General features: G+C 48.4%; 37 protein-coding genes and 1 riboswitch. Of the genes, 6 read left to right on the top strand and 31 right to left on the bottom strand.

The genetic code is table 11. The annotated features are described in order from the left end of the window. Nucleotides 1–118: 118 nt before the first annotated feature. The 12 genes from EV210_RS09820 to EV210_RS09765 form a co-directional block, all read right to left on the bottom strand. Nucleotides 119–487, bottom strand: coding sequence for an ArsR/SmtB family transcription factor (locus EV210_RS09820; RefSeq protein ID WP_132079313.1), 369 nt, complete (start codon nt 485–487; stop codon nt 119–121). A 1,140-nt stretch (nt 488–1,627) separates the two neighbouring features. Next, on the bottom strand, nt 1,628–2,299 hold the full coding sequence (locus EV210_RS09815) for a TMEM165/GDT1 family protein (RefSeq protein WP_132079310.1): 672 nt from the start codon (nt 2,297–2,299) through the stop codon (nt 1,628–1,630). A 1,180-nt stretch (nt 2,300–3,479) separates the two neighbouring features. After that, complete coding sequence (gene rlmD / locus EV210_RS09810; RefSeq protein ID WP_132079306.1) at nt 3,480–4,865, bottom strand: 23S rRNA (uracil(1939)-C(5))-methyltransferase RlmD; 1,386 nt, start codon at nt 4,863–4,865, stop codon at nt 3,480–3,482. A gap of 67 nt (nt 4,866–4,932) precedes the next feature. After that, nucleotides 4,933–7,317, bottom strand: coding sequence for a Lon protease family protein (locus tag EV210_RS09805; RefSeq protein ID WP_132079303.1), 2,385 nt, complete (start codon nt 7,315–7,317; stop codon nt 4,933–4,935). A 35-nt stretch (nt 7,318–7,352) separates the two neighbouring features. Next, entirely contained in the window at nt 7,353–7,604 is a 252-nt protein-coding gene (locus EV210_RS09800) for a hypothetical protein (protein WP_132079300.1), read from the bottom strand. 14 nt (nt 7,605–7,618) lie between these two features. Then, a complete protein-coding gene (locus tag EV210_RS09795) occupies nt 7,619–8,302 on the bottom strand; it encodes a CPBP family intramembrane glutamic endopeptidase (RefSeq protein WP_132079297.1) in 684 nt (227 codons plus the stop codon). Nucleotides 8,303–8,434: 132 nt separating this feature from the next. Further along, nucleotides 8,435–9,868: an Asp-tRNA(Asn)/Glu-tRNA(Gln) amidotransferase subunit GatB gene (gatB, locus tag EV210_RS09790; RefSeq protein WP_132079295.1), complete on the bottom strand. Its 1,434-nt coding sequence runs from the start codon at nt 9,866–9,868 to the stop codon at nt 8,435–8,437. Nucleotides 9,869–9,871: 3 nt separating this feature from the next. Continuing rightward, nucleotides 9,872–11,329 carry an Asp-tRNA(Asn)/Glu-tRNA(Gln) amidotransferase subunit GatA gene (gene gatA, locus EV210_RS09785; RefSeq protein WP_243650500.1) on the bottom strand — a complete coding sequence of 486 codons (1,458 nt, stop codon included), beginning with the start codon at nt 11,327–11,329 and terminating at the stop codon, nt 9,872–9,874. A gap of 11 nt (nt 11,330–11,340) precedes the next feature. Next, nucleotides 11,341–11,631 (bottom strand): Asp-tRNA(Asn)/Glu-tRNA(Gln) amidotransferase subunit GatC, encoded by a 291-nt coding sequence (gene gatC / locus EV210_RS09780; RefSeq protein ID WP_132079289.1) that lies wholly within the window; start codon nt 11,629–11,631, stop codon nt 11,341–11,343. A 96-nt stretch (nt 11,632–11,727) separates the two neighbouring features. After that, a complete protein-coding gene (ligA, locus tag EV210_RS09775) occupies nt 11,728–13,752 on the bottom strand; it encodes an NAD-dependent DNA ligase LigA (RefSeq protein WP_243650499.1) in 2,025 nt (674 codons plus the stop codon). 20 nt (nt 13,753–13,772) lie between these two features. Continuing rightward, nucleotides 13,773–16,016 (bottom strand): DNA helicase PcrA, encoded by a 2,244-nt coding sequence (gene pcrA / locus EV210_RS09770; RefSeq protein ID WP_132079286.1) that lies wholly within the window; start codon nt 16,014–16,016, stop codon nt 13,773–13,775. 78 nt (nt 16,017–16,094) lie between these two features. Then, a complete protein-coding gene (locus EV210_RS09765) occupies nt 16,095–17,312 on the bottom strand; it encodes a CdaR family transcriptional regulator (protein ID WP_165898854.1) in 1,218 nt (405 codons plus the stop codon). A gap of 199 nt (nt 17,313–17,511) precedes the next feature. Between EV210_RS09765 and EV210_RS09760 the strand changes: the two genes are divergently transcribed. Further along, nucleotides 17,512–18,669, top strand: a complete 1,158-nt coding sequence (locus EV210_RS09760; protein WP_132079281.1) for a glycerate kinase — start codon at nt 17,512–17,514, stop codon at nt 18,667–18,669. A gap of 76 nt (nt 18,670–18,745) precedes the next feature. Here the strand turns inward: EV210_RS09760 and EV210_RS09755 are convergent, their stop codons facing one another. After that, nucleotides 18,746–19,165 carry a VOC family protein gene (locus tag EV210_RS09755; protein ID WP_132079278.1) on the bottom strand — a complete coding sequence of 140 codons (420 nt, stop codon included), beginning with the start codon at nt 19,163–19,165 and terminating at the stop codon, nt 18,746–18,748. Further along, the gene (locus EV210_RS09750) at nt 19,125–19,580 is read right to left on the bottom strand and encodes a GNAT family N-acetyltransferase (protein WP_243650498.1); all 456 of its coding nucleotides are present in this window, start codon (nt 19,578–19,580) and stop codon (nt 19,125–19,127) included. The genes EV210_RS09755 and EV210_RS09750 overlap by 41 nt, the downstream gene beginning before the upstream one ends. A 434-nt stretch (nt 19,581–20,014) precedes the next feature. On the opposite strand from EV210_RS09750, the gene EV210_RS09745 reads away from it, so the two are divergent. Continuing rightward, nucleotides 20,015–20,482, top strand: coding sequence for a redoxin domain-containing protein (locus tag EV210_RS09745; RefSeq protein WP_132079275.1), 468 nt, complete (start codon nt 20,015–20,017; stop codon nt 20,480–20,482). Between the two features lie 58 nt (nt 20,483–20,540). Here the strand turns inward: EV210_RS09745 and EV210_RS09740 are convergent, their stop codons facing one another. From EV210_RS09740 to gcvT, 8 genes are all read right to left on the bottom strand, one after another. Beyond that, on the bottom strand, nt 20,541–20,843 hold the full coding sequence (locus EV210_RS09740) for a hypothetical protein (protein ID WP_132079272.1): 303 nt from the start codon (nt 20,841–20,843) through the stop codon (nt 20,541–20,543). Between the two features lie 94 nt (nt 20,844–20,937). After that, nucleotides 20,938–21,645: a L,D-transpeptidase family protein gene (locus EV210_RS09735; RefSeq protein WP_376746801.1), complete on the bottom strand. Its 708-nt coding sequence runs from the start codon at nt 21,643–21,645 to the stop codon at nt 20,938–20,940. 135 nt (nt 21,646–21,780) lie between these two features. Continuing rightward, nucleotides 21,781–23,412, bottom strand: coding sequence for a putative manganese-dependent inorganic diphosphatase (locus EV210_RS09730; RefSeq protein WP_132079269.1), 1,632 nt, complete (start codon nt 23,410–23,412; stop codon nt 21,781–21,783). Between the two features lie 103 nt (nt 23,413–23,515). Beyond that, nucleotides 23,516–24,352 carry a lipoate--protein ligase family protein gene (locus EV210_RS09725; RefSeq protein ID WP_132079266.1) on the bottom strand — a complete coding sequence of 279 codons (837 nt, stop codon included), beginning with the start codon at nt 24,350–24,352 and terminating at the stop codon, nt 23,516–23,518. Next, nucleotides 24,349–25,812 (bottom strand): aminomethyl-transferring glycine dehydrogenase subunit GcvPB, encoded by a 1,464-nt coding sequence (gene gcvPB, locus EV210_RS09720; protein WP_132079263.1) that lies wholly within the window; start codon nt 25,810–25,812, stop codon nt 24,349–24,351. Before gcvPB ends, EV210_RS09725 begins: the two co-directional genes overlap by 4 nt. Then, nucleotides 25,809–27,158, bottom strand: a complete 1,350-nt coding sequence (gene gcvPA, locus EV210_RS09715; protein WP_132079260.1) for an aminomethyl-transferring glycine dehydrogenase subunit GcvPA — start codon at nt 27,156–27,158, stop codon at nt 25,809–25,811. Before gcvPA ends, gcvPB begins: the two co-directional genes overlap by 4 nt. Further along, nucleotides 27,159–27,545 (bottom strand): glycine cleavage system protein GcvH, encoded by a 387-nt coding sequence (gcvH, locus tag EV210_RS09710; protein WP_132079257.1) that lies wholly within the window; start codon nt 27,543–27,545, stop codon nt 27,159–27,161. A 31-nt stretch (nt 27,546–27,576) separates the two neighbouring features. Beyond that, complete coding sequence (gcvT, locus tag EV210_RS09705) at nt 27,577–28,674, bottom strand: glycine cleavage system aminomethyltransferase GcvT (protein ID WP_132079254.1); 1,098 nt, start codon at nt 28,672–28,674, stop codon at nt 27,577–27,579. A gap of 154 nt (nt 28,675–28,828) precedes the next feature. Beyond that, nucleotides 28,829–28,918, bottom strand: a riboswitch (glycine riboswitch). A 240-nt stretch (nt 28,919–29,158) separates the two neighbouring features. Here gcvT and EV210_RS09700 point away from each other — a divergent pair. After that, nucleotides 29,159–30,322 (top strand): hypothetical protein, encoded by a 1,164-nt coding sequence (locus EV210_RS09700; protein ID WP_132079252.1) that lies wholly within the window; start codon nt 29,159–29,161, stop codon nt 30,320–30,322. A gap of 69 nt (nt 30,323–30,391) precedes the next feature. Here EV210_RS09700 and EV210_RS09695 read toward each other — a convergent pair whose 3' ends face one another. The 5 genes from EV210_RS09695 to EV210_RS09675 form a co-directional block, all read right to left on the bottom strand. After that, on the bottom strand, nt 30,392–31,645 hold the full coding sequence (locus EV210_RS09695) for a hypothetical protein (protein WP_132079249.1): 1,254 nt from the start codon (nt 31,643–31,645) through the stop codon (nt 30,392–30,394). Between the two features lie 17 nt (nt 31,646–31,662). Continuing rightward, a complete protein-coding gene (locus tag EV210_RS09690; protein ID WP_132079246.1) occupies nt 31,663–32,817 on the bottom strand; it encodes an acyl-CoA dehydrogenase family protein in 1,155 nt (384 codons plus the stop codon). A 30-nt stretch (nt 32,818–32,847) separates the two neighbouring features. After that, nucleotides 32,848–33,507, bottom strand: a complete 660-nt coding sequence (locus EV210_RS09685) for a 3-oxoacid CoA-transferase subunit B (RefSeq protein WP_132079243.1) — start codon at nt 33,505–33,507, stop codon at nt 32,848–32,850. A gap of 17 nt (nt 33,508–33,524) precedes the next feature. Then, nucleotides 33,525–34,286: a CoA transferase subunit A gene (locus EV210_RS09680; RefSeq protein ID WP_243650497.1), complete on the bottom strand. Its 762-nt coding sequence runs from the start codon at nt 34,284–34,286 to the stop codon at nt 33,525–33,527. 193 nt (nt 34,287–34,479) lie between these two features. Continuing rightward, a complete protein-coding gene (locus tag EV210_RS09675) occupies nt 34,480–35,814 on the bottom strand; it encodes a sigma-54 interaction domain-containing protein (RefSeq protein WP_132079240.1) in 1,335 nt (444 codons plus the stop codon). Nucleotides 35,815–36,118: 304 nt separating this feature from the next. On the opposite strand from EV210_RS09675, the gene EV210_RS09670 reads away from it, so the two are divergent. Further along, nucleotides 36,119–37,390, top strand: coding sequence for a putative DNA modification/repair radical SAM protein (locus EV210_RS09670; protein WP_132079237.1), 1,272 nt, complete (start codon nt 36,119–36,121; stop codon nt 37,388–37,390). A 1-nt stretch (nt 37,391) separates the two neighbouring features. Beyond that, nucleotides 37,392–38,174 carry a TIGR03915 family putative DNA repair protein gene (locus tag EV210_RS09665; RefSeq protein WP_132079234.1) on the top strand — a complete coding sequence of 261 codons (783 nt, stop codon included), beginning with the start codon at nt 37,392–37,394 and terminating at the stop codon, nt 38,172–38,174. Between the two features lie 16 nt (nt 38,175–38,190). Here EV210_RS09665 and EV210_RS09660 read toward each other — a convergent pair whose 3' ends face one another. From EV210_RS09660 to EV210_RS09645, 4 genes are all read right to left on the bottom strand, one after another. Beyond that, nucleotides 38,191–38,376 carry a YjfB family protein gene (locus EV210_RS09660; protein ID WP_132079231.1) on the bottom strand — a complete coding sequence of 62 codons (186 nt, stop codon included), beginning with the start codon at nt 38,374–38,376 and terminating at the stop codon, nt 38,191–38,193. 90 nt (nt 38,377–38,466) lie between these two features. Then, nucleotides 38,467–39,780 carry a SpoVR family protein gene (locus EV210_RS09655; RefSeq protein ID WP_132079228.1) on the bottom strand — a complete coding sequence of 438 codons (1,314 nt, stop codon included), beginning with the start codon at nt 39,778–39,780 and terminating at the stop codon, nt 38,467–38,469. Beyond that, nucleotides 39,777–40,958, bottom strand: coding sequence for a sporulation protein YhbH (gene yhbH / locus EV210_RS09650; RefSeq protein WP_132079225.1), 1,182 nt, complete (start codon nt 40,956–40,958; stop codon nt 39,777–39,779). Before yhbH ends, EV210_RS09655 begins: the two co-directional genes overlap by 4 nt. 6 nt (nt 40,959–40,964) lie before the next feature. Further along, complete coding sequence (locus tag EV210_RS09645) at nt 40,965–42,893, bottom strand: PrkA family serine protein kinase (protein ID WP_132079222.1); 1,929 nt, start codon at nt 42,891–42,893, stop codon at nt 40,965–40,967. 223 nt (nt 42,894–43,116) lie between these two features. Here EV210_RS09645 and EV210_RS23450 point away from each other — a divergent pair, with 223 nt between their 5' ends. Next, nucleotides 43,117–43,194, top strand: a complete 78-nt coding sequence (locus tag EV210_RS23450) for a putative holin-like toxin (RefSeq protein ID WP_376749310.1) — start codon at nt 43,117–43,119, stop codon at nt 43,192–43,194. Nucleotides 43,195–43,301 lie beyond the last annotated feature (107 nt).

Genomic DNA, 43,301 nt, shown 5'->3' with positions numbered 1-43,301 from the left:
TGACCGCCTTTTCAAATTTCTGTGCACAATCCATACAGGTAATGCCGTCTACTTGGAATACTATCTGATTCGCCGCTTCTTTTGCGCGCGTCGTCATACACACACCATCTCCTTATCGTTATTTTTGCCGTACATGGTTTAGACCATGCTGCAGCAAGATGGTAATATTGTGGTCCGTCAATGAGTACCAGGCCAATGTCCCTTCTTTGCGGTATTTCACCAATCGGGCGCCGCGCAGCAGCCGCAGTTGATGGGATACCGCCGACTGGCCCATCTGCACCACCGCCGCAATGTCACAGACGCATAATTCCCGCTTGGCCAAAGCCTGCAGGATTTTAAACCGGTTCATATCCCCCAACAGCCGGAACATGTCCGTAACCTGCTGCGCCTCCGTCTCCTGCACCATCTCGGCCCGGGCCAGGCAAATCATCTGGGGATGCTCGCATAATTCTTCACAAACATCGTTATCACAGTCACACTTGTTCATCACACACCACCTACCAATATGAATAGCCTTCATGTAAAATCGAGTTTCTGTGTCTGTCGTGCCACGAAAACCTCTCGTCAGCTGATTACAAACACACCTTTTTCTTCATTTTCATTTCGTTTTCCCTTACATCCATTACATCAAAGCTACGTACGCTATCACTATGTTATATGTGAATACATATTCATATACAATATACTCCTTGCTATAGTGGTTGTCAAGCAAATAGGATAGCTCTATGTTCATTTAGAATAATTATTACCTATTGACAATAGCCGTTGTTTTCTAAGGTTGGTAGACTTAAGGGCACGCGTCCATTGCTAACCGTTACTGCAAAGCTGCCTTTGTAGATATTTGAGTAGGATGGTCATTCTTATTTTTGGCTGAAATTTAAGTGGCTCAATCATTAAATATTCATTTGCACATTTTGCATTTCTAAATACGTATACCCCTACGCTGCTAAAATAAGAACCCCTATCAATGGCTTAACGCTGAAAATAACAAACCTAACATAGCCTTAAACTACGAAAGCCACCTATGCTAGAAGTTCTGTCATGTTATTATTTCTACAATACTTATTTTTATATTTAAAAACGAGACTTACAGCATGGCAAAAACGGCCATACTAAAAGTCTCGCTAATTAAACTAATTCGCCAACGATAGAGCAAAGTATTAAACCAGTTTGTTGGCTCCATCTATCAAGCTACTCCATTTTAGATATTGATGGCAGCATAGCACATATGAAAAGGCTTATAAACATATTTGTGGCTAAGGGTTCGTGTCTATTAGATAAAAGATTATTATCCTAATGAAACCCCTACAACATTCTGGAGGTTAGGGGTGCTATTTAAGAGGACTGTCCAACTGGCATAAATCTGGCCCCCGATTTTATGACCTTTCTTTCTGACTTCTTCTCTTCCTGTTTTCTAACTATGTCAGAGGTACCATATTCCATATTTCCCCATAGTCCTTGAACCCAGTCCCCATATGGCTTCAAGGACTGTGTTTTCTTTTCAGTAAAACTGAGCACTTTCACGTGAATCAAAAGTACGTCATAGGCTATTCCTCGTTTTTTTGATGCTTACTTTTATTATTAAAATATCTAAAAAACTAAGGATTATTCTTTTATCGGCTAATCTCTATTCTTCCGTTCGTTCTTTAACTTCTTTTTTAGACTCCATTCGAGAAACCAAGTAGATTAGGAGCGCAGTTACCGCTAAGGCACTAATAATACAGGGAATAGTTAGAAATTGGTTTGGCAATGACTCATATAACCCAAACAAACCAAAGAAAATGAAAATCATGGCAGCAGCCCATTTTACCATTCGTTCGGGAATCCGCTTTCCTAAAACAATACCAATTATAATACCAATTCCGTCTGCTATCATCATGCCAGTGGTTGTTCCCAGCCATACAGGAACCACCGAATTAAACTGTGCGGCCAATGCAACAGTGGCTAGTTGTGTTTTATCGCCCATCTCTGCTATGAAAAAGGCAATTGCTACTGTCCAGAACGGCCCGTACTTAGATACCTTATCCTCCCCATTTAGTTCATCACCTCTTATTGTCCATAAGCCAAATATAATAAATGAAACGGCTGCAGCAATTTGGATGTACTGCATTGGAATAATTTGTGTAAGATAGGTTCCAACGATTACCGCAAAAAGATGATTTACAACGGTTGCAACAAATACCCCCCACATTACAGTCTGCCAACGATATCGTGTGGCGAATGCCATAGCCAGAAGTTGTGTCTTATCTCCCATTTCGGCAAGAACTACGAAGGCTGCCGATGCTAAAAATGCTGTCATGTTACTATTCCTCCAGTACTTTTTTATATATAAAAAACGAGACTTTCAGCATGGCAAAACAGCCATGCTGAAAGTCTCGCTAATTGACATTCCATCAACGATAAGGCCAGGTACAATACCAGTTTGTTGACCTCATCTATCTAGCTACTCCCTCTCAGTTAGAAGGTATTTATTGTTTTATTAAGTTAGATAAAATAAAAGAGACTTTTAGCATGGACATAAATCCACACTAAAAGTCTCGCTAATTGACTAATCCGCCAACGACAGAGCCAGGTATTTAAACCAGTTTGTTGACTCCATCTATCTAGCTACTCCCTTTTAGATACTGACGATAGTATAGCGCATATGAAAAAGCTTGTCAACATATTTGTTACAAAAGATCTTGTGCTCTATTAGGTAAAAGCCATTGGCCTGATGAAAAACCTTGCAACATTTTATAGGATATGGGGGCGCTATTTAAGAGGACTATCTAACTGGCATAAATCTGGCTCAGATTTTATGGCCTATCTATCTGATTTCTTCCCTTGATGTTTTCCTTAAGAGGTTTTTCAAGAGTGCCCAATTCGACTGCTAATCGATAAATGTGCTTAAAGGGATATCTTCTCTCACTGAAATCGGGGCAAGTACATTCCTTAAGATCGACATTATAGCCATTAATCACAGCCGTTTGCTCGTTCACAAGTAATTTCTCAACTGTCATACCTGCTTCAAAGGTCCTCTATACCTTTCTTTTTGTGTCCAATCTTTATGTTATTCCTAGATTCCAATTACCCCAGTAATCTGTTGATGGATAGGCTACTAATATACGGCTTTCCCAGACCCGGCAAATATCCCAATTAATGTTTTATCATCAAACTCCAGTGGCTGGTGTTTCGGTGCGGCAGCAGAAAAATTGACGCTTAATTTGGTCCGGCTGCTGATGTAAGTCTGCTGGCCATTGTGACCATTTTGTTATATTATCCATACTCGATCCCCGCCTTTTTCCTTTTTAGATTTCGAGACTTTTTACGTAAATCCTCCCTGTGACAGGCGCCTCCCTCAAAGATAATTATTGTCATTCGACTTACATCATGTTATTGTAAAAAAACGTCAGACCCAAAAGCCTGATGTTTTCTTTCTTTGTCTGCGAGAACATATTCCACAATTCCCCATAGCCCATGAACCCAGTCCCTGCCTGGCTTCAAAGGCTGTGTTTTCTTTTCAGCCAAACGCAACACTCCACGTGGTGGGTATGGGGAAACATATCTACCGGCTGGATCTCCATCGTCTGGTAACCCTGCTCGGAGAGGATTGCCAGATCACGGGCAAGGGATGCCGGATTGCAGGATACGTAGACAATGCGTTCCGGCTTCATTTTTACAAATGTCTCTAATACCTTAGGCTCACAGCCGGCCCGGGGTGGATCAACGACTATTACCTCCGGCCGGACACCGTTACGGTAGAGTTCAGGCATGACCTCTACCGCATCACCGGCAATAAATTCCACATTCTCGATCTTATTGGTTTGGGCATTCTGCCAGGCATCGGCAATCGCCGGTTTAACAATTTCGATGCCATATACTTTAGCCGCCTGGCCGGCCAGGAATAAGGTGATCGTGCCGGTACCGCAATAGGCATCTATTACCGTTTCTTGGCCTGTCAGCCCGGCATACTCCACTGCTTTGCCGTACAAAAGCACGGTCTGCTCCGTGTTGACCTGGAAAAAGGAACGGGCCGAAATATGGAAGGTCAAATCGCCCAATTTATCGGTAATCGTATCTTTTCCCCAAATCGTGCGGGTGGTTTCTCCCATAATTATATTGCCTCTTTTAGGATTCACGTTCTGGACAATGCTGGTCAAGCCGGGAATAGCCTGCCGCAGGGCGGCAATAACCTTCTCCTGGCTCGGCAGTTTGTCGACAGCAGTTACTAATGCCACCATCACTTCCCCGGTCGCCGTGCCTACCCGGCCCATTACATGACGAATAACACCTTCGCCGGTACGCTCGTCATAGGTTGGGATGTTGAATTCGGTGACAATGCGTCGCACCTGATCGGCAATTGTATTGTTAACCGCATGCTGAATACAGCAGTTTTCCGTATTAATAATGGCATGGGTCCCCTGCGAGTAGCAGCCGACAGCGACTTTTCCCCCTGCCTTTCCTACCGGAAATTGCATTTTATTGCGGTAGTACCAGGGATTGGCTGCCCCCAATGTGGGATGAACAGCCACGTCTGCCAGCTTTCCAATACGGGTGACCGCATCGACGACTTGCTGCCGTTTCGCGTTTAACTGACCTGCATAGCTCAAATGCTGCAGCTGACAGCCGCCGCAGCTCTGGTACACAGAGCACAACGGCTCCACACGTTCAGCCGAAGCCTGCTTTACGCCAGTCAGCTTGGCTTTTGCATAGTTTTTCTTGACTTCACTGACTTGTACTTCCACAACTTCTCCCGGCAGAGCCTGGGAAACAAAAATCGTAAAATCCTGGAAACGGCCGACTCCTTCGCCGCTGTGACCGAGACCGATAATTTCCACTGTATACCTGCTGCCTGCTGTAACGGGCGCTATTTGTTTTTTTACCATATCTACCTTCACCTTATCTATATAAAATTTGTACCCCTTGGGCAGTGTGCCACAAGGGGTTTTGTTGCTACTTGTCTTCTTTATCGAGACTTTTACTGAGCTTAAGCAAGGTTTCCGTATAACTGTGAAGTTTTTGCCGCACACCTTGATGAACGGTTTCTGCCGCAATACCGGTAAGAATTTCAATACCCTGATCAATTGTCTTTACCGGATAAATATGAAATTGTCCTTGCTGAACGGCTTCTACGACTTCATCATTCAGTGTCAGGTCCTTAACATTCTGGTAGGGGATCATCACGCCCTGCTTACCGTTTAATCCCTTTAACTTGCAGACAGCATAAAAACCTTCAATTTTTTGTGTTGCTCCACCAATCGGTTGAACCTCGCCTTTTTGATTCACCGATCCTGTGACGGCGATATATTGTTTAATTGGAATTTCCGACAGGCTGGAAAGAATGGCATATAGTTCGGTACTGGAGGCACTGTCACCGTCAACACCTTCGTATAATTGTTCAAAGGTCAGGCTCGCCGTAACGGTAAGCGGCTGATCCTGCGCATATTTTTGTCCCAGATATCCGCCGAGAATAAGCACTCCTTTACTGTGGCTGGTGCCGCTCATTTCGGTTTCCCGCTCGATATTGATAACACCGTGCTTGCCGAGATACGTATTGGCAGTAATCCGGGAAGGCTTGCCAAATGTATACTCACCTACCGCCAGCACTGCCAGGCCGTTTACCTGGCCAACCCTTTCGTCTTGAGTATCGATCAGGAACATGCCTTCAGCAAACATTTCCTGCAGCTTTTCTTCGTACTTATTTGAACGGTAGCGCTTTTCATCCACTGCTTTTCTAATATGCTGCGCGCTGACAACCGGACATTGATCCATCGTCGCCCATGTATCAGCTTCACACACTACTTCCACAATGTCACTAAAGCGAGTCGTCAGCTTATCCTGTGATCCGGCCAGCCGGGTAGCATGCTCCACCATCTTGGCTACAGCAGACCGGTCAAACGGTTTTAACTGTTCTTTTTTGACAGTTGATGTAATAAATCCTGCCAGCTTCTGCCTATTGACATCATTGTTTTTCATGTCGATGTCAAAATCAGCATAAATCTTGAACAGCTTACGGAAATCTTCATCATAATTAAACAACAGGTGATATAACGAAGGATTACCAATTAGAATAATTTTTACATTCAATGGTATCGCCTGCGGTTTAACGGAGGCCATGGCCAGCATCCCATACTGATCACTTAAATTTTCAATCAGCAGGGTATTGGTCTTCAGAACGCGCTTGAGTCCTTCCCAGGCACCGATGTTCGTCAAAACATCGCGGACATTTAATAGTAAATAGCCACCATTGGCGCGATGCAGTGCCCCGGACTTAATCATGGAAAAATCAGTGCTGACCACACCCATCCGGTTTTCATATTCAACTCTGCCTACCAGATTATAATAGGTGGGGTTGATTTCCAGAACTACCGGAGCGCCGTCCATGTCGCGATTGTCAACTAGCAGATTGACTTTATATTTATCTTTGATCGAATCCTGCATATTCTTCTTAAACATCAGGAAGGGATTGTTTTCCTCATCATTGGCCGCCGGTTTAAAGTCGTTGATATTTTTCACTACTTCCGCTTTCACGGTATCCAAATAAGCCACGACTTTTTCAAAGTCCTGATACTTTTCCTGCAAGTCATCAATAAAATGACCTGCTGCAAAAAGCCCCACCTTGGTATCCAACCCTTTCAGTTCTTCCCGGGCCAGACGCTCGACCTGCTGCACCATCCGGACCGCATCCATTGCTTTTTCATGAACAGCCAGCAGCTTCTGTTCAATTGCTTCCCGCTTGTCTTTGTCCAGCTTTTGAAATTCCTCCGGTGTTACAGGTGTCCCATTCTCCACAGGCAAACCGATAAAGCCGGTTGTCGACCACTGCGGCGAAATTTCGTTCTGCTCGCAGTACTGGTTAAACCCCTCCATAATAACGGCGCGCTTAGCCTGAAACGTTTTGACAATATCTCCCTTGGCCTGCTCGTACTGGTCACCACTAAAAATTTTCGGGATGTCGCTTTTCAGGTTTTCCACTAAATCCTGCATATCCTGGCGAAAGATACTGCCTTGCCCGGCAGGCAGAGAAACGGCTATGGGCTGACCGGGATTTTCAAAGTTATTGACATAACACCAATCATCAGGAACGGCTTCATCCTGCGCAACCTTTTGAACAGCCGATTTTGCATAGGTAATTTTACCAGTACCAACCAAGCCGGACATAAAAATATTATAGCCTGGTATTTTTGTAAAAAGACCAAATTCAACAGCCTTTACCGCCCGTTCCTGGCCAATCATAACTTCCAGTGGCGGTGCGCTTTCGGTAGTATCAAATTTAAATATACTTTCATCGCATTGAAAGCGAAGCTGCCCGGCCGATAGTTCTAGGCTTTCGGTCATCTCATCAATCCCCTTCTATGGTTTATTGCTGCTGTTTACTGCACTTCGTTCCACGACAGGTCGGTGCTGCCGCAGACCGTGCATGTGTCAAAATAGGCATCAGGCTGGATGGCGGCAGCATTGGCAATCGCTTTGGTAGCACCAAGGCGGGTCATGCCGATCAATGCGCCGGTACTGTCAAAAGAACCGATGACTCCCGAGCTGGGACCATTGGCATAAGGAGCTACAGAGGGGACTCTACTTGATTCAAACCGGCTGTTGTTGCCACAACTGTTGCAATAAGGCATAGGTTCATCTCCTTCTAAACTAATGGTATACCGAGAAATAATAAAATTACTTTTGTCGAATTAATGAAAGAATGGGCAATTATGGAGCTCAAGAGTGATCCGGTCCAATAATACAGCAAAGCGAGTCCCACTCCAACTACAATTATTTCCACCAGCCAATACGCATTAAAATGCAGCAAGGCGAAGATTGCCGCACTGAATACAGCTCCGCCCCATAGCCCGAAACGGTCTTTCAGGGGCAGAAACGTAAACATGCGATACAATAGCTCTTCCGTCACCGGTGCCGCCAAACCTGCCAAAAAAAGTGGTATCATCAGCTGCTGCCAGGTTAAAGCTTGCTGAACCTGGGCAACAAGCGGATGCTGAACAGGGGTGGCAAACAAGGTAGTTGCATAGAGCCGCTCACTATACATGCTTACGCCAAGTAAAAAGATGCCTGCCAGCAACCCGGCAAGCACATTACGGCCCAGCTTGTGAGTAGACAGGCCAATATCCTGCATTGTGCCATGCTTGTTGCGCACTGCAAACCAGACAAGGCCGATCACCACCAGCCGGTCCGTCATTTCCACCGCAAACGAGGATGATTCGCCAAACAGCAGCGGATAGACGGCTCGTACCAGCAATAAGCCTACGACAATGCGCAATATATAGACTAATACTACATCTTTGATTGTCCACGGCACTCGTTTGGACAGCATACATCTTCCCTCGCTTTTCTGTTTAACAATATCATTATGCACTCGCAAACTGGGTTTCATGCAAAGAAAAAAGCGTCCAATGGACGCTTTCAAGCTGTTAATAATTACTATTCGATTGGCAACTTGCTACAATTACATGCGCTCGCGCAGCAATTTGTTGACTAATTCCGGATTAGCGCGGCCTTTGGTTTGTTTCATAACCTGACCGACAAGAAAACCAATGGCCCGTTCTTTCCCGGCCTGATAGTCGGCAACCGACTGCGGGCTGGCGGCAATGACCGCTTCAACAACGGCAATGATGGCCCCTTCATCGCTAATCTGTACCAAGCCTTTTTCCTGAACGATAGTTTCGGCAGTTTTACCGGAGGCCCACATTTCTTCAAATACGGTTTTTGCTATTTTACTGGAAATGGTGCCTTTATCTAGCAGCGCCAATAGGCCTGCTAAACGTTCCGGTGTGACCAGGCACTCGTCAATGGTAGTCTCTCCCGCATTGAGGTGCTTGGACAAATCACCCATCAGCCAGTTCGCTGCTGCCTTGGCATCTGCGCCCAGCTTGACTACCTGATCAAAGTAATCGGCCATAGCTCGGCTGGCAGTGAGCACTTCTGCATCATAAGAGGACAAGCCGTGGCTGTTCACCAGCCGTATCTTACGGGCATCGGGCAGCTCAGGCAGGTTAGTACGGATCTCTTCCACCCGGGCCGGATCAACCACAATAGGGACAAGATCCGGTTCAGGGAAGAAGCGGTAATCATGGGCCTGTTCCTTGCTGCGCATAGAGATGGTTATTCCCTTGCCGTCATCCCATGAACGGGTTTCCTGAATGACCCGGCCGCCTTCATCAAGCACTTCGGCCTGACGTTCCACTTCATATTCAATACCGCGTTGAACAGAGCGGAAGGAATTCATGTTTTTCAATTCTGCTTTGGTGCCTAATTGCGTGGCCCCCATCGGGCGCAGCGAGATATTCGCATCGCATCGCAGGCTGCCTTCTTCCATTTTGCAGTCGGACACATCTATATATTGTAAGATTGCTTTCAATTTTTCCAGATAGGCTTTGGCCTCTTCAGCCGAACGGATATCCGGCTCGGATACGATCTCGAGCAGCGGCACGCCGGTACGGTTATAATCGACAAGAGCATAGTCAGACCTGGCGATAGTTCCGGCATGAACCAGTTTGCCTGCATCCTCTTCCATATGAACCCGGGTAATCCCGATACGCTTTGTTTCGCCGTTTACTTCTATGTCCAAATAGCCGTTTACAGCAATAGGCAAGTCGGACTGGGATGTTTGAAAGTTTTTCGGCAAGTCAGGATAATAGTAGTTCTTGCGGTCAAATTTACTGAAAGGGAGGATTTGGCAGTTGAGTGCCAGTCCGGTACGAACAGCGAAATCCACCACTTTTTCATTCAATACAGGCAAAACACCCGGTAATCCAAGGCATACGGGACAAACATTGGTATTTTGCTCAGAACCAAATTTCGTGCTGCAGCCGCAGAAAATTTTCGATTCGGTTTTCAGTTCCGTATGGACTTCCAGCCCGATAACAACTTCATAACTCATAACTTAAACCTCCCCCAGCGGCGCAAAACGCTTGTGATAATCTGTATTTTGTTCGAAGGTATAAGCGGCACGCAATATAGCAGCCTCACCCAGCGGTTTACCGATCAGCTGCAAGCCGATAGGCAGATTGCCTGCAAAGCCACAAGGCAGCGATAATGCCGGTGTACCAGCCAGGTTTACAGGTATTGTGCAGACATCCTGCAGATACATTGCCAGCGGATCATTGGATTTCTCGCCAAGCTTAAAGGCCGGTGTAGGTGCAGTAGGAGTTACTAAGAGATCAACTTTTTCAAAAGCCTGGTCAAAATCCCGTTTTACCAGCGTACGTACTTGCAGCGCTTTCTTATAATAAGCATCATAATAGCCTGAGCTTAATGCATAGGTTCCCAGCATAATGCGGCGTTTTACTTCTGCGCCGAAGCCCTTGCTGCGGGTGTTTTTATACATGCTGACAATATCATCGCCGTCAACCCGCAGTCCAAAACCGACACCGTCGTAACGGGCCAAATTGGAGCTGGCCTCAGCAGGGGCAATCACATAATATGCAGACAGGGCATACTCCGTATGGGGCATGGATACTTCCACGACCTCGGCACCCATAGCGGTAAATTGTTCAACGGCCTTATAGATGGCTTTCTCTACTTCCGGTGCCATACCGGCAACAAAGTACTCTTTGGGCAAGCCGATGCGCAAGCCTTTAACGTCATTGACCAAGGCCTTGGTATAGTCTGTTGCCCCGGCCTTAGCCGAAGTGGAGTCCTTGCTGTCGTGACCGGCAATGGCATTGAGTACAATCGCGCAGTCGGTTACATCGCGGGTGATCGGTCCGATTTGATCCAGTGAGGAAGCATAAGCAACCAAACCATAACGGGAGACCAGGCCATAAGTTGGCTTTAAGCCTACCACACCGCAATAAGCGGCTGGCTGACGGATAGAACCGCCGGTATCCGAGCCCAGTGCCCAGACAGCTTCGCCGGCTGATACGGCTGCCGCCGAGCCGCCGCTCGAACCGCCCGGTACGGTGGAAATATCCCAGGGATTTGCTGTTTGCTGATAGGCTGAGTTTTCTGTAGAGCCGCCCATGGCAAACTCGTCCATGTTGGCCTTACCGACAACTACTGCCTGTTCGGCAGCCAGTTTTTCGATGACAGTGGCGTTATAAGGCGGTACAAAGCCCTCCAGCATCTTGGAGGCGCAAGTTGTCTTGATATCCTTCGTGCAAATATTATCCTTAATTGCACCGGGAATACCTGCCAGCGGGCTGATTGCTTCTCCGTTCTTTATCCGCTCATCAACTGCTTGCGCAGTCGCCATAGCGGTCTCACGGGTTTGGGTTATGTAGCTCTTAACCTTATCTTCTACCGCATCAATGCGGGTAAATACAGCTTTAGTGATTTCAACAGCAGAAACTTCCTTGCTTTTCAGCTTGCTGTGTAATTCATGTATAGTTGAATGAAACACAATGCTCCCCCTTATCCTTCCATAATTTTCGGCACTTTAAAGTAGCCTTCTTCCTGCTCCGGCGCATTGGACAATGCCAGCTCACGGCACAGGGAAGGAACTGCCTGGTCAGGCCGCATAACATTTTTAAGAGGCAGCACATGAGCGGTCGGCTCAATCCCGGATGTATCCACCCGGTTAAGCACCAGCATGTAATCAAGAATAGCATTTAACTCACCGGTGACCTGCTCTACTTCAGCTGCAGGAATCTCCAGGCGCGACAGCAGTGCTACCTGCTGAACATCTTTGTTGGTAATTTTCATATTTTCACTCCATTTCGCCAGCAATCCGCAAAATTTCCATATTGCTCTATTATACCATGTTTGTCCAGTTTTACGAGAGTCTTGGTACGGTATCTCTTACGCGCCGCCCAGTAAATGCTGCAGTTCTTGCTCATTCAGCACAGTGATGCCGAGCTGCTGCGCTTTATCCAGCTTACTGCCCGCTTCTTCTCCGGCAACTACATAATCTGTTTTTTTGCTCACCGACGACGCAACCTTGCCGCCTTTGCTTTCAATCAACGCTGCGGCATCGCTGCGGGTAAGGGTGGGCAGCGTACCGGTAAGCACGAATGTCTTGCCGCTTAAGGGCAGCCCCTCGGTAGTACGGCGTTTTTCCTCCGTCAGCTTGACACCTGCCGCCGCCAGTTTAGTAAGCAGCTGCTCCGTTTCCGGGCGGGCAAAGTATTCGACTACACTTTCGGCTATACGCGGTCCAATTTCATCCAAGGCGGTCAAGTCCTCTTCTGCGGCCTGCCGCAAAAGGTCAATATCGCCAAAATGGCGGGCTAGCGTAGCTGCCGCCTTGGCACCGACAAAACGAATTCCCAGTCCAAAGAGCAGGCGGGACAGCCCGGCCTGCTTGCTGACCGCAATGGCATTAATCAGGTTCTGAGCCGACTTTGGTCCCATCCGCTCCAGCTTGACTACTTGCTCCGCTGTAAGGGTATATAAATCAGCGGCATCGGCAATCAGTCCGGCATCTACCAGGCTGGTAACAACAGCCTGACCAAGCCCGTCGATATTCATGGCATCACGGGAAACAAAATGAATAATGCCTTCCCTAAGCTGCGCCGGACAGGCGCTGTTAATGCATTTATGGGCCGATTCACCAGGAATGCGCAGCACCAAGCTGCCACACTCCGGGCAGATCTCAGGAATGGTAAAGCTCTGTTCCTCACCGGTACGCCGGGAAAACACTACAGAAATAACCTCAGGAATAATTTCTCCGGCTTTATGAATGATGACGGTGTCACCGATTTTAATATCTTTTTCCCGGATATAGTCCTCATTGTGCAAGGTAGCCCTGCTGACCGTACTGCCAGCCAGGCGAACGGGCCGCAGTACAGCTGTAGGCGTAAGCACGCCTGTGCGGCCAACGCGGACAACGATATCTTCCACTATAGTCGTTGCCTGTTCGGCCGGGAACTTAAAGGCAATCGCCCAGCGGGGATCTTTAGCCGTTGAACCAAGCCGCCGCTGACCGGCCAGGCTATTGACTTTGATGACCAACCCATCAATATCATACGGCAGATCAACTCGTTTTTCCGCCCAGCTTTCACAGTGGTCAATAACCTCTTCAATCGTTTTAAATACCTTAAAATGGGGATTTACTTTAAAGCCCAGCTCCTGTAAAAACCGCAGGGTTTGTTCATGGGTTCCAACCGTCAGTTCTTCTCTGGCCCCCATACCATAGACAAAGATATCCAGTGTCCGCGCAGCCGTAACCTTAGGGTCCAATTGACGCAGTGATCCGGCCGCGGCATTGCGGGGATTGGCCAGGAGTGCTTCGCCGGCCTGCAATCGTTCTTCATTTAAACGGTCAAAGGCCGGGCGCGGCATATAGGCTTCGCCCCTCACTTCCATTACCGGCGGCACCTGACAATTTAAAACCAGCGGTACCGCTTTAATCGTCCGTACATTCGTGGTTACATCTTCGCCTTCCGTTCCATCTCCCCGGGTGGCAGCCCGCAGCAAGCGTCCCGCCTCATAGACGAGATTAATCGCTAAGCCGTCAATTTTTAGTTCCACCACATATTCCAGCGGCTCACCATCCAGCCCGCTTTTTACCCGCGTATCAAACGCCAGCAGATCCTCAGCGGAAAAAGCATTGGCCAGACTGAGCATGGGTACCGAGTGAGCAACCCGCTCAAAGCCTTCGGCCGGTGTTCCGCCCACCCGCTGTGTCGGTGAATCGGCAGTAATCAGATCAGGATAGGCCTGTTCCAGCTTTACCAGACGCTGATACAGCCGGTCAAATTCCGCATCGGCAATTTCAGGTGCATCCAATACATAATAACGATGGCTGTGATAGTGAAGCAGCCGCCGAAGTTCTTCCATTTCACGGACAGTTTCTTCTCTGGTGGACGGTATGGCGGTTTGCAAAATCGATCTACTCCTCTTGCTTATAATTTGGTAATGGGAGCGTATTGAACCATAACTTGCCTGATTCCCTGATTCGGGAAGGCAATTTTTAATTCCTGGCTGGCCCCTGCACCGCGTACTTCCACAACCGTGCCAACACCCCATTTGGTGTGCTGCGCCTTATCTCCCGGCCGCCAGTCGGCAGTGGCTGAAGTGCCTGCCTTAGTAAGATGGGGCTGATAGGACGGAGCGTCTTGCGCGGTCTGAACCGGTGACATACGCGGCTTTACTAATGACAGGCGGGGCTTGTCCTGCTCAATGCCCCTGCCAGAGCCGTAACTCATACGATTGGGCTGAGCATTGTATTTTTGCAGCAGAGTAAGGGGGATCTCCTCTAAAAAGCGCGATTGCGGATAAGCAACCGTATTGCCGTACAAGGTGCGCATCCGGGCATTTGATACGTATAGCTTGCGCTCGGCCCGTGTGATTCCTACATAGCAAAGACGGCGTTCTTCCTGCAGTTCTTCTTCATTCATCAGTGTCCGGCTGTGCGGAAATACGCCTTCCTCCAGTCCAGCCAAAAAGACGGTGGGAAACTCAAGGCCTTTGGCGGAATGGAGGGTCATCATGGTTACCCGTTCATCAGCCAGCTCGGCATTATCGATATCGGCAACAAGTGCCACATGATTTAAAAAGTTTTCCAGCGTATTTTCCACATCGCCGAGGGAAAATTCTTTGGCTACCGACAGCATTTCCTTCAAGTTTTCAATACGTGCCTCCGACTGAGGCGTCTGTTCATTCTCCAGCTCGGTCAAATACCCCGAATCACGCATGATTTTATCAATCAATTCCGAAACCGTCAGCGTATCCTTTGCACCAATCAGCGTAAACAACAGTGTCGCCAGGTCTTCCAGCGGCCGTTTAGCCCTGGCAGTCAGCCCCGGTACCGCATCGGGATTGGAGATGGCATCAAACAGTGTCATTCCCTGGCTGGCAGCATACTCCGTCAGGCGCCCCACTGATGTATCACCGATCCCCCGCCGGGGAACATTGATAATTCTTAGCAGGGCAACCGTATCGGCAGGATTAAACAGGACTCTGAGATAGGCCAGCATATCTTTAATTTCCTTGCGGTCGTAGAACTTCAGACCTCCAACCATAGTATAAGGAATACCTGCTTTAATAAACGCTTCCTCAATAACGCGGGACTGAGCATTCGTCCGGTACAGCGCGGCCATCGTGCCATAGGACTGACGGTAAATGGTATTTAATTTGATTACCGTATCGGCAATAAACCGGGCCTCATCCCGTTCATCCGCTGCCAGGTAATGGGTAATGATCTCGCCGCCGGCATTATCGGTCCACAAGTTTTTCGGCTTACGGCCGCTGTTATTTTCAATAACCGCATTAGCTGCGTCCAAAATAGTCTGAGTCGAGCGGTAGTTTTGTTCCAGTTTAATAATTTTCGCTTCCGGATAGTCCGCTTCAAAGTCCAGAATATTGCTGATGTCTGCTCCCCGCCAGGCGTAAATACTCTGATCGGCGTCTCCTACCACGCAAAGGTTGCGGGATTTTGCCGCCAGAATTTGAGCCAGCAGATATTGCGCATGATTAGTGTCCTGATATTCATCAATGAGTATGTATTGAAATTTATCCTGATATTTTGTCCGGACCTGTTCATTTTCCTGCAGCAGCTGAACAGACAGCATTAAAAGATCATCAAAGTCCAGTGCATTGTTCTGCCGGAGCTTTTGCTGATACAGCGTATAGATTTCAGCGACTTTAACCGTATGGAAATTATCAGCCTGCTGTTGAAACTCCCTTGCATCCAGTAAGCTGTTCTTGGCATTGGAAATTGCCGCCTGAATACTATTCGGCGGAAAATGCTTCTCATCAATATTGAGCTCTTTTAAACACATTTTAACCAGTGCCTGTGAGTCACCCGAATCATATATGGTAAAGCTGCGGCTGTAACCGCCGTAGTTTTCAATTTCAAAGCGCAGGAATTTGGCACAAAAGGCATGAAAGGTACTCAGCCAGATATCTTTGGCCTGAATCCCTACCAGTGAGTCAACCCGCTCGCGCATTTCCGCTGCCGCTTTATTCGTAAAGGTAATGGCCAGGATTTGATAAGGCGCCACTCCCTGAGCCAGTAAATGAGCAATACGGCAAGTCAACACCCGCGTTTTGCCGGAACCGGCGCCGGCCATGATTAAAAGCGGACCGTTAATATGAGTAACCGCTTCCAATTGAGCGGGATTGAGACGTTCATAAATATTTTGCATATCTTCCTCCGGTGTAAATATGTTAATTCTCTCTCAGTAAAACTGGTGGTGAATTGATATATTTTCCCCAAAAAGCGGCTATTTCCTGTTTTCCTCTGCAAAAAAATCCCTGTCATAGCAGTTACCAGGCTTTTGGAACAGCAATTTGCATAAAATTGCATGATTCAAAAACTGGGCAGGACATAATCCGGTCAACTCCTGCAGCTTCTCCAGCCGGAACACCAGGGTATTGCGATGAATAAACAGGGCCTTAGCTGCGCTGGACACATTTAAATTATGTTCGAGCAGCGTGTTAATTGTATTTTGCAGGTCATACTTCTTCCCCAGCCGTGTTGTTATTTTGGTCCGCAAATTCTGGAAAGCCAGACAGGCCGATGTCCGGGAACCTGAGGCCAGCAAATACGCGGTTAATACATCAAAATGATAGATTGTTCCTGGTACCGCATGCACGTCCGTCTGCCTGCAGGCAAATAGTGCTTCCGTATACGAGGTATACAGCTGTTCGGGTGAATTGGTTAAGCTCCCCAGCCCTAAGCTAAAACCGGCGTTGCTGTATTCCCTGTTCAGCAACGCCTGGAACTGCTGCCCCCAGTTCTGTAATACTGCCGGTTCGGCAGCTTGAGAAAAATGCTTGAAAATGATGCATTTATCCTCAGTAACAATCACTAGATCCCGTTCGTCAATCAGTTCCGATCGTTCTATACTCTGCGTCAACACGTCCCGTGCCCTGGCCATCACCAAATCATGAGTGCCATATTGGCTGCATGCCGTGTCCAGCAGGGGCCGGATATTGGCGACTGCCGCCGCACGTGGCAGCTCCAGCGTAAACCGCAGCAACTGTGCAGTACTTTTGATCTGTGCACTGCAATCCTCCCACTTTCCTGACAGCAAGAGCTGTACAAAATGCTCTTTTAACTGCAGATTGGAACGGAAGCCTTCAAGCAGGCTTTCCCGCTCAAGAATTAATTCTGTCACCATTTTTACTAGCTTTGCCGTACTGCGAACTGCTGCCGGATCACCGGAAACACCGACAACGCCCACAATCTGTTTATCAAGAATAATCGGCCAGTTGAGCCCCGGCAATGCTCCGGGAAAAAGTGCCAGTTCATCAGGATGGATTTCCACAACCTCGCCGCGGGCAATGACTTCTTTTGCGCCCTGGTGATAGGTATTAATCCTGTTTTTCTGGCCTGAGCCCATAATTAAGCCTGAGCTGTTCATAATATTGACATTTTGCTGCACAATAGGCAGGATATGGTCAACAATCTGCTGCGCCAGCTCATAGGTTATCAGCACAATATCACCTCTATTCCTAGATACAGTATACAATGAATTAAAACTTTTTGGCCTTACTTTTTAAAATTCATTATGCATTTCAACCAATTAAACTTTGCACCGCTGCATAACCATTAGTACTTTCAGATAATTGAAACATTGTATATTAGTAGGTAGAATAAAAGCAAGAGAAGTGAAAAAAGCAGGAGGCTTAAGCGATATGCGTATTGTAGTTGCTCCCGATTCGTATAAAGGCAGTTTATCGGCGCTGGACGTAACATCAGCAGTGGAACGAGGTATCCTGTCCGTATTCCCGCAAGCTGAAATTTATAAGGTGCCAATTGCCGACGGCGGTGAAGGAACAGTTGAAGCTTTAACGATGGCAACAGGCGGCCAAATCCTCAGGGAAACGGTAACAGGACCGCTGGGGGAACCGGTCGATGCCTTCTGGGGAATACTCGGCGACGGGGAGACAGCTGTAATTGAAATGGCAGCTGCCTCAGGTCTGACACTCGTGCCTGAAGCCAAACGGGACCCCCGTATTACCACGACTTTCGGCACCGGTCAATTAATTAAGGCCGCTCTTGACCGGGGACTCCGCAAAATTATTATCGGCATTGGCGGCAGTGCGACCAACGATGGCGGAGCAGGGATGATTCAGGCTTTAGGCGCCGTATTTTCTGATACTGCCGGTAGGAAATTGCCTCACGGCGGAGCTGCTCTTGCCAATTTGGCAGCTATTAATCTTTCCGGTCTGGACCGGCGGCTCGAAGAATCGCTCATCTGGGTCGCCTGTGATGTGGACAATCCTCTATGCGGCCCCAAAGGAGCCTCTGCCGTCTATGGTCCCCAAAAAGGAGCTACTCCTGAAATGATCCGGGAGCTGGATGCTGCGCTTGAAAAGTATGCGGCGATTGCTCAAGCGGCCACCGGCAAGCAGGCATCAGGCTGCCCCGGAGCAGGTGCTGCGGGCGGGCTGGGAGCAGGCTTACTGTTTTTTACCAATGCCAAGCTGAAGCCTGGCGTGGAAATTATCCTGGAAACCACCGGTTTTGCCAACATCGTAAAAAAGGCAGATCTCGTCATCACCGGTGAAGGGCGTACCGATTTTCAAACAGCTTTTGGCAAAGCACCAGTAGGAGTTGCTAAAATTGCGCAGCAGTTTCAAATTCCTACTATATGCCTGTCCGGCGGCCTCGGCAAAGATCATGAGAATGTGCTGCAGCACGGTATTGACGGATTAATGAGCATCACTCCCCAGCCTATGACGCTTGAAGAATGCATCGGGTCGGCTGATACGCTCATCGAGCAGGCAGCCGCCCGCCTCTGCCGTCTGCTGCTTATCGGCATGACAATCCAAAACCGTAAGTCTAAATAAGAAGTAGTGCTGATTCCGTTTTGTCATTTATCAAAAGAGGATGTCTCCATCGAGACATCCTCTTTTTGCGATCAGCTTACAACACCACCTGATCCTGATCATTAAACTGCCAATAGGGATTATAAGCCACTTCCCAGAGATGCTTGTCCGGATCAGCAAAGTACCCGCTATAGCCGCCCCAGAATACTTTTTGTGGCGGTTTTACAATAGAAGCGCCCGCTTTCTCCACCTTGGCAAACACCGCATTGACTTCTTCTTCACTTTTCGCATTGTAGGCCACCGTTACACCGGTAAAACCGCTCCCCTGTTCGGGCAGGCCAGCATCTTCTGCCAGCAGTTTTCTCGGATACAGAGCTAAAATCACACCTCCCATGTCAAAGAAGGTAATGGAGTCATTGCTTTCTGCCGGCTGCCAGCCCAGTCCGTCACGGTAAAACGTTAACGAAGCTGCTAAATCACGTACGCCGAGTGTGATGACATTCAATTTTTGTCTCATAACTCCTCCTAGTGGTACTCATTTTGATGTATTCCATTCCATCCTTTAGAAAAATCCCGCCTGCCTCTCTTAAGCCAAAGCGTTTGTAGAAAGCAGTCTTACTGGTGCGGGCATTGCACCAAAGCTCATCGACGCCCTTCTGTCTTGCCTGAGCAAAAACATATTGAAGCAGCTGGCTGCCGAAGCCTTGTCCCTGCAGTTCAGTTGCTGTGGCAAACTTGCGGAATTGCAGCTGCTTCCCGGTCACAAAGACAGAAACAACCGAAAGCAGTCTTTCATCTCCGTATAAGCCATAATGCGTTCCCTGTTCATCATCCGCCAGTACCACCTCACTGATATCCTTGCCCGGCCACATTACGGCCTGTCTTAACTGCCAGGTATCCTGCGCCCGTATTTCTTTTATTGACATCTGCATTTCCCACTACCCTTGCCTTTCCAGTTGTATGACTAACCTGCTCCTTTTATTATCGCATAATGCTAGCAATATTTTACAGCACATTCGATGAAAAAATTTTGCCGAAACAATGTCAAACGCGCCTCTTTTTGCATACCATACACAAAACCAATTAACATCAAACTTCTATGAGGAGGGAATACTTATGGGTTTCGGTTGTGGTAATGGGAACAATGGCAGTTGGGTTATCATCATCATTATCATTATTCTCTTATTGTGGTTCTGCCAAGACGACTGTTCTCCTAGCTGTTAAAAAAAAGACCTCTTGCCGACCTCCCTTTTGGTATAGTGCATGCAAAGAACCGCTGCTTAATAGCAGCGGTTCTTTGCTTTGCGCATACTAAGTCTCCTAAAACGGTATTCTATAGGTATCTTTAAAGAAGGAGCATACAATAATGAAGCTCATTGCAGTAGGCGATACAGCGCCAGATTTTACGATTCAAGACGACCGGGAGGACACCAGACAATTATCTGGTTATGCTGGCAAGAAAATATTACTTTCCTGGCATCCGCTGGCCTGGACACCAGTCTGCACCGATCAAATGCGTTCCCTGGAAAACAATTGGCAGGCGTTTGCTAAATTCAACACTATCCCTCTGGGCTTCAGTGTTGATGCCCAGCCTTGTAAAAAAGCCTGGCGTATGGCAATTCAACTCCAAAACGTTCACTTGCCCTCTGACTTTTGGCCACATGGTCAAATAGCTAAAAGCTATGGAATTTTTCGGGAAAAGGAAGGTTTTTCCGAGCGGGCAAATATCCTGATCAATGAGTCCGGCAAGGTAATCTGGGTTAAAGTATATCCCCTTGAGCAATTACCGGATATTAATGAGGTGCTTAACTTCCTGTCCCTCAATAGTAAATAATAGCAAAGATAAGGGACCGAACTCTCCATGAGTGCGGTCCCTCTTTTTTGCAGACAAATTAAAAGGATCTCATGCTCGGCTCCCGTTGATCGCTAAGGGTCCGGTAATAATCTTCCAGTTGAATATCCAGTGCCGCGCTGGCAGTCATAATCTCGCCGTCAACATATTGTTCATTCATCATTAAATCCTGCAATGTCTGGCGAAGAGTCGCAACTTGCTGCTTTACCTGCTGGAAACCTTCTAGTTGACTTGCTGACGCCTGTCCCTGGTTTTGCAGGCCTTGCGTAGCTGCGGCATTAGTTTGAGTACTTGAATTAGCCTGATTTACAGAAGACTGATTTGCCATTGTAGAATTTTGCATTGCCAATCCCTCCTAGTCGTATGCTTAGCAATAGCATTCCTGGAAATGGCAAATACCATGCTTCTTTTTATAGGTAAAATTTTCACAATCTGCACTACATCCCCAATAAGTCGAGTGTTTTCCGATCAGCATACCCCGTCACTTTTAAGCCCTTGTCATGCTGAAAGCGCTTAACTGCTGTCTCGGTATCCCTGTTAAAAAAGCCATCCGCCTTACTTTCCAGATAACCTAACGTTCTCAGCTTCCTTTGCAGCTGTACAACATCTGCACCAGTAGTTTCATATTTAAGCACTCGCTGAATACGGATCATCTGCCCTTCAATCCGCACCGGCGTACCTACCGGTACCCATTCGTACAATTCCTCAATGTCTTTATTGCGGAGTCGAATACAGCCCTGACTGATAAAGTGGCCAATGCTCCAGGGCCGGTTAGTACCATGTATGCCATATCCTCCCCAGGGGACATCCAGTCCCAAAAAGCGCGTACCAAAAATATCTCCCGACCGGTAGGATTTCCAAATGACCGTCCAATCGCCGATAGGTGTGGGCGTATCACTTTTGCCAACTGCAACACGGTACTTTTTGTATATCTTGCCGTCATTATAAAGTTCCAGGGTGCGATCCGCTATTTTGACGACAATCGATATACTGCCCGTCGGGGCAGTAGTCGGTTGATTAGGAAGGGCCGCCAGTTCCTTGTCATCCCAGTATTCAAAGCCGGCTATACCAATGAACAAACTGAGAATAAGTAAAGAAGCAATTGCAAAATAAGTTTTCGATCTTTGTAGGGTAATGGTATAGATTTCAATCACCTCCGCCGAACGCGAAACAGTTTCGTCACAATATATGTGGCGATTGATTAATATATCCCAGGAAATAAAGAAGAGTGTATCGCATTTGCTTTTCAAAAGCATTTGCGACACACTCTTCGATCATCCTTATAGATCGCGGGCTGCTTCGACAAGCGGCGGCACTACCTGCTTTTTGCGGGACATTACGCCCGGCAGATACAGCACGCCGTCTTTACCGTTGTCGCCAAAAGCTGCCTCCAGCAGTTTGACGGGCTGACCGGTATATAAAACGTACGTAGCTTCCTTCATGATATCCGTTATCATGAGCAAAGCCATATCATACTTTTCTTTTGCCCGCATTGCCGCAAGGTAATCTTCTATATCGGCCTGCTTTGTCAGCAGTTCATGAGCATCCATAACCGATATTTGTGAAATGGCCAGGCTGTACTCTCCGGTTTGAAACTCCTTCAAGTCGGTATGTACAATTTCGGCTGCCGACATGTTCGTAATATTGGAACCGGCTTTTAAAACAGCCATGCCATAGTGTTCCACATCCAGACCGGCGATAGCTGCTAATTTTTTGGCTACGTCCTTATCCTCCGGTGTGCAGGTTGGCGATTTAAACAACACCGTATCAGAGATAATTGCTGACAAAAGCAGCCCGGCAATTGGTTTGGGAATTTTAATATTGCGGTGCCAGTGCATGTTGGCAACAATCGTCGCCGTGCAGCCTACCGGCTCATGACGGATAAAAATAGGTTCTCCTGTCTGCAGGCCGCCCAGCCGGTGATGGTCAATAATTTCCATGATACGGGCTTCTTCAATGCCTTCCACCGCTTGGGTCCGCTCGTTGTGGTCAACCAGGATAATTTTTTCTTTTTCCGGTACGATCAGCTGGTCCCGGTTAATCAGCCCGATCAGCCTGCCATTTTCCACAACAGGATAATTGCGGTGATTGGTTTTAACGATTATCGCTTTGCAATCACTAATCAGCTCGGAAGGCTTAAAGGTAACGACTTGAGACTGCATCACCATCCGAACCGGTATGCTTTGATTAATCAGCCGCGCACACGTATAAGTATCATAAGGCGCCTGAATAATAATGGTTCCCTGGCTGCGGGCAGCTTCAATGACTGCTTCTTCCGGAACGGCTTTTCCCGTCAATACCAGGCAGGCAATCTTGCAGTTAATAGATGCAAGCTGCGCTTTATGCCGGTCACCCACCAGCACAATATCGCCTGGCTGGAATACCTTCTCCAGCGTATGAATACGGGCACCGGCGATGCGTACTTTCCCGGTAATCTTGCGCGATAAATTCTCACCTGCAATCAGCTTGCCGTCGAGAACACCCAGAATGCCGGAAAAATCAACTCCTGTTTCACGCAAATCCTGCATTTCTAATTCATCGTAATACCTCTTGGCAAGATCGCCTACCGTAACGATCCCCACCAGTGCTTTGGCCTCGTCTATAACAGGCAATGATTTCACGCTGTGCTGTTTCATCAATTGTCCCAGATCACGCAGCGTATTATCCGGCCTTAGCGTTACTGTTGTTTCCATCATAACATCCCGTACACGCGGATAAAGATCATTGATTAGAATTGGCGCCGTAACACTAAAATAGTCTAAGACATATTTTGTCTCGCCATTAATTTTTCCCGCCCTGGCAGGAATGGCATTCTCTCCCATGGCCTGCTTGAGATGAGCGTAACCAATAGCAGAGCAGATTGAATCAGTATCCGGATTGCGATGTCCAATAACATAGATCGGCTTTTCCATATAAACCCCCTTGACGCATGCAACAGATATAGCTTGTACTGTTGCCAGGCCCCATTATACCACATCAAATGAGGTCAGGAAAATGCTATGAAAAAACAAATTATCATCGCAGGTACGTCCAGTCATAAGCGGAAAATTTATCCTTTTCCAGTTCCGCTGCCCGCGCAAATTCCCAGTCGGTTAAAGCTCCGGGCACTATTTCAAGCCCTAACTCACGGCCAAACTCGACCGCCAGTGTTTGCGCTAGCAGGCCGCTGTCCGGTATATAGCCCAGCACGCGGTTGAGCGAAGTGGCTTTCGTCTGGAGAATGGCTTGACAACGTGTCCGCTCCTCTTCACTGGTAAAGGCGAGCAAGCCGACAATTTGCTCAGCCGAAAAGTCAAGCAGAATGGAACCGTGCTGCAGCAATGTCCCGTGTTTGCGAACCTGGGCACTGCCGATTAATTTTTTGCGGTCGACCGTAATTTCATAGAATGACGGTGCATCAAAGCAGGCACCGTTTTTGGGGAGCCGGCCGCTTTGCCCAAAAGCGGCCCCCGGCAGGGTCATTTCGGCATTAACCCCCAGTTTGTTCAGGCCAGCAATCAATCCCTGGCTTAAGTACCGGTAAGAACCGAGCAGGGTAGGCGGCAGTACGGAATTATCTTCCCGTACAACCGCACTGTAGGTTAGTTCCCGGTCATGCAGCACAGCACGGCCGCCGGTAGTACGCCGGATAAGATCAATCCCTTGCTCCCGGCAGGCCGCTATCTCTACTTCTTCCCTGATTTTCTGAAAGTAGCCAATACTTAAGGCCGGTGGCTGCCAGCTGTAAAAGCGCAGTGTTGGCGGAACAAGCCCGGCAGTATGAGCCTGGACAATGGCCTCGTCAATGGCCATATTCAGCGCACCATGACGGGCATTGTCAATGATCACACGCCACTTTCCGGCAATACTCATGCGTCCTTCCACCGTACAACCGGCTTGCGGGCCGCCAGCGCTTCATCCAGCCGGCTGACTACCGTCGAATGGGGTGCCATGCTGACCAGCTCAGGCTGTTCTTTTGCTTCACGTGCTATTTCCTGCATGACGGCAATAAACTCATCCATCGTTTCTTTACTCTCCGTTTCCGTCGGTTCAATCATCAATGCATCATGGACGATCAGGGGGAAATAAATAGTCGGAGGATGGTAGCCATAGTCAAGGATCCGTTTGGCAATATCCAGTGTTTTGATTCCGTTTGTTTCCCCCTTTAAACCAGCAAACACACATTCATGCATGCAGTGCCTGTCAAAAGGCAATTGATAAGAATCCTGCAGCGAACGCATGATGTAGTTGGCATTCAGCACGGCATCTTCACTCGCCTGTCGCAGCCCATTGGGCCCCAGCATGCGAATGTAGGTATAAGCCCGTACCATTACGGCAAAATTGCCATAGAAGCTATGGACCTTGCCAATAGACTCTGGCTTGTCGTATTGCAGAAAATACTGTTCGCCGTCAAAGGCAACCACCGGAACAGGCAAAAACGGCAGCAATTTGTCTTTTACGCCTACCGGACCTGAGCCGGGACCGCCGCCGCCATGCGGGGTGGAGAAGGTTTTGTGCAGATTAAAATGCACGACATCAAATCCCATGTCACCGGGGCGAGTTATGCCAAGAATCGCATTGGCATTGGCCCCGTCATAATACAATAAGCCGCCGGCCTGATGAATGATATCGGCAATTTCCCTGATCTGTGTTTCGAACAAGCCCAGTGTACTGGGGTTAGTAAGCATAAATGCAGCGGTATCCGGTCCGGCAACTGCCCTGAGCGCCTCCAGATCAACGCTGCCGTCGGGGTTGGATTTAATTTCCACTGCTTCCAGCCCGCAGACAGTGACGGTAGCCGGGTTAGTACCGTGAGCCGAATCAGGGACAATGACCTTAGTCCGGTTTTCCCCGCGGCTTTGGTGATAAGCCCTGATCAGTTTCAAGCCGGTTAGTTCGCCATGAGCGCCGGCAACCGGCTGAAGGGTGCAGCCGTCCATACCGGCAATTTCCGCCAGATAGTTTTGCAGTTCATACAGAAGCGACAAGGCTCCCTGCACGGTCTGCCCCGGCTGCAGGGGATGGATCTTACTGAAGCCCGCCAGCCTGGCCGTCTCTTCATTGATCTTCGGATTATATTTCATCGTGCAGGAGCCAAGCGGATAAAAACCATTATCGACACCGTAATTACGCCGTGAAAGACCGGTATAATGACGGACAACCGAAACTTCACTCACCTCAGGCAAATGGGGTGGGACGGTTCTGAGCAGCTGCCCGCCGATCAAAGCGTCAGCCGGCTGCTCCGGTACGTCAAGCGGGGGAAGATCGTAGCCCGTACGCCCGGGGCGGGACATTTCATAAATCACCTGTTTTCCCTGCTGTACACTGCTCATACTAATCCCTCCAATGCCGCTACAAGTTGATCAATTTCTTCCCGGGTGCGCTTTTCCGTCACGCAGAGCAGCAATTGATCAGTCCTACCCGAATCCACTGTCCCCAGATCAAGCCCGCCAATGATTCCTTTCGCCAGCAGGGCTGCATTGATATCAGCCGCCGGGCAGGGTGTCTTGATAACAAATTCATGAAAGAACGGACCATTGTACATCAGGCTGTAGCCGGGCAAAGCAGCAATCTGCTGTGCCGCATAATGCGCTTTCTGCAGGCACATGTTCGCGACGTGTCTAAGACCGTCATGTCCCATAGCCGCGATGTAAATTCCTGCCATTACGGCACACAGTCCTTCATTAGAGCAAATGTTGGAATATGCCTTTTCGCGGCGGATATGCTGTTCCCGCGCCTGCAAAGTAAGGACAAAACCTCTGCGCCCTTGGCTGTCTACCGTTTGACCGACGATACGTCCGGGCATCCGGCGCATATACTTTTCCCGAACGGCCATAAAGCCGAGATAAGGGCCACCGAAATTAAGTCCCAGTCCCAGCGGCTGTCCTTCACCGACAGCAATATCCGCACCATATTGTCCGGGCGGCTGTACAAGAGCAAGTGAAGTGGGATTAACCACGGCAACAAACAGTCCGCCATGACGGTGAACGGCTTCACTAAAGTTTGCCATATCTTCTATTATTCCGTAGAAATTAGGCGACTGGACGATAATAGCCGCAATTTCCTTATCGACTAAACCGGCAGTTTCGGGAAGCACTGTTTTGCCTTCTGCCACTGGCAGAGTTTGAATTAAAAAGCCAAAATCACGGGCATAGGTTGCGGCCACCTGCCGGTAAAAAGGATGGACAGCCTCACTAATCAGCACTTTTTTTCTGCCCGTAACACCGCAGGCCAAGTTCATTGCTTCAGCTGCCGCAGTAGCGCCATCATATAGGGAAGCATTGGAAACATCCAGCCCCGTGAGTTCACAAATAAAACTTTGGTATTCCCACAATGCCTGCAGCCCACCCTGGCTGATTTCCGGCTGGTATTGGGTATAGGCGGTATAAAATTCGGCACGGCCGGCAAGATGTGAGACGACTGCCGGAATAAAATGGTCATAGGCTCCCGCTCCCAAAAAGCAGGGGTACTCCTCAACGTTCCGGTTGCTTGCAGCCTTCTGCTGCATAATACGCATAATCTGGAGCTCACTCAGCGCTGGCGGCAGGGACAGCGGCCGGGTCAGCCGGATATCGGCAGGAATATCCGCAAAGAGTTCTTCTACAGACTGAACGCCGATTGCCTGGAGCATGGTTTGGCGGTCAGCAAGAGTATTCGGCAGATAGTGCTGACCGGCCATTTATTTCCCCCCCAGCGCCAAAGCCTGATATTGTTCAACGTCTAAAAGCTGTGTCAGTTCTTCGCTATTCTCCAACTCTAAAACAGCGATCCAGCCTTCTCCGTAAGGATCCTGATTGACCAATTCCGGCTGATCAGCCAGCTGCTCATTAATTGCCACCACAGTTCCCGTCAGCGGTGCATAAATATCCGAGACGGCCTTAACAGACTCGACTACCGACAAATTGCTGTGAATACTGATCTTTTTGCCTACCGGGGGGACTTCAATAAACACAATATCGCCTAATTCACTCTGGGCAAAAGCTGTAATGCCCACAACCGCCCGGCTGCCCTCCAGACGCACCCACTCATGATCCTTCGTATACTTCAATTCATTCGGAAAATTCATTGTAACAGCCTCCCTTTTTTATCTTTTTTTGTTATTTCGGCCGACGGTAGAACGGCTTTTTAACCACAACGGCATCGACCGCATTTCCCCGTATTTCTACGCCTACAGCGGTACCAGGCTGCACATAAGCAATATCCAGCAGGGCAAGAGCCAGATTTTTGCCTAGCGCAGGGGCAAAAGAACCACTGGTTACCGTCCCGATTACTTTGCCGTCAGCCACGCAAGGATACCCGGCCCGGGCAATACCACGTCCGGTCATTTCCAGTCCGGCTAACCGTCTGGTAACACCTTGCTGTTTTTGCGCTGTCAGCGCTTCCCAGCCAATAAAACCCTCTTTGGCAAGCTTTACGAAAATATCCAGTCCGGCTTCCAGTGGTGTAATCCGATCCGACAGCTCATGGCCGTACAGCGGCAGTGCCGCTTCAAAACGGAGAGTGTCTCTTGCCCCCAGACCGACAGGGATCAAACCATACGGTTCTCCGGCCTTGAGCAGAGCCTGCCAAAGGGCCGCAGCCGCTTCAGCCGGGCAATACACTTCAAAGCCGTCTTCACCGGTGTAGCCGGTACGGGAGATGAGACAGCTGATTCCATTTATATTCATACCTTGCCAAAACCAGTAGTATTTCAGATCTTGTAAATCGGTATCAATAAGCGTCTGCAGAATCGTGGCTGCCTTCGGCCCCTGCAGCGCCAGCTGAGCCATGGTATCCGACAGATTTTTAAGCTCTGCCTGATAACCTGCTGCCTGCTGTTTGATCCAGTCTACATCCTTGTCAATATTGCCGGCATTGATTACCAGCAGATATTCCTGTTCTCCCAGCCGGTAGATCAACAGATCATCGACAACTGTTCCATCCGGGTAGCACATCGGCGAATACATGGCCTGATTGACATTGAGCAGGCTGATATCGTTCGTAACCAGATGATTGATAAACGAGGCAGCTTCCGGACCACTAACGGCCACTTCTCCCATATGCGACACATCGAACAATCCCGCTGCCGTACGAACTGCCCGGTGCTCTTCCAGAATTCCCGAATACTGTACAGGCATCAGCCAGCCGCCAAATTCAATGACTTTGGCCCCACTCGCCAGGTGAACATCATAAAGAGGTGTTTTCTTTTCCGTCATAATGGCCTCCTTTTTTCTCGTAGCTAGTATGTTCCTAATGGCACAATACAAAAAGGACAGAACAAGCTTAACGCTTGCTCTGTCCTTTATACCTGAGAGATTGCCTGACCGGCTTCCCCTTCGGTGACCGCTGACTGCGGTGCTCTCCAGAGTTTGTCGGGCTAAGGTCCTTTTGCCTGAGAGTTTCTTTTGCGGTTGTTGCTCCTTCGGCGCTGCCATTGGCAGACTCTCCCCTAACCGTCATTCATGATATGAAATTATCAAAATTGTTCGTCATTGCCTTGTAAAAATCCTGCCAAATACTGGCATACTTTTAAAAATACAATAACATCTTTTCTCAATATACTGGCACATTCCTGATCACATGCCAACTATTGTTGCAATGAAAAATTCCTTTTTTTTACATAAACATAACATACTGCTAACAATCGTGATGAGTTTTGGCTGTAAACTGAAAATAGTAAAAAGCAAAGGGGGACTATCCTTGAACCTTCTACCGGATATGACTTCCGACTTTAGCCGCCGGGCCTTCCTGCGTATGTCGGCCGGCGCAGCAGCCGCCTTGGCTGTCACGTCTCTGCCCACTGCTTCGCTGGCCAAAAGACTGGAAATTAAACCTAAAAAAGTTTCGCTGGCCGACTGCCTGTCCCTGGACGAAATTACGATGGCCAAACAATCTTCTTACGTCCAACATGCCTATGACTTCCTGCTTCAGACCGCCGGAGAAATACAAGATTCCTCACTCCGGCACACGACACTCGCGATTCTCCGCAATCCCGCCCCGACACTCATGGAGCGGTATCCCGGCGATGCACAGAAAGAACAGACAAAACAGCAGCTGGTTAAGGCCGGTTATATAAAACCGGATGCTCAGTATACCGATTTTCTGCCCCCTTATCAGTCTGCCGCCTCAGCGGTTATTCCCTTTTATGCCGCTCCAGGCAGCGGTTATGCCAGTCATCACTGTTATCCGGGCGGATTGGCAACACATGTGGCGGTAAATGTAAACGCAGCCTTAGGTTTTTACAATGCCTACAAAGATGCTTTCCGCTACCCGATGAACCGGGATATTGTCATTGCCGCCCAAACACTGCACGATCTTCATAAGCCCTGGGTATTTCAGTGGCAGCCGGATGGCAGCTCACGCAAAGAATACACCCTTGCCGGAGCAGGCGCTCATCATGTTCTCAGCATTGCCGAGCTGATTCACCGTCAAATGCCTGCTTCTTTAATTATCGCAATGGCCTGCGCCCATAATCATCCCGGTACACCGGCAGATGAGCAGGAGGTTATGAGCTGGCTCAGGGCGGCTGCAATCATTGCCGGACAAGATGCCGTCATGTACGGCCTGCTGGAAAGCGATGGACAAAGCCTGCCCCTGCCTCGCCGGGCAGAAGGCTTTATCACCCATTTAGGCGATCATGATTATGTCTTATCCGTCCCTGCCGCCAAATGGATGATTGCCAGACTGGGAGAAATCGCCAGGCACAAGTATGCCATGAGCGAACCCGACCTCCAGTCCAAAAAATTTAATGCCTTCCGCAATTATCTTTTCTCACAGCTGACCCTGGAGCAGTTGTATCTGGTATGGTCAACAGAGGGCGATGAAGCTTTGCTGGACTTAATTACCGCTACAGTTAATCCTTAAATATTTAAATTGACATAGCAAAACGGCCTGCAGGCTGGCAAGACAACCAGCAGGCCGTTTTTGTATTGTTTATTTAGTAATAGAATGCTGATTCTGGGCTACGGCTGCTTTCGTATAAATAAGAGGCCATTTATCAAAAAAAGTATTAAAGTAAAGGAAAACCATCAGCAAAGCAAATTGACCGGCTAAAATTCCCATGACAGGGAATCCCATTCCCAGGTCATTGCCCGCAAAGGGCAGGATTTTATACAATTTGAGCCACAGCAACCCAAATACAGTACCACTTGTCAGCCAAATCACCACACGCGTTACAATCCGCTTGGTCACATTAGGTTCTTTTTCTGCACCGGGATAATCATCAAACAGATGGTGCCAGCACAGCATGGCTACGATCAGGGATAGCTCCAGGGATGCGGCCGTAATATACGGATTCACGCCCGGATTAATATCAAACGCTTTGATGGCCGTCAGGTAAAGCTGCGGTGTAACCAAGCCGCCTCCGATAAAAGCAATGATCAGTCCAGCTAAACCCAGCCAGGGCTGCTTAGACGTAAATAGTTTATACGGATATCCCTCGCCACCTTCTGCCGGGATAAGAAACCAAAAAATAAAGCCTTGACAGAACGCGAGCACTGCCGGCCACGATCCCAGCGGCTGCGCGGTGACTGCATGTCCGCCCAGCTGCAATTGCATAAAGCTGGGAATAAACATTGCCAGCCAGACAAGCAGTGCAAAGAAAGAACTTGTCATCATTACAGCCAAGCCGTCAAGCGGCGGCGTTAAATTTCCCGCCCAGGGTTTCTTCTGGAATAAGGATACAAAGGGAATCTGTGCAATGATAACAGGTAAAACATAAAAATTTGATGTTTCCCAGCCTTCGAGAGCCAGCTTCAGCTCATCGGCGTTTTGCGGAGCGAACATGAGGGCCAGATTGAAAGGCTTCCACCAAATGCCGATAAACGAAATTAGCAGTAAATAAGCTGCGATGCCAAAAACAAAGCTGAGAAACGTATACCAAATCCCCGCAACAGGCTGCCGGGCAGTGAGACTATACTTGCCATAGTTGCCAAATATCAGAGTCTGCCAAATCCAGGCACTAATACTGCACCAAAAAAATGTGCCTTCAGCAAAAGCGGCAATATATTTTTTGCCTAGTGCCGGCTCAGCCGCCTGCAGTCCGGCAGCAGCCGTGAAGCTGATTACGGCCTTGGCAACAGACGCCCAAACCGGCCAATAAAGCATCGCATAAACAAAACAAAGTAGAACACCGGCAGCCCCCGTGAGAAGCTTACTGTCAAAACGCCGCTGCGGTAAATATTCCATTCGCCGTCCTCCCCCACTTATTCATTATCACTGCCAATTGTTTTCGCAACCGTGGTTCCTACCACCATTTTGAGTACTTCCGATGCACCGACACCGATATCCATTAATCTGGCATCGCGGACATACCGTTCTACTACGTTGTACTTCATATAGCCATGGCCGCCTAAAATCTGCATGGCCTTGTGACAGACTTCGCTGACAACCTCAGCCACAAACAATTTGGCAACAGAGGTCGCTACCGCATAGTCACTGCCGCTGTCCCGCTGCCGGGCAGTATCATCTACCAGCAGCTTGGCGGCCTCGATTTTCACGTGCATTTCAGCCAGCATTTCCTGCACGGCATAGAGAGCGCTGAGTGGTTTGCCGAAAGCAATCCGGCGGTTTGCATACCTTGCCGCTGTTTCCAAGGCTGCTTCCGCAATCCCCAGACCCATCACCGCCATGCCCAGTCGGCCTCCCGTCAGGCCATACATGGCAATTTTAAAACCATCCTTACCATTGCCAAGCAGACTGTCCGGTGGTACCAGGCAGTTATGGAAGACCAGGCTGGTCGTCTGCGAACTGCGGCAGCCCATTTTTTCTTCAGCTGGCCCAATTTGGAAGCCTGCGGCCCCTTTTTCAATGATAAACAAGCCAATGCCCTTTGCGCCCGCCTCTGCGTCGGTTTTAAAAGCTACAATATAAATATCGGCCAAGCCGCCATTTGTACAAAAATATTTTGCGCCGTTTAGCAGCCAGCCCCCCTCAGCCGGAACTGCCAATGATCGGATACCTGCCGCATCCGATCCGGCCTGTGCTTCGCTGATGGTATAGGCAGCAATTTTCCTTCCTTGGATTAAATCTGGCAGATATTTCCGTTTTTGCTCTGCCGAACCAAACTGCAATAATACATCAATTGCCATCCAATGGACATGAAAAGTCAGGGCAACCCCGGCACTTACTTTGGCAAATTCCTTAACTGCCTGATGAGCAGTAACGGAATCATAGCCACCGCCGCCATAGCTAACGGGATAGTTCATTCCCAGGAAGCCTTCCTGCGCTATCATCTCCAGCAATTCTACCGGAAACCGGCTCTGTTTATCCAGCTCTCTTGCTATTGGCTGAAGATGGTCGTTGCAAAACAGCTTCGCTCTTGCTACGATATCATCTGCACATTTTTCAATAACTTCCATCAGCGCACTCTAACCTCCCTAAATTACTATTTACAAATTCATTTGACCAAAGGTTGCTGCTACTTCAAAGTCAGCTTCTGTAGAGGCCCGGATTTCATCCAGTGTTACACCCGGCGCGTGCTCTTTCAATATCAGTTTGTTTTCACCAACATCAAAGACGGCCTTATCTGTTATGATCGTTTTTACGCAGCCTTTGCCGGTAAGGGGCAACGTACATTGCTTGAGTATCTTCGAAGCCCCATCCTTATCGGTATGCATCAGGCAGGCAATTACCATTTTCGTACCGTAGCACAAGTCCATGGCACCGCCGATACCTGGCCACCATTTACCGTTGCGCTGAACAGCCCAATTGGCAATATTGCCGCATTGGTCAACTTCCAAAGCACCCAGAATCGTAACGTCCAGCAGTCCGCTGCGCATAGCTCCCAAGGAAGTGGCCAAGTCCATAATAGCGGCCCCCGGGGCCAGTGTAACCGGCTCAGATCCGGCATTGGTCATATCGGCTGTAGCTTCTGCTGCCCGGGGTTTCGGCCCGACACCAAAAACTCCATTTTCGGCATGAAACATCACCTTAACGCCATCCGGCAAATAGTTTGATGCCTGTGTCGGCATGCCAAAGCCCAAATTCACTAATTGTCCGTCCTTTAATTCCTGAGCGGCACGTTTTGCGATTAATACTCTTGGATCCATATTTCTTACCTCCTTTATTATTTATCAGGGGTCAGTTTACCAATTTTCAGCCAGTGCCGGCGATATATCTCATCGTGCTCTTCGAGGCTCAACCCCTTGACGACCGCTTGCACAAACGGTGCAGGTGTTCCCACTCGTTCGGGTGGAATCGTGCCTACCGGAACAATTTCTTCTACCTCGGCAACGGTGTATTCGCAAGCCATCGCTACCAACGGGTTGCAGTTGACGCTGGTATGACGATACTCCAGATTGCCAGATTCATCAGCCCGCCATGCTTTAACCAAACCAATTGGCGCCCGCAGCGCCGCCTCCACAAAGCACTTGACACCATTTACTTCAATCACTTGTTTTTCTTCTTCCAGCTCGGCAAACAAGCCGGGATTATCCAGTATACCGACCCCTACCGGCACAAGGACGCCTCCCAGGCCCATTGCCCCGGCTCTGACTTTTTCAACCCAGGTACCCATTGGATAGAACTGCTCTACTTTTAAATTGCCCTTTAAATATTCCTCTGTTGATTCCTGAGTCGTACCAACATGTGAAGAAATGATCTCCTTTACCAGAGAGTTCTTATACAGCATCGCCCGCCCAAAGCCGCTTAACCCCGGTTCATTCGTAATCAGGGTTATATCACGGATTTGGTTTTTTATCAGCCACTCAATGCAGCAGGTCGGTTCCCCGGCCCCAACAAAGCCGCCCATCATAATTGTCGCGCCGCTCTTTGGAATTGCCCCCAGTGCATCATCCATGGATTTGATTTTGTTGCCGAATTTAGACACGGATAATTCCCTCCTTATAACGCTTATTGTTTCTGATGGCCATCAGTATCTGAATAGTATTGCAACTTCCATGCCAATGCCCTGATGCGGCATTTTGGCAAAAAAAAGTCTCCAGGCATATCAGCCTAGAGACCTTACAGTGTATTTTCAAGGAGACACATGTCCCCAAAAGCTACATTTTACGACTACACTTTTAAAAAGCAATATTCATTCGTTCCAGCTTTTTATATAAAACAGAACGCTGAATATTTAACATCCGGGCAGCCATAGCTTTATTGCCCTTCGCCTTTTCCAGGGCATTCACAATCAAATCCCGTTCCGTTTGTTCCACTAAGTTGCGGAAAGGCTGCTCCGGCTGCCGCACAGTGCTGCTTCCTTCCCGTTCCCACGGTCTGATCGGAATCTTCTGCACATCAATAACGACATCCTCACTCCAGTTAATTGCCTGTTCCAGTACGTTTTCCAACTCCCGTACATTCCCGGGCCAATTGTAGCTGCGCAATAGGTCAAGCGATGCAGGGGTGATAGCTTTAGCGTCAGCACCGATTTTTTTATTGATCCGGCAGATTAACGATTCTATCAGCAGCGGTAAATCCTCCAGCCGGTCCCGCAAGGGAGGCAGATTGATTTCCAGCACATTTAACCGGTAATACAGGTCTTCCCGGAATTTTTTATCGTGTACCTGCTTCTTTAAGTCTGTATTGGTTGATGCCATAACACGTACATCAAGCTTCGTCGGCGCAGTTGCCCCCACCCGCCAGACTTCCCGTTCCTGGAGCACCCGCAGCAGTTTAACCTGCATATATAAAGGCATATCACCAATCTCGTCCAAAAGAATGGTGCCGCCGTTTGCCAGCTCAAATTTGCCCGGCTTACCGCCCTTCCTCGCTCCTGTAAAAGCGCCATCCACATAGCCGAACAGCTCTGATTCCAGCAGATTTTCCGGGATAGCGCCGCAATTTACGGTAATAAACGGTGCTTCCCGCCGGACAGAACGGGTATGAATTGCCTGGGCAATAATTTCTTTGCCCGTGCCGCTCTCGCCGGTTATCAGCAAGGTAGAGCTTGTTCGTGACGCCCTGCGGGCCAGCTTTTTCACATACAGCATCGGTACCGTTTCACCGATAATGTCCCGACAGGTGCATAGGGCCTGCTGAAAACCTGGCTTTGCCGGCTGGGCAAGCTTATGAACAATTTCCTTGGCCACTGTCTGATCGGGAAAAATGGTTTTCACCATGGCCCCGACAACCTGACCACCAGCCTTTAGAGGAAACCGGGCGACTAAAAACTCTTTGGCATTGATTTTTAACGTTTCTCCCCAGATCGAATAGCCCTGACTGACTGTCTCAAACAGACGGCAGTTCGGGACAACCTCCCAGATGTGTCTGCCCACTACCGTTTGCTCCGAACTATTCAATATTTCTAAAAAGAAAGCGTTAACGAAAAAAACGATTCCCTTCTCGTCAATGGCCATAATCCCTTCAAAAGGATTATCCATGACCAGCTTCAGCCTGGTTTCGTTATTCATGACATCCCGCTCCTTATTCAACAGATTCACACCTAACCTATCAACAACATGCAAAAATCATACCAAGGTAACATTACGAAAATTGCAGCGACAGCATTACCGTGTACTGCGAGTGACTGTCTCTTTTCAAGACACTATGGAGCTAAAAGAAACACTATATACTTAGTATACCATGAACGAAGCTGCTTCGTACAAACCATTTCCGCCTGTGAAAAAACCTCTCATCTAATCAGAACAAATGTTTGACGAACACTTGTTTTGTTTGTATAATTAAGCATAATATCACCATAGAGGGGTGCCGCTTGTGGATGTTTTTGACAAGTTGAAAATCTTAACCGATGCAGCAAAGTATGATGTAGCTTGTACATCCAGCGGAGTGAATAAAAAAGCAAAGGCAGGGAGTATTGGCAGCGCCAGTGCCGCTGGTATCTGCCACAGTTTTTCTGCTGATGGACGCTGCATCTCTTTGTTGAAGGTTTTGATGACCAATATTTGCTCTTATGATTGCAAATACTGTGTCAATCGACGCTCTCATGACACTGTGCGCACTGCGTTTACACCGCGTGAACTTGCTGAGCTGACAATTAATTTTTACCGGCGCAATTATATAGAAGGCTTGTTTTTGAGCTCCGGTGTAATGAAAAACCCTGACTATACCTGCGAACAGATGATCGAAGCACTACGCATTTTGCGCGAGGAATACCGGTTTAGCGGCTATATTCATGCCAAAGCGATTCCGGGAGCCGACAGCCTTTTGCTTACTCGCCTCGGTATGCTTGCCGACCGGATGAGTGTAAATATTGAGCTGCCCTCGCAAAACAGTTTGCAATTACTGGCTCCCGATAAGACAAAGCACTCGATTTTAACACCCATGAGCTATATTCAGGGCAGAATACAGGAAAACTCCCGGGATATCGTGAAATACCGGCATGCTCCCAAATTTGTGCCTGCCGGACAGAGCACGCAAATGATTATTGGGGCCACCCCGGAAACCGATTTTCAGATTCTCAATCTCGCCGAAGGATTATATAAAAAATATAAACTAAAACGTGTTTTTTTCTCTGCCTATCTGCCGGTGACGGAGGATAGTTCCCTGCCGGCATTAGATACGAAGCCGCCGCTTTTACGGGAGCACCGGCTGTATCAGGCCGACTGGCTGCTTCGGTTTTACGGTTTTTCCGCCAATGAACTGCTGGATCAGGAGCAGCAGAGTTTCCATCCTCATTTAGATCCGAAATGCAGCTGGGCACTACAGCATCCTGATTTTTTTCCTGTTGATGTCAATCGTGCCCCTTATCAGCATTTACTCCGGGTGCCCGGTATCGGGGTAACAAGTGCCATGCGCATTGCAACTGCCCGCCGAGTAAGCACGCTCCGCTTTGAGGACCTGAAAAAATTAGGAGTTGTGCTTAAGCGGGCACAATACTTTATTACCTGCAGTGGAAAAACACGGGACAGCAGCAAACTCTCCCAGCATTCCCTGCTCCTCGCACTGCTCTCCGAAAGAGGAACCGCAGCAGAACAACTTTCGTTATTTGATCAGCCGCTGCCGGCTCTTGAAGGGAGGCTTGGCTAAGATGCCTGATGATGCCGGACTGATCTACTACTACGACGGCAGCTTTGACGGTCTGTTATGCTGTATATTTGAAAGCTATGAAAAGAAAGAAGTACCGATGGATATCCAGCTTGCTGCCAATTCCCACTCGCAGCTTTTTTTAGGAAAGACAATTCCTACTGATTTACGAAAAGCCAAACGGGTTTTGGCTTCTATCCCCCAAAAGCTGGGACCGGCGGCCCTCAATTTCGTCAAGCGCGCCTTTTTAACCTGTCTTGAACAGAAAGAACTGCACATCCTGCTGTTTCTGCGGCTGGGATACAGCCAGGGTCCCTCAGTCATGGCGATGCTGGCCAATGACAACGTAAGTAAACTCGCGAAAGCCGTTAAGCATTTAGAAAGAGAGAGTCACCTATTAACAGGCTTTGTCCGTTTTTCCATTTTTAATAACGTCCTGGTAGCAGCTATCGCACCCCAAAATTTTGTACTGCCCCTGATGGCGCAGCACTTTTGCGAGCGTTTTCCAGAAGAACGCTTTTTAATTCATGATCAAACGCATGGTATGGGGCTGGTTTATCAGCCGTATCAATCAGCGGTGATTCCAATCGATACGCTGGAGATGCCCGAAGCGGATGAAACAGAACGGGCATTTCGTGACCTGTGGCGGCTGTTTTATGACACAATCGCCATCGAAGGGCGGTATAACCCCAAGTGCCGTCGGAGCCATATGCCAATGCGCTATTGGAAATACATGACAGAGTTTGACCGCCCGCCGAAAAAAGAACAAGGACTTACCGCCCGGTAAGTCCTTGTTGCTGTATTTATATAGCAATGTCCACATTTTTTCCTAAATGAGGCTCCAGCGATTGCCCCACTGACTGAATAAGCTGTTGAATGCCTTGACCATTCTGCTCAGTGAGCTCCATTGCTCGTTTCATATTTAAAACACTAACCTCTTGTTGTATCCGAACATTAGCAGATACGGTTGATAATGCTGCGATGTCCATAATCCTGCCAACTCCTCTATTGTTACGATTCGCTAATTGGTATTCTTATCCTTATTATACCCGTATCGTCAATATTCGACAAGCATTCTTTTAACAAGTTCCCGTATCCTGCAAGGACACCAGCTTATCTGCTGTACAAATCAGCAGCTTCGCCTGTCCGGCTATCTGTGTTCGCAATTCTACTTTTGCTCCCCATAGTTCGGCAACGTATTTCAGTGTTTCTTTCGCATAATTCAATTCCAGTTCCCGTCCATCATACACATGCTCCAACACCAAAGTTCCCTGTTCAACACTCACCGGCCGGATGACCGGAATAACCCCTAAGCCTACCGATGCTGCCAGCGTATCCCGTACTTTTCTCCAGCCCTCCTCATCAGCCACTTCGTCAACTACGATATCTTCACCGTCAACGGCATAGCTGAACAGATATAATTGTTCACACAGCTCCTGATTCAAATAACGGCGTAAAAAGGACTGATCCCGCTCCTCGGCCCGGACCTCTTTAATTTTAGCTGCACCGCCAGGCTGTTTAGCCAGATATTCAAACATTTTAAAGCCGACAAAATAGGGATTGATCCGGCCTTCGTGAGGCCGGATGACCAGATTATGACGCTGCAGAAATTCCAGCTGCAGCCCTTGCGGCAATTCCAGCTGATTGAGCAGTTGGTAATGCCAGTAGCTGGCCCAGCCTTCATTCATAATTTTCGTTTCCATTTGGGGAATAAAATACAGGGTTTCTTCGCGGACGATCGTGATTAAATCCCGCTCCCACTCTGCCAGCAGCGGGCTGCGTTCAGCCAAAAAAGCCAGCAGGTCTTCTTGCAGGCGTTCCGGGACAGTAACGGCAGCTTCTGCAGCCAATTGCTTCCGGTCCGGCAGCCGGCCTTCACCGTGACGGCATACCTGAAACCTCAGTGCATGGGCGGCATCTAAGATGCGCTCCACCTTTTCGGCGCCGATACTGGGATCATTGTTATATTGCCGGACCCGGTTAGCATGTGTTTTAAACATTTCCACCGTCCGTTCGGGGTAGGTATCCCGTTTAAAAATCCGGTTGTTTTTAAAGAAATCATTGTGCCCGTAAACATGGGCAATGGTGAGTATTTGCAGCAGCAGCGTATTATCCCGCATTAAATAGGCAATGCAGGGATCGGAATTAATCACCATTTCATAAGGCAGTCCGGCTAAGTTGTACTGATAAAAGCTTTTCTGCCGCTCATAGCATTTTCCATAGCTCCAGTGCGGGTAGTGTGAAGGCATTCCCACATAAGCGCTGTAACACAGCATATCCTCATAACTGACGATTTCAAAATACTGTTCAAAACAATCCAGACCGGCTTTTAGAACCAGCTCTTCAATGCGGTCATTCCAATACTCCAGCTCCCGCATGGCGTATTCTCTCACTCCCAGTCACCTCCGGCAGCTGATTCGTTATCAAGGATTTGCTTGAAGGCCGGCCAGACATCTTCTTTTTGACCCATTGTGACCATAACAAAATTGTCCGCCTTTATCCGCTGCTCATATTCGCGGCGGATCGTGCTGCCATAGCCGTAGCCGCCCATAATTTCCCCATAGCCAAACAAGTTGCAGATTAAGCATAACCGGGCAGCCAGTTCTACGGCCTTATCATTGTCATTGCTCCAATTGTCGCCGTCCGAGCAATGAAAGGTGTAGATATTCCAAACCTCCGGATTGTACCGTTCCTCAATAACGGACAACGCCTTGGCATAGCCGCTGGAAATATAGGTCCCCCCCGCTTCGCCGCGATGAAAAAATTCATCCTCGGTCACTTCTTTCGCTTCCGTCGTATGAGCAATGAATACAACTTCCACCTGCTCGTATTTCCACAGCACAAATTGATAAAGCAAAAAGTAAAAACTGCGGGCCAGATATTTTTTAGTCTGATCCATTGAGCCCGATGTGTCCATAATGCAAATAACCACGGCATTGGAATGCCGGCGCGTATCTTCCTTGACCCGCCAGTAACGCAGATCCTCTTCCCGGAAAGGAATGCGCTCGGCCTCGCCGGACTCTGCGGCTGCCCGCTCGCGGCGGGCCATTTTTTCCCGCTTGATTTTTTCCATGAGCGAGCGTTTTTTGTTTAACCGGGGCGGAATGCCCTGGCGCTGAACGCCGGAGCGCTTAAACTTGCGTTCCGCTTCAATTTGAGCAAACTTCTTGCGCTCCATGTCAGGCAGTTTCAGGTCCTCAAACAAGTAGCCAATCAGCTCGTCAATCGTAATTTCCGTTTCGTAAATATCTTCGCCAGGATCATTTCCAGCCTGGCCCTGCCCGTCTTCCCCCTGGTCACCTTTGACCTTGCCCACTACCTGTCCCTTGTGCTCCTGACCGGTACCTGATGCCGCGCCGCCATTATTTTTGCCATAGACGAACTGATATTCCTTTAGCCCCTTGATGGGTACTTTAATTTTTTTCGTCTTGCTTTGGCCGATAATGCTCTCTTCGGCGATAATATCGCCCATATTCTTTTTAATAGCTTCTTCTACCAGCTGCCGGTGCCGTTTACGGTCCCAGGCTGAGCGGTCGGACTGACCAAAGCCTCCGTCCTTGAAAATTGCCATGGCCCTCTAGTCCTTCCACAGGTTATTCGCGGCATATTTCAATATGACATTGCAGCAATGATCGCAATAGCCATTGCGCTTCATTTCATCAACCATTGCATTATACTTAGTTGCCTGCTCTTTATCCCGCACCCGCGCTTTGGTAATTACCCTGGACAGTTCTTTCACCGAGGCAGTCAGCTTCTTTTCAATTGCTTCTTTCAAGGGTTCGTAGCTGCTGTATTCAATGGTGCCGCCGTTGCGCAGCAAGGAGAACATATAGGCGGTAACATCCTGGCGGAAGCCGCGGGCAGCAGTGCCGGTAATACCGATTTGCTCTTCAATGGACTGGAGGAATTTAATATCCGGTTCCAGCTCCTCACCGGTGCTTTTATCCTTCAGCTTTGTAGCATTCACATAGGCCTCGGAATGATCAAGATAATTATTAAACAGGCTTTCCGCCTGCTCCTTATAACCGTGAATAAAGGCCCGGGTAATCTCTTTTTCCACTACTTTGTGGTATTCTTTTTTAATCGCATCCTGCAGAAAAGCCAGATACCGCCGCTTTTCATCATCCGGAATCGCCAGTTCCTTGGTAGCTTTGACCAGGGTATCGGCAATGGCAATCGGATTAATGCAATTATTCTCGGATTCAGACAGCGCCGTATCGATAGCTTTCATAATAAAGCGGGTAGAAATGCCGGTCATCCCTTCTCGTGGTGTTTCCTCCCGCAATTCAAAGACATCGACCTTCTTGGTTGAGCCCTGCTCTACAATCTCTTCGCCGTTATAGATCTTAAGCTTGGTCAGCGCATCTACTTTGGTTGACGGGCTTAAGCGGGTAAGAATGGCAAACATGGATGCCATTTCGATGGTGTGGGGAGCAATATGCGCATCAAAGGAGCTATTGCGGAGAATCTTTTGATAGATCTTCACTTCCTCATCCAGCTCCAGGCAGTACGGGACTTCCACCTTTACAATCCGGTCCAAAATCGCCTCATTGGTATGGTCAGATTTGAATTTATTCCATTCCGCCTCATTCGAGTGAGCCAGAATAATACCGTCAAAGTAAATCATCGAGCCTTTCCCCGGTGAAGGAATCGACTTCTCCTGCGTCGCAGTAATCATGGTATGCAAGTATTCCACATCATTTTTAAATACCTCAATGAACTCAACAATGCCGCGATTGCCTACATTAAAAGCACCGTTTAAAGACAGCACCCGGGGATCATCTTCCGAGTACAGATCCATTTTGGAAATGTCCACCGAGCCGACCAGCACCGAAGTATCCTGGTTATTGGGATCAACTGGCGGCACGACACCAATGCCTTTACGGGAACGGATGGAGAATTCAGAAGTCGTCACCGGATATCGTTCAAATTCTCCGTTATATTCATTTTTGAGCCGGTAACGGCAGACAGGGCATAAATCCCCTTCAATACGTATCCCCAGCTGTTTCTCGAACTCAGGGCGCAAGTGTTTGGGAATGAGGTGCAGCGGTTCCTCGCGCATTGGGCAATCCTGAATGGAATAAATAGGCGGGCTTATTTCCAGTGCCCGCTTCAGCGCTTCCATCAGGGAAGACTTGCCTGCCCCTACCGGGCCTACCAGATAAATAACCTGCCGGGCTTCTTCCCCTCTCATTGCCGCCGAGTGGAAATAGCGCATGATTTTCATGATTGTTTTATCAATGCCATAGAAATCATATTTGAAAAAATTATAGCGCTTGATGGTATCATTACCGTAAATCCGCTTTAGCCGGGGATGCTCTTCTGTTTTAATGACCTCAATTCCGGCCCTGGTCAACAATTCGTACATCCGCTGATGCGACAGCATGGCAATTTTGGGATTCTCCTTAACAATCGCCAAATAGTCCAGCAATGTCCCTGAAAAATGAGGCTGCTTGCGCTCTTGGCGGTCCTGTTTAATTAACTTCTCAAAGTCAATGGTAGCCATAATCATCCTCCCTTTTCTCGTGGGTAAGGCACAGTACCAGACTGTATGAAAAAATATATGCCTGCCAGAGTCAAACAATAACCTTGATCACGAGCAGCAAAAGAAAGGGCCGTACTAAAAGAGCCCGACAAGAAAACAAAAGAACGGCAGCCAGCCATAGCCGGAAGCCGTTCTTTTGTCGCAAAATTGAGCGGTCGGCCACACCCTTTTGAAAGGGGGTGGTATGATGACGATATTTGAGGCAATGTATCTAATGATTGCATTTGCAACACTTATTGTTTTGATCATAAATAGGAAATAACCGCCCCTAGCCTGAAGTGCCCCCTGTCAAGTAGACAGAGCAAAAAAGAAAAGTTTAAGCAGTCTTGGTTCGAAACTCCATCGGACTAAGGCTGTTTAATTTTTTTT

This window comes from Anaerospora hongkongensis, assembly GCF_004339805.1.
GTDB classification, from domain to species: domain Bacteria; phylum Bacillota; class Negativicutes; order Sporomusales; family DSM-15969; genus Anaerospora; species Anaerospora hongkongensis.
This window is presented reverse-complemented; position numbering and strand designations above follow the sequence as displayed.

Excerpts from the sequence above, each read along its gene's own strand:
- yhbH (WP_132079225.1), bottom strand. The coding sequence starts at position 40,958 with ATGGCAATTTTCAAGGACGGAGGCTTTGGTCAGTCCGACCGCTCAGCC.
- EV210_RS09675 (WP_132079240.1), bottom strand. The coding sequence starts at position 35,814 with ATGAATAACGAAACCAGGCTGAAGCTGGTCATGGATAATCCTTTTGAA.
- EV210_RS09725 (WP_132079266.1), bottom strand. The coding sequence starts at position 24,352 with ATGAGTATTGCCGGAAAGTGGCGTGTGATCATTGACAATGCCCGTCAT.
- gatC (WP_132079289.1), bottom strand. The coding sequence starts at position 11,631 with ATGAAAATTACCAACAAAGATGTTCAGCAGGTAGCACTGCTGTCGCGC.
- EV210_RS09750 (WP_243650498.1), bottom strand. The coding sequence starts at position 19,580 with ATGCAGATGTCAATAAAAGAAATACGGGCGCAGGATACCTGGCAGTTA.
- EV210_RS09690 (WP_132079246.1), bottom strand. The coding sequence starts at position 32,817 with ATGGAAGTTATTGAAAAATGTGCAGATGATATCGTAGCAAGAGCGAAG.
- EV210_RS09815 (WP_132079310.1), bottom strand. The coding sequence starts at position 2,299 with ATGACAGCATTTTTAGCATCGGCAGCCTTCGTAGTTCTTGCCGAAATG.
- EV210_RS09795 (WP_132079297.1), bottom strand. The coding sequence starts at position 8,302 with ATGCTGTCCAAACGAGTGCCGTGGACAATCAAAGATGTAGTATTAGTC.
- EV210_RS09665 (WP_132079234.1), top strand. The coding sequence starts at position 37,392 with ATGCCTGATGATGCCGGACTGATCTACTACTACGACGGCAGCTTTGAC.
- gcvH (WP_132079257.1), bottom strand. The coding sequence starts at position 27,545 with ATGAATTTTCCGAATGAATTGAAGTATACGAAGGATCATGAGTGGGTG.
- EV210_RS09760 (WP_132079281.1), top strand. The coding sequence starts at position 17,512 with ATGCGTATTGTAGTTGCTCCCGATTCGTATAAAGGCAGTTTATCGGCG.
- EV210_RS09645 (WP_132079222.1), bottom strand. The coding sequence starts at position 42,893 with ATGGCTACCATTGACTTTGAGAAGTTAATTAAACAGGACCGCCAAGAG.
- EV210_RS09805 (WP_132079303.1), bottom strand. The coding sequence starts at position 7,317 with ATGACCGAAAGCCTAGAACTATCGGCCGGGCAGCTTCGCTTTCAATGC.
- EV210_RS09695 (WP_132079249.1), bottom strand. The coding sequence starts at position 31,645 with ATGGAATATTTACCGCAGCGGCGTTTTGACAGTAAGCTTCTCACGGGG.
- EV210_RS09745 (WP_132079275.1), top strand. The coding sequence starts at position 20,015 with ATGAAGCTCATTGCAGTAGGCGATACAGCGCCAGATTTTACGATTCAA.
- EV210_RS09820 (WP_132079313.1), bottom strand. The coding sequence starts at position 487 with ATGAACAAGTGTGACTGTGATAACGATGTTTGTGAAGAATTATGCGAG.
- EV210_RS09755 (WP_132079278.1), bottom strand. The coding sequence starts at position 19,165 with ATGAGACAAAAATTGAATGTCATCACACTCGGCGTACGTGATTTAGCA.
- gatB (WP_132079295.1), bottom strand. The coding sequence starts at position 9,868 with ATGAGTTATGAAGTTGTTATCGGGCTGGAAGTCCATACGGAACTGAAA.
- gcvPA (WP_132079260.1), bottom strand. The coding sequence starts at position 27,158 with ATGGCCGGTCAGCACTATCTGCCGAATACTCTTGCTGACCGCCAAACC.
- rlmD (WP_132079306.1), bottom strand. The coding sequence starts at position 4,865 with ATGGTAAAAAAACAAATAGCGCCCGTTACAGCAGGCAGCAGGTATACA.
- EV210_RS09740 (WP_132079272.1), bottom strand. The coding sequence starts at position 20,843 with ATGCAAAATTCTACAATGGCAAATCAGTCTTCTGTAAATCAGGCTAAT.
- gcvT (WP_132079254.1), bottom strand. The coding sequence starts at position 28,674 with ATGACGGAAAAGAAAACACCTCTTTATGATGTTCACCTGGCGAGTGGG.
- EV210_RS09730 (WP_132079269.1), bottom strand. The coding sequence starts at position 23,412 with ATGGAAAAGCCGATCTATGTTATTGGACATCGCAATCCGGATACTGAT.
- EV210_RS09660 (WP_132079231.1), bottom strand. The coding sequence starts at position 38,376 with ATGGACATCGCAGCATTATCAACCGTATCTGCTAATGTTCGGATACAA.
- gcvPB (WP_132079263.1), bottom strand. The coding sequence starts at position 25,812 with ATGAGCAGTGTACAGCAGGGAAAACAGGTGATTTATGAAATGTCCCGC.
- EV210_RS09685 (WP_132079243.1), bottom strand. The coding sequence starts at position 33,507 with ATGGATCCAAGAGTATTAATCGCAAAACGTGCCGCTCAGGAATTAAAG.
- pcrA (WP_132079286.1), bottom strand. The coding sequence starts at position 16,016 with ATGCAAAATATTTATGAACGTCTCAATCCCGCTCAATTGGAAGCGGTT.
- EV210_RS09800 (WP_132079300.1), bottom strand. The coding sequence starts at position 7,604 with ATGCCTTATTGCAACAGTTGTGGCAACAACAGCCGGTTTGAATCAAGT.
- EV210_RS23450 (WP_376749310.1), top strand. The coding sequence starts at position 43,117 with ATGATGACGATATTTGAGGCAATGTATCTAATGATTGCATTTGCAACA.